Raw genomic sequence first — 55557 nt, 5'->3', positions numbered from 1 at the left:
ATGGCGGACGGGTGCCGAAATGGCTCGGCGACCGCATGACGCGCCTTGGCGCGGTCATGTGCGAGGCGATCATTCACCATTACGGTCGCGAGGAGCTGCTGCGCCGGTTGGCGCATCCCTTCTGGTTCCAGTCGTTTGGCGCCGTCATGGGAATGGACTGGCATTCATCCGGCATCACGACCAGCGTCATCGGTGCCTTGAAACGTGGTTTGGCTCCGCTCTCCGGCGAACTCGGTATTCACGTGTGTGGCGGCCGCGGCGCGCATTCACGCAAGACCCCGCACGAGCTTGCCGTCATCGGCGAGCGCGTCGGCTTCGACGGAACAGCCCTGGCAACTGCCAGCCGGCTCGTCGCCAAGGTTGACAGCGCCGCCGTTCAGGACGGCTTCGATCTGTATCTGCATGGCTTCATCGTCACCGACGAGGGCGACTGGGTCGTGGTGCAGCAGGGCATGAACGGCGACAGTAAGGTGGCGCGCCGCTATCATTGGCTGTCCGAAGGCCTGAAGAGCTTCGTCGACCAGCCGCATGCCGCCATCGAGGGCGCCAACCAGGGCGAGATCGTCAACCTGACCGACCGCCGCGCCGGCGCTTCGCGCAAGGGGCAGCTGGAGCTCCTGCAGGACCTTGGACCGGATCGCATCCTGAGGGAGTTGGCCGCTTTGGAGCGCGGCACGGCCGAGGCCTCGGACCAGGCGCTGGACCACCAGCCGATGCTGCCGCACCTGATCATGCCGGCGCACCACGACGTTCGCGAAAGCGATGTCGTCATGCGTCGTCTTCACGGGAACATGGCGGCGGCCGCCGAGCGTGGCCCCGCCGATTTCTCCGAGCTTCTTCTGGTCCCCGGTGTCGGCGCCCGGACGGTGCGGGCGCTGGCACTGGTCGCCGAGGTGCTGCATGGCGCGCCATGCCGATTTTCCGACCCCGGGCGCTTCTCGCTGGCGCATGGCGGCAAGGACAGGCATCCATTCCCCGTGCCGCTCAAGGTCTATGACGAGACGATCGATGTGCTGAAATCGGCCGTCCGCAAGGCCAGGCTTGGGCGCGACGAAGAAATCGGCGCCTTGAAGCGGCTGGACGACCAGTCACGGCAGGTCGAAGGCTATGTCACGGACCCCAGCCTGAAGGAAATCGTCGCCGGAGAGTTCGATCAATCGCATCTGCTGGGCGGTCGCAGCGTGTTCGGCCGGGAGCCCGCACCCGAGGCGTCCGCGCCCGCGGACGTCAAACAAGTCAAGTAAGAAGGATAACCGGGGCTCGGGCCGCAATTCAGCGGAGCTCGCCTTGGTCGGCGTTCGGTTTAAGGCATTCGATTGCTGTCCTTACGGTCATCACGTGTCTATGGCCCCGAGGCAGCAAAGCCCGATCGTCGATTTCAGACCACCGGGGAACGAGATACGACGCTTCGCGTTTGTTGGCAGGGCGTTCGAACAGGTTGAATTCATGCACAAGGGAGCCTCCTCATTCATTCCATGGCGTCAATTACGTGTGGGCGATGAGATGGCTCCGCCATTGTCGATGTCCTGATGTCGACGCCGGGACTGGCGTACGGACCATTGGCAGAGACATGCGTGCACCTGTGCGTCGATATGCAACGCTTGTTCGCATCACCATCGCCTTGGGCGACGCCGTGGATTGAGCGCGTCCTGCCTCTGATCGAAAGCCTTGTCGAACGGCGGGCCCGGCAAACCGTCTTTACCCGGTTCCTGCCCGCACAAGAACCAGGGCAGGGGGTTGGTGCGTGGAAGCGATACTACGAGCGCTGGGCGTCGATGACGATGGCTAATCTCGACCCCGAAATGGTTGACCTCCTGCCTTCCCTGGCACGACATTGTCCGCCGGCAGCCGTCATCGACAAGCACATCTACTCACCGTGGCTGGAGGGCAGGCTCCAGGCTTTCCTGTCCAGGCACCACGTCGACACGCTGGTTGTTACCGGTGGGGAAACCGATGTCTGCGTGTTGGCCACCGTGTTGGGGGCTATCGATTTCGGCTATCGGGTCGTTCTGGTCACCGACGCGCTGTGCAGTTCCTCGGACACAACGCATGACGCTCTCCTGACGGTCTACCACCAACGGTTCGCCCAGCAGGTCGAAACAGTCGAAATGGAGACCATCCTGTCATCCTGGACTTGAGCAGCTTCGCTGCAATTGGAAGCCGGCAACTGGCTCGAAGTCGGTTGCCGGCTTCCTGATGAGTTTCTCTTGATCGTCCAACGTTTCGAGGCTGCAGAAACCTCCCACACTGGCGAGGCGGCTAGTCGCCGGACGATCCATCGACAATCCCGGACGTGGGCAGAATTCCAAAATCCTGCGACTTGGCACCTTGTGCTGCCATCAGAAATCCGTCCGCTTGGAGACCGCGCCGCAGCAACTCTCTCACGGCAGCCGACCGGCTTGGCATGCGCCTTTCGAAGCGCCAGTTTTCCAATGCCACTAATTCGTCACCAGTTAGCATGATCTGCAGTCGTTCGGGTCTTTCCAGTTCGGCCATATCCGCCTCCAGCCGCTTAAAGTTAGTATTTATCTAATTTGAAGTAAAATTAGGGATCCCCTCACCGGACGTCAAGGCCGGCTCATACGCCGTCGACGCGGAATGCCCACAGTTACTGGAAGGCACTGACAGTGCAGTCTGCTGGATATGCTAACTAATTGATTTAATACCATAATTTTTCGAATTCTGCTTGCCATTCGAGCCGATATGGCACATGCTGAATGTGAGGGATAAACCGCTCCTGAAAGCGAGGGTTTTTTCCATGAGAAACGGTTTTTCGGCTCATTTGTGCCACGACGTTGACTTGCAGGTTTGGGCAGCCGCCCGGTCCAGCGGGATAGTCAATGTTACTGGGGTTGCGGAGGCCGTTCGGCTGCGGAACCTCGCGGAAAACATCGCGCTGGAAGACATCGAGTGCCTTGTGCTGCAAGCGGCCCAGTTCTGCGGGGTGCCCATGGAACTCGATAGCCTCGCCGTTTTTGAATCAGGGAACATCGCTCGGCTTTAGGCAATCCTACCCTCGATATTCTGGAGGACAGAGCCGTTTCGCCCTTCTTCACCTAACGGGCCAAACGTAGTAGGTGGCGTCAGCATAAATTGCTCGGGCGGGACACCGCTGCAGCGAAATTCCTTCAATCGACCGCGATATCATTCAGCGATGCCTGGACGGAGTACAGCGGCGCCTCAAGCGTCCAGGTGACGCCTTGCTCGTGGAATACCAGCCGCCCGTTGCCGCTGAGTGCCTGCGGCGCCACTCTCTCGAGGACGACGGATCCGAATCCGCGCCTCCTGACGGCGTCCAGGATCGGCTCGCCCTCCTCACGCCAGACCAGTCGAAAGATATCGGCGCCGTCACCGGCAGGAACCACATCCCAATCGATGTCGACATGTCCGCCATTGCCGGACAGGGCCCCATGCTTTGCCGAATTGGTGGCGAGTTCGTGGAACGCAATGCCGAGATACTGCACGGCGTTTGGCTGCAGCAGCACGATCGGCCCGGACATCGACACGACGGGCTGCGCTGCGAAGGCCTTGAGCTGAGCTTGGGCCAGATCGCCGACGGTCGCGCCGGCCCAGTCGGCATTGACCAGGAGATCATGGGACTCCGAAAGCGCCGTGATGCGCTCCCGAACCTGATCCAGGAAAGCCTCGGGCGTGCTCGCCAGCTTGCTGGTCTCGCGGATCATCGAAATGATCACCGAATACTGGTTCTTCACGCGATGGTTGACCTCGCGCATCAGCAGCCGGATGCGTCGCTCGCTCTCCTTGTGGGAACTGATGTCGCGCGCGATTTTGGAGGCACCAACGACCCGCCCGATGGCGTCGCGGATCGGGGAGATAGTGAGCGAAACCGGAACGAGGGTGCCGTCCTTGCGCAGGCGCATCGTCTCATAGGAGGGGACGCGTTCGCCGAGGCGGATGCGACCGATGATCGAGGCCTCCTCGTCGAGCCGATCGGGTGGAATGAGGATCGTCACCGGGCGGCCGATCGCCTCGGCGGGCGTGTAGCCGAACAAGCGTTCTGCCGCATCGTTCCAACTGGTGATGATGCCGTTCATGTCCTTCGAGACGATGGCGTCCATCGACGATTCCACGATGGCGGCAAGACGCATGCGGGCTTCGTCGCCCATGGTCTGCTTGCGCAGGTCGAGCAGCGTGTTGATGGCACCGACAACATTGCCCGCTCCGTCGCGAAGCAGGCGTGGGTGAGCCCTGAACGGAACGAGTTCGCCATCCGGCCGCTCCGCAATCGCCTGGTCCCATGAGACCTCACGTCCTTCGCGCAGCGCCACAGCCATCGGACATTCGCCATGCGCCATTGGCCGGCCGTCGATCTGGCGAAGCTTCCACGAGCCGCACCACTGGTCCTGGCCAATGACGGGACGACGGCCCCACAGCTCAGCCGCGGGTTCGTTGAAGAAGGTGATGCGGCCCTGCTTGTCGACGGTGTAGATGGCAACGGGCAGCGACTGCAACAGATCGGCAGAGGGAACACCCGGAACTCCAAGGCCTATATCGGCTTGTTGAAGGAAGTCCACACTATTGCCTGCGCCATTCTGGTGGATTTGTGCGGACATAGAATGCGGCTGAGCGATTTAGGTTCCCGTCGGCTCATTGCGTGCGCCACCATCTCCCCTGCCGGATGCCGCGACATTGCTCGACGCGACATCCGGGGGGCACGGTGCGGGTGGCGCTTAGATGCGCCCGAGCAGGACCAAGATAATGACAATGAGCAACACAAGGCCAAGGCCGCCGCCGCCATAGTAGCCGGTGCCATAGAACGGCCCGCCACCCAAGCCGCTAAACCCGCCAAGCAACGCAATGATCAAAATGATGATGAGAATGGTGCCGAGGCTCATGGTGGTTCTCCCTGTTTGCGCACACACGCCATTTACAAGGGCACGTCCCATGCGCCCGTTGATGAACATGAACTCGCAAGAGGGCGTTCCTGTTCCACCGGCAGAAGCCAACAGGGCCTGGGAAACCAGAGATCGGGACCGCCTTGGTTATCCGATTTTCAGTTATTCATCGGCGGGTCACGGGTCGCCCTTTTACGCGTAAGCCGTTCGCAAGGCGGAGGTCTTCATGCGTCTGGGGAGATGTCCGCCAATCTTGTGGCGCTCCTGTTGGTGGCCCTGACGGTTGGCGGCGTCTTCCTTCTGTTCGGCCAGCCGTTATGGCCACGGCGCCACGCAAACATAATGCTGGTGCCGGAACTCGATGCATGACGAACCGCATCGACACGCAAGATTTGCGACCCCCGCGCCATGCCTGCCCGACACCGTCGAAGCAGACACTGCCTTCCCGTCCCAGATCGATTGGCCGTGATCCGCAGCCTGGCGCCTGCTTTGGACCGAAAATTCTGTTCCAGCCAATGAGCGAACCGGCATGCGGGCAGCTTCCGTTGGGAACAAGCCACATCCGATGGCGTTTACCGACTGTGCGATCCCGCTGCGCATGGAGTGAGGCAGCGTAGCGTAAGAGGTCACCATGGTGAAAGGAGACAATCATGAGAACGCATTTTTCCATTGCAGCCGCCGGATTTTTGCTGCTGGCAGACATCGGCGCCGCTGCCGCTCAGGACGTGATCATCGCGCCTGAACAGGAGACCGTCATCAGGGAATATGTGGAAAAGCAGCCGCTCGCATCGGTGGAAATCCCTGGAGTGGAGCTCAATATAGGCTCAACGCTGCCCGATACGGTCGAGCTTCACGAAGTGCCCGACGTCGAATACCGCTACGTTGTCGTCGATAATCAGACCGTCGTCGTTGATCCAGGCACACGCAAGATCGTCAAAATCATCCGGTGACCGTTGCCGCTGAAAGGCCCGTCACTTTGGCAAGCGGCGGGCTTCAACGGAAGAACGCGTGCGTCATCGCTAACGGTAGCCTCGGCTTTGGGTGACGTGAAGCAACCCGCGCCTTCATATTGCCAATTCCGGGCCAGGACCGGCCTTGTCAGCGCGTCACGGCGCGATAATTTTTTCCCAGGGCGTGGGCGCTTCGACCGATCGAAAGGAGCCGACTATGAAACACCAGACACTCGACCAACTGCAGACAATCGCGGAGGTCAAGCTCTCGGCGACATACCCGACCATGACTCGAAGGCAGCGGATCGAGCGTTGGGCGGAGCTTCTCGAACAAAATCCACAGCGCTGTCTCGGAGCGCTTACAGGCACCGAATACCTCACTCCCGAAGCCCGTGCCGTGGCGCGTGGCGCGGGGTCGCCGATCACCGTTGCCTACGAGGATCCGGTGCTGCGCGCCGAGGGTTTGAAAGACGACACCTATGGGGAGGCGAAGCGCTTCTTCGAAGTGAGTGACTGGCAGTTGCACGACATCGTCTGCCATTGCCACGTCGGCGCCACGATGCAAGCGCGATGGGCTGCCGCCAGGGTCCGCCGGACAATCAACGGGAACAGAGTCCTCGCTTGGCTAAGGGCGGCGCTAGCGCATTGACGCCGCGCGGCATGGCGACAAGTCGTGGTCTCGAAAGCGGGCGCCGGGTTTCCCGGACGGCTTCGTATCGCGGTGCAGGTCCGACATTGACGAGGCCTTAGAGGCCGACATTGCCGGCATAGAACAGTGGAAGGTGCCCGGATCGAAAAGCCGCAAACCGGACGGCTCCGACGCCCTCGAACTCGCTAACGGGAACGAAAAGGTTGTGGAACGCTTGATCACTGAACGTTGAAGGAGTCGCGAACCATGTTTCCGGTGTTGAACAAAAAGCTCTGCGCCGGCCTTATTGCCGGAGTTCTGATCTTCCCGGCCGACGGCCTTGCGCCGGTCGCAGCTCAGGAAATCCCGAATGATTTCACAGCGATCGTGCGCCAGAAAATACCGGCCGTGGTCGCAATAACCACCCGACAGATTATCCAGGGCCAGACGACATTGGACGATTTTTTCAGCCCTTTCGGTAACCCCGGACCGGCGCAACCGCAGGTGCGCGAGGCTCTTGGCTCCGGCTTCGTCATCAACCCGGAGGGCTATATCGTCACCAACAACCATGTTGTTGCCGACGCGACCGAGATCCACGTTGTCTTTTCGGACAAGGAAACGTCGCCCGCCCGGCTGGTTGGCCGCGATCCGGGAACCGACATCGCCGTGCTTAAGGTCGATCCGCGGCCCAACATGACGACGACCGCCTGGGGCGACTCCGACGCAGTACAGCCCGGCGCATGGACGATCGCGATCGGCAGTCCGTTCGGCCTCGGTGGGAGCGTCACCGTCGGCGTGCTTTCAGCCCGTTCGCGCGACATTCAGGCCGGCCCCTATGACGACTTTCTCCAGACGGATGCCTCGATCAATCGGGGCAATTCCGGCGGTCCCCTGTTCAACGCGCGCGGCGAAGTGATCGGGGTCAATACGGCCATCGTATCTCCCTCAGGCGGCAGCATAGGGATTGGCTTTGCGATACCATCCCGCACTGCTCGCAACGTCGTCGACCAGTTGATCCGCACCGGCAGGATCGAGCGTGGCTTCATCGGCGTGCGTCTCCAGGAGATAACCCCGCCGATCGCCGAAGCGCTTGGCGTATCCGGTAGCAAGGGCGCGCTGGTCGCGTCTGTCGAACCTGGCGGTCCGGCGGAGAAGGCAGGCGTACAGGCAGGAGACGTGATTACGCGCTTTGACGGCAAGGACATCCAGAGCGTCCACGATCTGACGCTCGCGGCTGCGAGCCAAAAGCCGGGGACAAAGACGACGCTCACAAGGAACCGCGGGGGCAGCCAACAGGAAATAGCCCTGACCGTCGGTCAGCGCGACGACGAGGAGGTGCAGACCAGCGCCGTTCCAAACCCGGAAGCAGCGGACGCGCGCCTTGGATTGTCGCTGAGCCCGATTCCCGATGAGGCGCGTCAGCAACTGCGACTACAGCCGGGCACTACAGGCGTATTCGTGCAGGATGTGGCTCCCAACAGCCTCGCCGCCACAAACGGCCTTCGGCCTGGCGACGTGATCGTTTCGGCCAACAACCGGAATGTGACACAGCCATCGGATGTCCAAGAGGAATGGGCGAAATCACGCCAGCAGAACAAGCCCTTATTGTTCCGCATCGACAGGCAGGGGCAGTCGCTTTTCGTTGCCGTAGCCACATCTTGACGGCAAGGCGTCGTGTAGGCCTTCGTCGGATCGACCGCCTGCTGCCGCGAGGGACCGCCTCTTAGGGCTGCCAACGGGAACAACAGCGGACCACGGTCGTTTCGTGACGCCGGGCCGAGTCAGTCACCGCTTTTAAAGCGCCGCCGGCGCAAGCGGTGTTCGGGCTGGACCGTGGATGACTGAACCGTCGGCTGCGAAAATCGACCCATGGCAAGGGCAATCCCAGGTGTTGTCCGCGTTGTTCCAGGTCACGGTGCAGCCCTTGTGGGTGCATGTCGCCGAAACGGAATGGAGTTCGCCTTCAGCGTTTCTCCACGCCGCGATCTTTTCGTCGCCCCTGACGATTACGCCGCCCGCGCCGGGCGCAATGTCGTCGGCGCCTGAGACGATCGATTGGCTGCGGCCGTTCTTGTGGAAGTCCTCGGGATAGGGGCGCGCCGGATCGTAGAGCTTTTGCCACGGGCTTGGCCGGGCGCAAATCAAATCCGCGATCATCGCGCCAGCGGCCGTTCCGTTGGTGATGCCCCAGGCGTTGAACCCGGTGGCGATGTGGAAGCCGGAGGCCTTGTCGGGATCGGGTTCGCCGGCATACGGAACCCGATCTGCCGTATCATAGTCCTCGTTACACCAGCGCCACGCAATGTTCCCAACCGGAAGGTTCTTCCTTGCCCATTTTTCCAGCTCGATGAACCGCTTTGCCACGTCGCCGTCTTGGCCGGTGTCGAATTTGGGACCGAGCGTGACCAGCAGCGGACCGTCGGGGTCGCGGCCTGTGCGAATGGAATGCGTCGGATCGTCGATGCCGATGAACATACCGTCGACGGCAAGGGGGTCCTCGATCCGAAACGCCATGGCGGTGTGGCAGCGCGGCTGGGTCCGGTTCGCCATGCCGACAGGGCTCTTCACTGTCATGTTGGTGGCGACAACCAGATGCTCGGCGTGAACGGTGCCGCCTTCGGTGACGACGCGCCAGCGGCTCGCCTCGCCGATCGAGGCGGCACGGCTGTTCTCGAAAATCCGCCCGCCAAGGGCCGTAACCGCTTGAGCCAGGCCAACCAGATACATCGCCGGATTGAACTGCGCCTGGTCGGAAAAACGCAGAGCGGCGGCCGTTTCGAAAGGGAGCGGCGCGCGTTCGAGACTATCGGCGTTCAGCCCGACCTGACGCGCGGCCTCAGCCTCGGCCACGATCTCCGCGCGCCGGCTTGTATCGCAGGTGTAGGTATAGGCGTCCTTGGTCTCGAGATCGCAGGGGATGGCATAGTTGCGAACCCATTCCCGGATCTGGACGGCGCCGGCGGAGTTCGCATCGGCGTAGGTTTGCGCCAGGTCTCGGCCGAGAGTGTCGATAAGATGACGATAGATCAGCGCGTGCTGCGTCGTGATCTTGGCCGTCGAGCGGCCGGTCACCTGGCCGCCTGTCCGCAGGCCTTCGACAACGATCACCGATCGACCGGCCTCGCAAAGGCGAAGTGCGGTGGTGAGCCCGACAATTCCAGCGCCCACGATCACGACATCGGCATCGACCGAGCCCTCGAGCTGGGGATAGTTCATAGCGGTGGCTGCTGCCGTCCAACAGCTTCCCGTTTTTCCCAAAAGAATGGCCATTTCAACCGCGTTCCTTGTGCGTCGACCTGACATTTCGATAACCGCGTCTGCACGGGAACGTTCCCTGGACAGCCGATCCCAGGCGCGAAGCCGGGCTTCTAAAGCAGCCGGTCGTTGGTTTGGGACCCTTTATCGTCGTGATGGCACGCGCGTGGTGATGGCTCGCGACCGTAGCTTTAAATTGTGTGTCGGCTACGTTGATGTGCCTATGAAAAGATGGTAACGCGATATTAAAGGATGTTTCGGGTCGTTACCTTGGGCGGGGCGAATGGGATTTGTGATACCGCGGGCATGGTTGTGCGCTGGCCTGCTGACAGGCTTGATGATGTCCGCGACGCCGATGGAGCAAGCATCGGCCGACGCGGTGTCTGGTGCCATGGCCATCGGGCAACCGACATCCGTCCCTGTCGGCTACATCGAATTCTGCCGAAGGTATGCCGCGGAATGCAGGATACGATCAGGCGACGTTCCTCCGGTCGTTATGAGCGGAGGAATGGAAGATAAGTTGGCGTCCATCACCAGGCTCGTGAACAGATCGATCAAACCCGCGAGCGACCTTGCCGTTCATGGAACGATGGAATTCTGGTCCTATCCTGACAACGCGCGGGGCGACTGCGAGGACTACGTCCTGCTTAAGCGCCAGATGCTCGAGCTGCAGGGCATATCGCTCTCGAACCTGCTGATCACCGTCGTCAAAAAGAAGGATGGCGAGGGGCACGCAGTGCTGACGATCAGGACCGACAAGGGCGACTACGTGCTCGACAACCTCAACGACGACGTGAAGCTTTGGTCGGAAACCGGGTATAGGTTTCTAAAAAGGCAGTCGTCCACAGATACCGAGCGCTGGGTCGCGATACGTGGACATCCCGATGTTCTGGTCGGGGCAGTCGACTGAACCTTTCGAGTTTGCGACTGGATAGCGCTTGGCGCTCCCGCGCCATGTCCGCGAATGGCAAGGTTTGACACAGGTTGTGTGGACGCGATTTACGTGACCGGCCTCGACGGTCCCCAGTCGCCAGCATTGCGGGTTTCTTGAAAATCGCTGTGCCTGTGCTATGTTAGACGAAATCGCGAAATGTCAGACATAGGAGGCTGCGTCATGGCGAAGGCAGCGAGGAAGAAACACACAGGTAGCGGTACGGAGCGACAAGGGCATTTTGTCATTCAAAAGCGCGCTGACATGGCATCGAAGGTGGATGAGCCGCTTTCGAAGGTCGGTCGGGTAAAAACGACTGGTACCTTTGTCCCGATCAGCAGAACCCGTTTCGAAGCCGTCCTGAAGGCGGCGGAACTTTCTGGTCTCCTAGGCGACAAGAGCACGAGGATCGGCGGTCGCATTAGCCCGGTGCTGATTGAAAAAGCAAAGAAGCAGACTGGGATTGAGACTGATACCGACTTGATCGAATTCGCCCTCGCCAATGTCGCGCTCGACGATAATTTCGGAGAAACATTCAGAAAGACGAGGGGAACCGTCGATCCGTCCCTTAAGCTTGGGTTCTGAATGACGGATTTCGATTTCGCTGGGTCTGTCCGCTGGGCACGGTTCGATCCCCAAAAAACACTGTCTCGTCGCAAGGATGATGAACTGCCTTTCCTCGACAATGTCGCCGAGGCGGGGCAGGAACTCATGCTCGACACCTGTGTCTATATCGATGGTTTGCAGGGACGCGCCCCGGACGTCGTGGCCGATCTGCTCGATCTCAGGCTCAGCAATCATTCGACGATTGCCATCCAAGAACTCATGCACACCGTCGGCGTGCTAGACCCCAAACATCCCGGTACAAAGACCGCAATCAAGCAGATTGGCATGACCATTGGCGTCATGCACTCGCATCGTGTGTTCTCACCGGATCCCGACGTGCTTGGAAAAGGTGCCCTACTGTCGGGCATCCTATGTCGCCTTCAGGGCTACCGGAAAGATGCTCGGCTTCGTGCCCTTCAGGATTGTGTTTTGTTCCTGCAGGCGCAGAAACTAGGGTTTACGGTCCTCACCGGGAACATCAGCGACTTCGATTATCTTCTCCAGCTAATCCCGACCGGGCGAGCGCTGTTTTATCGTCGAGCTTGATCATCACTCCATGGCGAGGAGAGCACCATGTCAACGAGCACACGCGCGATCAGACCTATGGATCATCGCACCGACATCGTCTGTTGCGTCACTGGTGCGCGCGGGTGAACGCGGGAGCGCCCGGTCCTTTGTCACGCCGGTCACGACGCGCGTAACGGCCGGGCGGCTGCCCCACATGGCGGCTGAAAGCGGTGCTGAATGTGCTTGCCGAACCATAGCCAACCCGCCTCGCAACTTCGTCGAGCGCGATGCCCCTGCTCAGCAGAAGGTCCTTCGCAACAGCCATGCGCCAGCCGAGGAGGTACTCCATCGGCCGGAGCCCCACGGTGCGCGTGAAGCGGTCGAAGAAGGCCGATCGGGACATTCCCGCCTTGCGTGCAAGGTCAGCCACGGTCCACGACCGCTCGGGATCGCTGTGCAATTGCCGTAAGGCTTCGGCGACGCGCGCGTCGGCCAGCCCGCGCAGGAGTCCGGGCGGTGCGTCTTTCCCCTGAGTTGCCCGCAACGCTTCGATCAGCAGGACCTCGACGAGACGCGCAAGCACAAGATCGCGGCCGACGCTTTGCTCGCTGGCCTCCTCGCCGACGAGGCGAACCAGCAGCGAAAGCCGCTGGATTCCGCGCACGTGAACCATCGCGGGGAGAAGCGACACCAACAAAGCCGCATCGGGAGACTCGAAAACGAAATAGCCGCCGAGCAGGCGCACGTCGGGAGGGCCGTCGAGCCGGCCGTGACGAACCTCCCCAGCGGGCACGGGCGTCACCTTCGGATTGATGTGTCTGGGCACCGCCCATTCGAAGCTGGACATCGTGAAGGCGGGCGTCGCCGGCAGAAGCACGAAGTCGCCTTCCTCAAGACTGATGGGGTCTTCTCCATCGACGGCAAGGCGACATCGGCCCTCGATTACCGCGCAGAAGCCCGGCTCGCCGAACTCGGAATAGCGCACACCCCAGCGCCCTGCGCCGCTGATCCCTTTCGAGAAGACGGTGCGTGGCCGCAGGAGTTCGATGACTTGACAGAGAGGATCTGGCATTTCCGGACTGTCCCTCACGAAATACGGACTTCTGATCGATGATAGTCCTGATCATGGAGGTTATTTCTCTCGCGTCAACCTCCATGAAGGGACCTCGACATGAAAACCGTACTCATTACGGGCTGCTCGTCCGGCTACGGACTCGAGACTGGCGCCATTTCCATTCCCAAGGATGGACTGTCCTTGCCACCATGCGAACGCCGCGCGAAGGAATTCTGCCTCGGTCGGATCGCATTCGCGTACTGCCGCTCGATGTCACCAATGCGGAGAGCATATCGGCGGCGCTCGAGGCGAGCGGCCCAATCGACGTGCTCGTCAACAATGCCGGCATCGGTGTCGTCGGCGCCTTCGAAGCGACACCAATGACTCATGTGCGCAAAGTGTTCGAGACCAACACATTTGGCGTTATGGCGATGACCCAGGCCGTAATACCCCAGTTTCGTTCCCGCAGATCGGGCGTGGTGGTCAACGTGACTTCAAGCGCAACGCTTGCTCCGATGCCGTTGGCAGCGGTTTACACCGCCAGCAAAATGGCCATCGAAGGGTTCATGGGATCGTTGGCCCACGAACTGCGGGCGTTCGACATACGGGTCAAGCTGGTTGCGCCCGGCTACGCCCCAACCACGCGGTTTGCGCAGAATACGGAACTGCGCATCGACGAACTGATTCCTGAGGCATATGCGTCGTTTGCAGGACCGATCTTCGCTGAATTCGCCAGGCCTGCCATGGTGACGAAGGAGTCCGACGTGGCCGAGGCGGTGTGGCATGCCGCGAACGATGTATCAGGCCAACTCCGTTTTCCGGCAGGACCCGACGCTGTGGCGTTGGCTCGAGCGAGTTAGGGGGCCGGCGCCGGCCGCCAGCGCATGAGCACCATCTCCGCAGCCATTCGGAGACCTTCAGGAGTATCGGTCGACAGTTTCTCGCGGGTATGAGGAAGATTGGCGAGAGGGCCGTCGGCCGGCACGAGGAATGTGTTGGGCGTGATGACGTAGGGCTTGGAGAAGTCGATTACCTTGAGGCGCTCCGGTTGGGTCCGATGGTAAGAACCACGTCGAACCTCCCGGCGAGCAACGACGGAATCTGGCTATCCCAATCCTGCACGACGACCTTGCAAGCAGCCGTGCCTAAAGACGGGCCTTTGTGCTGCGCGGCGTGGCCAGCAGCAGGCTCGTCTCGCTGCCGGTGATACCGGGCACAAGGCGTATCCGGCGCAACACCGCATCGAACTCGGTGAGGGTTGCCGTGTTGAGTTCGACCACCAGATCCCAGCGCCCATTCGTCGTATGGATCGTAGCGACTTCCGCAAAACCGCCAAGTGCGCGGATCACCCGATCGGCGGCATGGCCTTCGATCTCGATCATCATGATACCTCTGACGGCCGAGCTGATCGCTTCGGCGCGCAGGATAACCGTGTAGCCGATGATTTCGCCGGACTGTTCAAGTCGCTCCATTCGCGAGCGTGCCGTGGCGCGCGATACGCCAAGATCCGCCGCCAGGTCGGAGATGCTCCGCCGCGCGCTGTGGCGCAGGAGCGTGATGAGTTTTTGGTCGAGCGAATCCATCATTTTCCCAATATGGCAGCCAGATATCTCAAAATGATAGCTCTTGCTGCGAATTTTGCCAATCAGTGCTATTCATTCTGCCGGCAGCATACGCTTCAACTCCCCCTCGGCCTCATAGAGGGAGAGCTTGTATGAATTGCAATATTTTGGGCGCGCCGGTGCAGGACGGCGCTGGACGAATGGGCTGTGAAATGGGACCGAGCGCCTTGAGGACGGCAGGGCTGGTCGGCGCTCTCAGGGACCTTGGCCATACGGTAAACGATCTTGGCACCGTCGCGCCGGCGGCGATGCGACCGCTTGCTCATGGCAACCTGGCGCTGAAGGCGCTGCCGGAGATTTCAGCTTGGACGGCGGGCATTACGGACGCCGCCTATGCTGCCAGCGCCGACGCCATGCCGATCTTTCTCGGTGGAGATCACTCCATCTCGGCCGGCACCCTGTCGGGGCTTGCACGTCGCGCGGCCCAAGCCGGGCGGCCACTGTTCGTGTTGTGGCTCGACGCGCATCCGGATTTCCACACGCTCGACACCACCGCCAGCGGTAATCTCCACGGCGTGCCGCTTGCCTATGCCAGCGGCCAGCCCGGCTTCCACGGCTACTTTCCAGAGCTGCCGGAGCGGATCGATCCGACCCGCATCTGTACGTTCGGAATCCGCAGCGTCGACCCGGCCGAGCGGCAGGCGCTGCGCGCCGCGGGCGTCAGCGTGCATGACATGCGCGCCATCGATGAACACGGCGTCGCTCCGCTTTTGGGCGCTTTCCTCGACCGGGTAGCGGCCGAGAACGGCCTTCTGCATGTCAGCCTCGATGTCGACTTCCTCGATCCGTCGATCGCGCCCGCGGTCGGCACCACCGTTCCAGGCGGGGCAACATTTCGCGAGGCGCATCTGGTCATGGAGATGCTCTCGGACAGCGGCCTGGTCAGCAGTCTCGACCTTGTCGAACTCAATCCCTTTCTCGACGAGCGCGGCCGCACGGCCACGCTGATGGTCGACCTGACGGCGAGCCTCATGGGGCGCCGCATCATGGACCGGCCGACCAGGAGCTTTTGATCGATGACCGCCAGACTGAACATCGTCCCCTTCGTCAGCGTCGACCACATGATGAAGCTGGTGCTTGCCATCGGCGTCGAGCGCTTCCTCACCGATCTCGCTGAGTATATCGAGGAGGATTTTCGCCGCTGGGCGCTGTTCGACAAGACGCCTCGCGTCGCCTCACACAGCATCGATGGCGTGATCGAACTGATGCCGACGAGCGATGGTCGCCTCTACGGCTTCAAATACGTCAATGGTCATCCCAAGAACACACGCGACGGCCGGCAGACAGTGACCGCCTTCGGCGTTCTGGCCGATGTCGGCAACGGCTATCCGATGCTGCTTTCCGAAATGACGATCCTGACCGCCTTGCGCACGGCTGCCACCTCGGCGGTGGCCGCGAAATACCTTGCGCCGAAGGGCGCGGAGTGCATGGCCATCATAGGCAACGGCGCACAGTCGGAATTCCAGGCGCTCGCCTTCAAGGCGCTGCTTGGCGTCAACAGACTGCGTCTCTACGACATCGACCCGGCGGCCACGCGCAAATGCGCGGACAATCTTGCGGGGCTGGGGTTCGACATCACGTCCTGTGCTTCCGCGCATGCCGCCGTGGAGGGAGCACACATCATCACCACGGTGACCGCCGACAAGCAGTGTGCGACCATCCTCACCGACAACATGGTGGGCAGCGGCGTTCACATTAATGCAGTCGGTGGCGACTGCCCGGGCAAGACCGAGCTCCATCGTGACATCCTGTTGCGTTCGCAGATATTCGTCGAATACACTCCCCAGACGCGGATCGAGGGCGAAATCCAGCAGCTCGCTGCGGACCATCCAGTCGTCGAACTTTGGGAAGTGATGACTGGCAAGACATCGGTGCGGGCCGACAGCCGCGCGGTCACGCTGTTCGATTCCGTCGGCTTCGCCACCGAGGATTTCTCGGCTCTCCGCTACGTGCGCGACCAACTTGCCGATACCGGCTTTTACGAGGAGTTGGATCTTCTTGCTGATCCCGATGAACCGCGTGACCTGTTTGGAATGCTTTTGCGGGCCGCAAACAACGACTGAAACTGCTGTGCTGGCCATCCAACCGGCAGCTTCACCGTCGAAATGTATAGTTGCAGCGCGACGGCCGCGGCGCAGAGCGGGTCCGTAATAGCCGAAAGGTACCGTGTTTAGTTGACGCGGGAAGCAGGGAAGCGACGAGGCTGGCAAGGTGACTTGAAGTGCTCACGTCAACGAACTGACCCGTGCCGCGCCGACAAGCAAACTCGCGTTCCGGGAACCGAAGCGTAGCCAGCCCATCCTGGGCACGAGCTGATTTCGGCATGCAGACGGTTCATGCCCTTCTTCTGATCGTGCCTTCGAGTTTCGTGGCCATCGCAACAGTGTTGGAGATCGTGCCGTATTTGCGGACGTTCTTGTGCAGAAGCTCGAGACGCTGGTCGGTTTCGTCGGTGTCGATCGTCAGTGCGTACTCGATCGAAATGATCTTCGGCGGACTGTCCTGCCGAACGGCATGCAGTTTGACCTCGACGCCATGAAGTTCGAACTTCAGCATCGGCGTAACCCGCTCGATGCCCTTGATCATGCAGGCCGCAACAGCGGCCAGCAGCAATTCGGCCGGATTGAACGCGTCGAGGCGCCCTCCAAGGCTGGTATCGAGCACGATCTCGGCGCCCTTGGCCGTTGCGACGCTGCCCTGCGCGTTAATTCGTTTTGCTTCGACTTTGTACTCGAGCATTTGGGACCTGCCTAATGGGACTTCTGGCCATCATGCCGGTGCTTGGCGCATTCGTGATCTGAGTGCCGGCAGCGGTCGGGCGCGGTCAGCCTCATGGACATCCTCAAGGAGCGATTGGTGACCAAGCCGAGGCGGGCGATCCTTGGCAGCTAGTCCGGTGCTTTGCGTCCTAGCTGCCGTCGAACCAGAACAAGTGTCGGATCGTCAGGATAGGTTGTCACTACGAATCCCATATCGCGTTCGAGCTCAATGGCCTCACGGTTTTCGCGATTCTCGATCGACTCGATTGTATCGAGGCCCAGCCCTTCGGCATATCTCGCTATGTAGGCGAGCAACTCCCAGCTGACTCCCAGGTGCTTGTGATCTGCGCGCGTGCAGATCGCGACTTCTCCGTGCTGACGAGGCTGATCGCATGCCAGTGTCGCAACGGCGATCAGCAATCCGTCGGCCGAAAAGGCAAGGAAGTTGTGTATCCCGGCATCATCGGAACGCGTCATTGCGACGAGCCGCTCATGCGAGACCGCCTTCACTCCGCCGAGAAAGCGAAATCGCAGATCGTCCGGCGTCACATGGGTGAAGAACTCCGCCAAAGTTGGCTCATCCTCGGGGCGTGCGCTGCGCACGTCGAAGCGAAATCCAGTGCGCGTGGTAAGAGTTGACTTGCTGTTCGTAGTCATGCTTTGCCTGTAATCCTGAGGTCCGCAATTACTGGGTGGACTGGTGAAGGCGAGCGTGGCCGTTTCCGGCCTGCCGCATTCGGGAGATCGGGCGAAGTTCCGTCATTCGCTCATATTGCGAAGCGCGTCGTGCTTGACGATTTCGATGCTGCGCAGGTTGAGCAGGCGGATGACGCCTTTGTCCTTCAGCCGGGTGAAGACCCGCGATACGGTCTCGATGGTGAGGCCGAGATAGTCGCCGATATCCATGCGCGACATCGGCAGTTCGACCTGCCGCAATCCACCCTGGCGCTCCGCCATGTCGACCAGGAACGCGGCGATGCGTTCGATGGCGTTCTGGCGACCGAGCACCAGGAGGTGTTCCTGAGCCCTTGTCAGTCCCTTGAGCGCCAAGGGCAGCAACTGATGGGACATGTCAGCCCCGGCGGCGAAGCGGAAGACGCGCACACCGGTGGCATTGATCGCTTCGGCGAAGAAATGATGCGTGGTGTCGGCCTCGAAGCCGAAGGTCTCTCCAGCCAGGTGGAAGGCGCTTATCTGCCGGCGGCCGTCGGCAAGCAGGCGGTAGACGCGGACGGCGCCGAACTCGACCTGGTAGAAGGCGCCGGCCTTTTCGCCCTGGGCATAGATTTCGGCACCGGCGGGAAAGAAGCTGACCGGTTGCAGCGGTGCGGTGTCGAATGCCGCCGGCAGGCTCGGCTGGGGGGCATGCGAGGGCAGGGCAATCCTTGAGGTCGTGTAGGCGTGCATGGCTGTTTTCCCGGTTGATCCGTGACACAGCAATCGCGCGGATCGGCGGCTCGCGAAATTCGGTTATGTCCCTACGGGAAACTACCTAGACGTCGGCCGGACGGCCTGTCGAGGGCTGCCAACTGTTATGCTATTTGCTGGCACGCACCTTGACGTTCGTTAACCCGGCCGCCGGTATCCTGGTGCGGGCGGAGCGAAAACGCATGCCACTCGAGGCTTGGTCGTCCGGCGTCGGGCCGTTCGCTGAAATCTTCGCGTTGAGGCGGATCGATTTATATGGCGGCGCTATGACGGCGGTTGCCGTCAACCCTTCAATCACGGCAGTCTCCGAGAGATGACAGCCCGCTTTTTGGATCTGCAAAAAAGGCCAGCGCGAGTTCCATTGGATCGAACTGCGCGAGGCGTCTCAAAAGCCGGTCTTGTTGCTCTTGATTGCTAGGATCATCTTCCTATTTATCATATACCCCATGCTTTCCCCTGGCATGGGCGAGCGATGGATCCCTCCTCCCTGATCCATCGTGGTGCTGAGCCCGCTGCCCACTCCCTCCGGCAGCGGGCTTCTTTTTTGTCGATGCAGCCAATCGAGCCAACTCAACCGCGACCGTCAAGGAGGACGCGAATGGACTGGCGATCGTTAAGGATCCCTCCTTGTTTCGGTCTTTAGATTCGCCATGAGTGCGGTGATCTGCGGCAACGCCGTGCAAATGGGATGGTTTGACCAGCCTAGCCGCCCAGAGGTCCCCATATGCGCCGGCGCCAGCCTTGACGAGATCTTGGGTTGCGGCTTCCATGCCTGCGTATTGGCGTTCTGGTAAACGTCGATGGTGATGCCGCGCCGATCATCGACCGCCTCGGCGAGGACGACGGCAACGGGCGCTACTGACATGGAGCTTGAATTCGGAGGCGGATATGTGCTGCGCCGGGCGCTGCGAGAGGACCATCCGGCGCTCAACCTCATATCCCTGAGAACCGGAGACTCCGGCCAGGATGCAACGGCGCGGGAAGACGATCCCGATCTTCTTGGCCTGATCTATTCGGTGCCGTACCAGGTGCTGGAGCCGGACTTCGCCTTCGTGGTCGAAGGTCCCAACGGCGTGTGCGGCTACATATTGGGCACGCCCGACAGCGCTGCCTTCTATGAACGGGCGGGGCGTGAATGGTTTCCGCCGCTGGCGGCACAGCTCGCCGATCCGGGGCCGGACGAGAGCCGGTGGCGGGGCAGCGACTGGGCGCGGCGGGCCATCCATCATCCGGAGTTCATTTATCCCGAGGCGCTGCATGAATGGCCGGCGCACGGCCATATCGATCTTCTGCAGGAAGCCAGAGGCAAGGGGATCGGACGCCGAGGCATGCGATACCTGATGACAAAGCTTCGCGAGGCGGGCGCGCAGGGCATGCACCTGCATGTAAGCCCGAAGAACCTCGGTGCGCAGGCCTTTTACCGGACACTCGGTTTCAGGGCAGTGCAGCATGCGAGCCTGCCGCAGTATACGGTGTTCATGGCGGCTGTGCTTTAGCAATGCCTAGCAGCTGGAACTCAGCCGTGTTTTCTCCCTGCGAGGTGGAGTTGAGCCAGTGTCCGAAATGGGGTGGTGAGTTCTATCAGGTCACCTGCATAGAGCTGCGACAGATCCTCGTGGGACAAAAACATTGGAACAGATTTGAACGCTGCGCAGTCCCACCGATCCCTAACCGCCGGACTTTGCCTGTTTTTCAACATCCTTCGGGCCTGCTGTCGTGTCCAAAGGCCGTTGATTTACTTGGTTTTTTGCCTTCTCGTTGCCAATATTGATCGCGACAGTTTCCGATCGAATTCGGCGATGAATGGGCGATAATGACCGTTGACAGTTTTCTCCGTTCACCCGAGGTCGTTAATCATCGATTTTGGGACTGCCTGACGTCAAGGAGCCGAGCGTAATGGCGCTGGATGGTGTGCGTGCCCTGGTGTTCGACGTCTTCGGCACCGTCGTCGACTGGCGCAGTGGCGTGGCCCGTGAAGCAGACCCGTTCCTGAAACGGCATGGTGCGGGAACGGTCATTCCCATCGGCTTCGCCCCCACTGCTTTTGCCGATGCGTGGCGCCGCCGTTACTCCCCGGTGATGGAGGAGGTTCGCAGCGGCCGGCGGCCGTTCACTAGGCTCGACGTGCTGCACCGGGAAAATCTGGAAGCAGTCCTACCGGAATTCGGGATCGACCCGGCTTCTGTGCCGGCCTCGGAGCTGGATGAACTGAACTTGGCCTGGCACCGATTGGAGCCCTGGCCGGACGTGGTGGTCGGCCTCACACGACTGAAGGCCCGATACATCATCGCACCGCTCTCGAACGGCAACATCATCCTCATGCTCGACATCGCGAAGCGCAGTGGCATCCCCTGGGATGCAATCCTCGGCGCAGAGGTCGTGCAAGCGTACAAGCCGATGCCGGAAGCCTATCTTCGCACCGCTGACGTTCTGGCAATGAAGCCGGATGAGATTTGTCTTGTGGCCGCGCACAATGGAGACCTGGCAGCCGCGCGGGCGTGTGGACTGCGAACAGCCTTTGTTCCACGTCCAACCGAGCATGGCGCAGGGCAGACCACGGACTTGCACGCCGACGGGGACTGGGACCTGGTGGCGGGGGACTTCATTGAGTTGGCTGAATGGCTTCGGTTGTAGCGGATCGGCGCGGCATAATTCGCAACCCGGCATAATGGCCAAGCTCGTGCAGCTGACGCACGATGCGCCCGATTTGCCGAGCCAGAAGCCGGATGCATAGCATGTGCGCAGGCTGGGTGGTCGAAATGGATTTTGACGGCCAGTTGCCGATCTGCTGCAAGTGACGAAGAGAACATGGCTCAACCGAGTCCCCGCCACTGGGTTCGTCGCTGAGCACGAGAATGCATGAATGCCGTCCGAGTCTGTAAAATTTGCAGTATCAATGGCTTGTGGCGATTTCTTTATAAAGTTGATAAGTTGGCTTCGTTGCATCCATGACCCCAGATCAATTGTTTCCCGCAGGAAACCGATCCGGGGCAGGACGATCATGTGCCCGTTGCTTCTTCTGATCTTGCTCCTGTTCGTGCGTCGGCACGGCCAAGGTTTGCGTCATTGCATCAGGGTCAATTTGACAATCGAAGGATGGAGCTAGGTAAACTGAACTTCAGCGGGCCGTCTGGACACACACCAGCCTGATGATGGTCTCGGTGTTGAAGGAGAGGCGCTCGGCCAGTGCCTCTTTCCCCATGAGGTCGCGCTCGAAAATGATCGAACCGGTGAAGCGATTGGTCAGATAGTAGTAACCGATCGCAGCGATCGTGATGTTGAGCTGCACGGCGTCTATTCCGGGACGGAAGACGCCGGCGGCAGCGCCGCAGTCGAGCAAGTCGCTGCCCATGTTGACGAACTTTCGGCTGACGACCTCGATGATCTCCGACTTCTTCAGATGCTTGGCCCGATGAAGGTTCTCGCGAGATCGGTGAGCGTGCGGTCGAGATCGGTGAGCGCGTCCGGGCGGCGGGCCTGAGAGTCGTGGGGCTTGCCGTACCCCGTTCCTTGTTGGCCCGCTCGCGCTGCCATCCCGCGCCGCCATTATGGACGATTTCCGCATCTCGATCGACATGGCCGCTGGCCTCGATGCGCCGGTGCTCACTATCGTCGTCGGCGGCGTTGAGCCGAACACACTTGGCGTTTCGGAAAGTCTGAAACTGGTCGCCGACCGCGTCGCGGATGCCGCGCCCTATGCGGCCGAACGCGGTGTGAGCCTCGCGTTGGAACCGCTGCACCCGGTCTATGGCGGCGACAGGTCGTGCCTCGTCACGGCGCGCGATGCGGTAGGTCTTTGCAGCGCGATCGGTCATGACAATGTCGGGCTTGCCATCGACGTTTATCATGTCTGGTGGGACACGTCGCTGGCTGCGGAACTGCGTCGCGCAGGGCAGGCGCGCATCCTCGGCTATCACCTCTGCGACTGGCTCGCGTCGACGCGCGATGTCCTGCTCGATCGCGGCAAGATGGGTGACGGCTTGGCGGATCTAAAGGCGATCCGCGCAGCCGTGGAAGCGACCGGCTATGCCGGACCCTGCGAGGTGGAGATATTCTCGGCCGGCGACTGGTGGAAGCGCGACCCTGGGGAGGTGCTCGACCGCTGCGTCGAGCGTTTTCGCACGGTTTGCTGATAAGCTAAGTTCCAGATTGGGATTCTTGCGCCCATGAAGCGGGTGGCGAGTAGTGCAAAGATTCGCGTCAGGCTTGACGACCCGACATCATGTCGTCTTCGCCACACACAACCTCCAGGTACCGCAAAACCTGGGAATACCCCGCGTTTGCGGACGGCTTTTTTCTGCGTGGTGATCAGTCGGCAACACCAGCCGGGCGGGAAGAACTCGCCCTGCGTAGAGCAAGTTACTCGCCGGAGGCGTGCGGATAATCGAGGCCGATGTCCAGGATCGGTGCGCTGTGCGTCAGCCAACCGACTGAAATCAGATCGACGCCCGTCGCGGCAATCTCGGCAGCCGTATCCAGCGTGATCCTGCCGGATGCCTCGGTGATCGCACGACCGGAAACCATCGCCACCGCTTGCCGCAGATCGTCGACCGACATGTTGTCGAGCAAGACAGCGTCGGGGGCGAGGGCCAAGGCCTCCTCAAGCTGGGCCAGCGTGTCGACTTCGACTTCGAGCTTGACCAGATGACCGGCACCGGCCCGCGCCCGCTCGATGGCAGGGCGAATTCCGCCGGCAATGGCGATGTGGTTGTCTTTGATGAGGATCGCATCGTCGAGGCCGAAACGGTGATTGGAGCCGCCGCCGGCTCGCACGGCATATTTTTCTAGCGTTCGCAAACCGGGCGTCGTCTTGCGTGTGCAGACGATCTTTTGATCATGCCCGCGAACCGCGGCGACTATCGAAGCGGTCGCGGTGGCTATGCCGCTCAGATGGCACAGAAAATTGAGTGCTGTCCGTTCAGCAGTGAGCATGGCGCGGGCCGGGCCGCTTACCGACGCAATGATCTCGCCCTGCCCGACATGGCTGCCGTCTGCCCGCTCCACCACCATTTCGAGGTCCTGGTCGACAAGCCGGAATGCGAGCATCGCCAGATCGAGCCCGGCGATAACTCCGCTCTGGCGCGCAACCAGAACGGTCGTCGCACGATGACCTATCGGCACGATGGCATCAGTCGTCAGATCACCAGCCCGGCCGAGATCTTCCAGAAGTGCGGCCCTGACTGTGGGCTCAAGCATGATGGCGGGAAGCGGCGAGAAGTTCATCATATCGCCTCTTCAAGTGCTGGCGAGCCTGCGAGTTCCTGGGCTGTCGCCAAGGCGGCTTTGAGGGTGAACTCGAAACGACGGGCAACGGCCGCACGGTGCGGAAAGTCCGTCCGGTAGTGAGCACCGCGACTTTCCTGGCGCAGGAAGGCAGCAATTGCGATCATCAGTCCGACGGCCGCTGGGTCTGATGTCGCGGCAAGCGGCAGCAATGCGCGTATAGCGGCTTTCAGGCCTTCGCCGTCGCGCGCGAGGCCTAGCGCGCCCGACAGGAGGGCGCGCACAGGCATTGGATCATCAGGCGAATCCTGATCGCTGGCAATCGCTGGTTTTTGTCGGCCGCCAGGCGAACCCGCCGCGCTCTCGGCGACCCAGAGCGCGCACACGATCGCCTCGGTCAGCGAGTTGCTGGCAAGCCTGTTAGCGCCGTGCAGCCCAGTCGAAGCGACTTCACCGCAAGCCCAAAGTCCCGAAACCGACGTGCGGCCGGCTCCATCCACGGCCACGCCCCCCATGTGATAGTGCTGGGCGGGTCGTATGGGAATGAGGTCGTGCCCCGGATCGATGCCGGCGCCCCGGCATGCTGACGCGATCGTCGGAAACTGCCGCGCGAATGTCGGGCCGGGCTTTTCCCGCGTATCGAGAAAGACGCAGTGGCCATTCGAAAGATGTTTCCAGATGGCGCGCGCCACGACGTCGCGTGGCGCCAGTTCCGCACCTTGCACGCCTTGGAGGAAGCGCTGGCCTGTTTCGTCGACGATCGTCGCGCCTTCGCCGCGAACCGCTTCGCTGATCAGCGGCATGGGGCGATCCGCCCCATCAAGTGCGGTCGGATGGAACTGGATGAATTCCAGGTCAGCAAGGACCGCACCAGCACGCGCCGCAAGCCCCAGACCCTGTCCGCAGTTGCCCAAAGGGTTGGTGGTGTCGAGGAACAGTCCGCCAATCCCGCCGGTGGCAAGAACGACCCGTCCCGTGACGAAGAATACCGGACCAACGGAGCAGCGAGCCAGGACGCCGACAACCGTATTGTCGTCCACCGCCAGACGGCGCGCCTCCACGCCCTCGATGACCGTAATCGACGGAGTGGATCGCACTGCTGCGACAAGCGCGCGCATGATCTCGCGTCCACTGCCGTCGCCGCCGGCATGAACGATACGCCGCCGGCCGTGTGCGGCTTCCAGCCCGAGAAGCAGCGCTCCCGCTGGGGTCCGATCGAAACGGACCCCAAGACGCGCCAATTCTTCGATCGCAGCCGGTGCCGCCTGCACGACGCGACGCGCAACGTCTGCGTCGCAAAGTCCGTCGCCGGCGGCGAGCGTGTCGGCTAGATGGAGCAACGGTTCGTCGTCGAGGCCCAGGCTGGCGGCAAGCCCGCCCTGGGCCCATGTGCTCGATGCGTCTGCTCCAAGCGGCATTCTGGACAACAGGACTGCCGGCTCGGGCGCCAAATGAAGCGCGGTCATCAGCCCGGCGATGCCGCCGCCGACGATAACCGGTCGGCCGTCAAGGTTGCGGATCTCCATATTCATACGGCCAGCATCCGTTCGACCGCGAGCCGTGCTCGTCCTGAAATCCCGGGCTCGATCCTTACCTCATGCCGGTTCTGCTCAAGCGCTGAACGGATGTTGGCGAGCGTTATCCGCTTCATATGTGGGCAGAGATTGCAAGGCCGGACGAACTCGACCTCGGGATGCTCCACCGCGACATTGTCGCTCATCGAGCATTCCGTCATCAGAACGACGCGAGGCGGCTTTTGGCTTCCGACATAATCGGACATGGCGGCCGTCGAGCCGGAAAAATCGGCCTGCGCGACCACGTCGGGCGGGCATTCGGGATGGGCAAGCACCGTCACCCCCGGATAATCCTCGCGCAATTGTCTGATGTCTTCAGGCGTAAACCGCTCATGCACCTCGCAATGGCCCTTCCAGGCGATGATCTCGACGTGCGTCTGGGCGGCGATGTTCCGGGCCAGGTATTCATCGGGCAGCATGATCACTCGAGGAACGCCGAGAGATTCGACGACGGCCTTTGCATTGCCGGACGTGCAGCAGATGTCGGATTCGGCCTTCACCTCCGCTGACGTGTTGACATAGGTGACGACCGGCACGCCGGGGTATCGTTGGCGCAGCAGGCGGATATCGGCAGCGGTGATGGAATCAGCCAGCGAGCAGCCCGCCTTCAGGTCCGGGATGAGCACCGTCTTTTCCGGATTGAGCAGTTTTGCGGTCTCGGCCATGAAGTGCACGCCGGCAAGCACGATGACATCCGCCTCGACCGCCATCGCCTTGCGGGCCAGCGCCAGGCTGTCGCCGACAATGTCTGCGACGCAGTGAAAAATCTCCGGCGTCTGGTAATTGTGCGCCAGTATGACGGCGTTTTGTTGTCGCTTCAGATCAAGGATGGCGTCGATGTCGTCGGCAAACACCGGCCATTCGACGGGCGGGATGACCCGCCGCACCCGATCGTAGAGCGCGGAACTCCGCACCAGCCCATTTGCCATTCTCGCCTCCGGGAATAATGCTCTAAACGAGTATAACTGGAGCATATGCTTACCTTGAGCATAAGGAATGTCAAGCACGCGAGAGGGGTAATTTCGTCCCAGAGGTTGCGCGCTCGGCAAGAACGCCGTGCCGGAAGCGAAACAGCTTGGCCGGTCGACCACCGGTGTCGGCGGTCAACGCTCCGGTCTCTTCGACCAGTTCCTGTTGCTCGACCAGGCGCCGAAAATTCTGCTTATGGACAAGTCGGCCGGCGAGCGCCTCCACGGTTCGCTGCAGCTGCAGCAGTGTGAATGTCGGCGGCATCAGTTCAAACACGACGGGGCGGTATTTGATCTTCGCACGCAGCCTGGCGATGCCAGTGGCCAGGATACGGCGGTGATCCGCCTGCATAGCTCGGCCGAAAACGGCGTTGTCCGCACCGCGACCGCGATGCGCCTCCTCCACAAACGACGCCTCGTAGAGCAATTCGTAGCGTTGTAGCACCAGATCCTCGTTCCATGCGTAGTCCTCAAGCCCGAACGCGATCGCCGCCCGTTGCCACAGGTGATGACGTAGGGCACGACTATCGGCGGCGTCGGCCCACGCCTTCAGACGCGGGACGATTGTGTCTGGCAAAACGGACGGGACACCGGTGCGGTGATCTTCCCAAGGGAAATAATCGTACCAGTAGCGCCAAGCGGCCTTGTCCGCAGGCTCGGCCTGCTCCTCGCGGGTCAAGGCGAGATAGCTGATTGAAATCACGCGTTGTTCGCTTGCGTCGCCGGCGCGGTCGCGGTCGGCGAAGGTGTAGAGTTGCTCGATATAGCCCAGCGGGTGGCGCGTCTGCTGTTCGACCCAGTCCCTCAGGCCGGACTGCAGCGATCGATGTCCAAGCTCGAACGGGCCGGAAGGCAAGGCTTTGCCTTGTCTGATCGTCATAACGCGCGGTTGGCCAGCAGTCACCGCGACCAGAACTGCAATCAGTTCCGCGGCAATTGAATTCCGCTGGCCGGCTTTCATGGGCCGCCTCACAGCTTTGGTCTCGTGTTCAGTCATTGCCTGGTTACGTCGCACAATGCATTTCGGTAGGGCCTTGCGGCCAAGATCGATTCTGAACGTGAACCGCGCCGTTGCGGCAGTCAAACCGTTCGAGCCGAAGCACATTCGGGAGACCACAGGCTGATTGTCTCAAATCAATCGGCAACACGCGCTCTGCGGGCCTCGCCGACGCCGTGAAAAAACGATGGTCTCTTTCTCGGGGCCTGGAAGGAGGCGCCTCTGAGGGGATCATCGTTGTTTCGATCGGGCCGCAGCAGGCGCAGGAGACCCTGCGCCCCGCGCTCGCCATGGGCGCCAACCGCGATCCTTGATCGCCTGCTTCATCATTCGACAGTGATCACCATTCGCGGTGACAGCTACCGGCTTCGCGAAAAGCGTCGTTCCGGCCTATTGCAGAAGGCCGGAACGACGTTTGAGACCAACGAAACCGCAAAACCATGAGAGGGGGTCAGTTCTTCGTTTCGCCCAAGGGGTCAAATCCTCACTTCGCTTGACATCACCCGTGTCGGCAGGCTTGAGTTGCGGGTTCCGCAGGATCGAACTGGCCGCTTCTCCACCGAGCTGTTCGAGCGTTACCGGCGTTCGGAGCAGACCTATGGCGGGCTGGCGCTGGGCCAGGCGATGATTGGGCTCGCCGTTAATTGCGATTGAATGCCAGAAGCGATCTCTATAGTTGCCCGTCCAGCCACTCCCGCAAATCGCGGTCTCGCTCACTTTCGGCAATGGGCTGCGAGGGCCGCCTCCAGACATACCAGATGGCGGCAAGCACGCCGGCAGCCCACGCGCCGGCGAACATATTTGCAATGAGGTCGATCGGAACCTCCCAAGCCGGCAGCGATATTAGCACGGCATCAATTAGGTGTGCGACACACCCATTAGGGGTACAGATCGAGCGATGGCTGTGTGGCGCCGGTCCAAGCGAACGTTCTACCGTCCCAACCAGCCTTTCTTCGCGATGATGCAGCCAGCCGAAACCCCGACGCTGCCGGCGAGCGCTTTGATCACAGCGTCCTCAAGGGTCGGGTGCCGACTTGGGCTGAGCATCTGCAATGCCTCGATGCCGAGACCAGCCACGACGACCAGGCCAAGCGCCAGCATCCAGTTGCGCTCGTGAGCGAGGCCGAACAACAGGCCAAGGACAAGGAACGCGGCAACTCGTTCTGGCTCTGGGCCAAGGCCTGAGTGGGGGCGCATTCCAATCGGAACAATCGTCACTGCTAGGATGGCGATGACCAACAGCCATGCGGCTGCCCGGAAGACGGAACGAGGCATTTTCCCATCCATAGAAATGATTGGGATGCAACGCTACTCCACGTTCTAAGGCCTGAACAATCCACCAGTTCTCCGCCCAAAGAAGATCAGGCGTCGCGGTGCGGTGAATCTGCGCTGAGACACGCAGTCCCATGCCCGATGGTTCATCCTATTAGCTTATATCCGAACGTATCAGCAGGTGCACTGATCATTTCACGATAACATTCGACCTTGGCCTGACGCAAAGTCCGGAACGTGATTATGGAACGCAACGCCCACTATCTCGTCATAGATTTCTTACGCATTTTTGCAGCGATTTTGGTGTTGCTGAACCATTTCGCGACATTCGCCTGGAACAGTGCGTCAGTCACCGAGGGGAGCGATGTCGCCTTCGGTTTTCTATCGGCGTTTGCCGGTTTGGGTGCCGTAGGGGTCGAGATTTTTTTCGTAATTTCCGGCTTCGTCATCGCCATGAGCGCCTCGGGCGAAGGCGGAGTGTCGCAAGCGCTGCGTTTCGCGCGCATTCGCGCTACGCGTATATTGCCAGCCTTGTGGTTGTCCGCGCTTGTCAGTTTGGCCGCACGAACTCTTTATGGAGAGGATTTTCCCCGTCTTCTGATGGACTTTTGTAGATCTGTAATATTGTCGCCTAAGGGTCCCTATATCGACGGGGTTGTATGGTCCCTCGTCATCGAGGCCGTATTTTATTTCCTGGTGGTCCTGTCGATTTTGTCGAGGTTTCGTCTGTCACTCTATGACCTGGCCAAGATAATAGGGTTTTCCAGCTCGGTATATCTTCTTGTTGTCTCTGGGTTGCATATGCTGCCGCCGTCCACGCGGTTGGAGGAAGCGATTTCGGTACTTTCGCGGTTCCCCTTCAAACTGCTTCTGCTGCAGCACGGCGTTTTCTTCGCTGCAGGTATGATCTTCTTTCTTGTCAGGAACGGTGGCGATGATCATGGCATAGCGGGGCATCACGGGTGGAAGGCAGTGTTGTTATTGCTTTTCGGCGCTATGGGCATCGCGGAGATTTTCATCTCGGTTGAACGCGGCTATGCGTACAAATTGTCAGCCGTGATAATTTGGCTGGTCTGTATGTATGTAATGATCGTAGGGATAAGGTACGGCGATTTTATCAAGAGAAAACTTTTTGAACGTCAGGGGCTGATAAAATATATCGGAGGAATAAGCTACCCAATCTATTTGAACCATTATTCCGTTGGGATGGTCATGGTTTGGTGGTTGTTTTCTTTGGGTCTTCCGATGCCTATTGTCTTTGCTCTCTCCTTGTTGTTCGTTCTAGGTTTGAGCATGGCCGTTATGTGGCTGGAGAAGAGGATTCAAAACGCCATCAAGGGATGGTTTCCTAAGCCCCCGGCGCCAAATGAGCTCAAAATGGCGGTTTAGGCTATGGAACGCAGCAAGGCGGTCGAGGCGTCGCTCGCCCCAAGCGCTGGATCCATATGTATAAGCCGATTGTGGTCCCAGTTGCACGGGCTTTGGTCGGCGGCATCGGCACTCCAGACATACCCCTCTTCCCGGGCGCGTGGCGACGGATCTGCCGACATTGGAGCATCGTAGCTACTGCGAATGAGGTATGCCTTGCCACTGTGTAGTGTCTCAAACGGAGACAGCATGGCTAGAAAGAGAGGCGTCAATTGACCCATTCCGGCCCTGGAACTCCGGCGAGGGTGCTCATCCGGTTGTAGTGGTTCCGAGCCTTTGGCGAACGCTCTTGTCCATTGAGACGCCGTTACGGCAGAAAAAATCATGCCGGGTGCGACTTGCTTGTCCTGTGAGACAACTGACCTGCCGCGACTGCGCTTTGTGGCGTGACGCTTGAGTGAATCGGTGCTGATCGACTGGGGTATCCGAGACGTTATCTGCGAGCGAAATCAGGAGGTTGCCTCAAGACGTGGCAGCAACGTTGCGGAACGCCACGGATCAATCAGGCAGCCGCAACTTGTCTCGTTTCCACCGAAAAGCGGCGTTTACCTGGGTCCCGCTGAAGCAACCCCGCCGCTCCTGCCAACATGTTTGCAACGCTCGAAGTCGGTGCAATTGCGCTGAAGCATGTTGGCGCGGACAGATTGCCGAGCCGTGAAAGTCAGTCGAATTTCATAGTGAACTCGGGTCTTAGTTCGGCCTTGATCAGGCATGATCCTTGCTTTGTCGAGAGGGCGCAGTGCTACATCATCCGATAGGTGTAGCCAGGTGAGGGTACTCAACACGTCAAAGCTGAAGTACATTTTTGCCTAGGGAGGTATCTGGGGGAGGATTGGCGGGGTTCAAATGACGTATGCTTCACGCCCTTTTATGGGGGGAAATGAAAATCATCCGTCGTCGGTCGGACTGAAAAACGACGATAAGGCGTATATCAAGGCGCTAGGGTTCGTCACGAAGCGATATGCGGCAGAGACCGCAATCGTCAATCAGGGAGAGGACAGCGATCGCGTCTTCATAATCGAGTCAGGCTGGGGATGCATTTCCCATGATCTTGCCGGCGGGCAGCGACAGATTTTGGACTTTGCCCTGAAGGGCGACATTGTCCTGCCACAGTCGTACATGGGCACAGCTCTTGAGACATTTGTAGCCCAAACCGAGCTTGCGGTGTTGGAAGCCTCGACCAAGACACTTGTTGTTGGCGCAGCGAAGTCGTCCCGTACAGCGACCCTTTTTCTCGAACCTCTCGTGCATCAGAGAGCGCTCGTTGCCCAACATCTCACCAATATAGGTCGGCGCAGCGCCCTGGCGCGTACAGCACACTTGCTGCTCGAACTGAGAGCGCGCTTGGAACGTGTCGGCGCTGTCACCCGTAATGGCTATGCATGCCCGCTCACCCAATACGACCTCGCCGACGCGCTCGGCCTGACTCCGATTCATGTCAATCGAATGTTGCGGGAATTGCGGGAACGCGGGCTTCTTGAGTTCCGCCAAGGTCATGTCCGCGTGCTCGATCAACCGGGCGCTACGAAATTTGCCGAGTTCGATGACAGATATGTCCATAATAGATATGTCTATAATTGACGCTCTATTGGCATAGCACGCCAAGACAACGGGACGCGCCTGAAAAGCCATCCCGATAGGCGAAGCCTACTATCCCATTGGACGGCGACTGCTTGCATCTGGCAACCGTGCGAAGTCCAGCTTTCGTTCGGCGCAGTCCCTCACCAGCCCCCTCCTAGGCCAGGTGAAGTAGCCGAAATTTTTTTTTACATTTTGTTAACCTAAATTAGTGAAGGCCCGCCTTTTGGCCGATAATCTCTTCTACGCAATAGTGCTGTGACCATGGCGGGGGCCTGGCAATCTCACAGTTTGAAGGAAGTTGGCGCGAACAGAACATCGCTCGCGGGAATGGTATTGTCCGAAGTCCCTTTCGTACTGGTCTCGAAACGTGAGTAATGTTTGGGGAGTAAGTTCATGGTACCGACAATTCAATTGGATGCCAAATCGCCCGGTACACTGGAATTCTTATCGGGTAACATTGGGAATGGAATTCATCTTCATAGAAACGGCCTAGCGGAATCCTGCCTGGCTCTGCTGGATGAGCGGGTGCTTGACCGACAATGTCTTGCACAATGCTTGACCGCTTATGGCGTCGGGAAAGAAATCCTGTCGTTCGGTTCGATCGAAGAATGGCGGCATCAGGAGAACGCACTGTCGGCATCGGCCATTCTGCTGAACGTGGGCAGCCGAAAGGTGACAGATGCAAAGACCGGCAGCGAAATCGCCGATCTCGTGAATGAGGCTCACCCGGTTCCAGTGGTGATTTTGGCCGATACCGACGACTTGGAGCAGATTCTAAAGGCGTTGAATTACGGTGCAAAAGCCTACATCCCTTCGTCGATCCGTTTCGAGATCTGCGTTGAAGCCGTAAATCTTGTTCTTGCCGGCGGCACATTTGTCCCCGCAAGCAGTGTGTTTGCCCTGCACAAGGCGATCGACACGGGCGTCGATTCGACGAGAGCCATGGCGAGCGTGTTCACGGAGCGGCAAGAAGAGGTTGTCCAGGCTCTGAGGCGTGGGAAGGCGAACAAGATCATCGCTCATGAGCTCAATCTCCGTGAGAGCACGGTCAAGGTTCATATCCGCAACATCATGAAGAAGTTGAAGGCGACCAACAGGACGGAGGTCGTCTACAAGCTCAATGAGATGTTCCCTGGCACCCTCGTGTCAGGCCGATCCAGTTAACTGGACAACGGTTACTTGCGATCATGGGACATAACGGTGGCCACGGCTGCACGTTCGTAATGGGGCTTGTTGGTAGAGCCCTGCTCGGCCTGCAGTTCGCCGCTCCTTTCGCTGCAGATATGGATTAAAGCCATGCTAGACCGGCCGTTAGCGGCAATTGCCCACAAGCCATGGCTTGGGGCCGATGCACCGCAGGATTTTATCAGCCTCGCTGACATTGTTTCTTTTGTCCGGCAGTACCTCTTCTCGATTCTTGCGTTTATGGTCGCCGGAATCGGTTGCGCCACATTCTACTTTGCTACCTCGGATTCGATCTACGTGGCGCGAACGCAGATCTTGATCGAACCAAAGATCCCCAGAAACTTTCAGCAGCAATCCGCCGAGGTAAATCTGTCGCTCGACACCGCCCAGATCGAGAGCCAACTCGCAGTTCTGCGCTCCCAGAAGATCGCGATAATGGTGATCGATGACCTTGGGCTCATGGATAACCCAACGTTCAGGGACATGCATGGCCCGACCATCGGCGAGAGGATTGGCAGGGCCTGGATGAGTGTCGTTCAGGCCGACGGACTCCACACCAGCTATGCCGCGCTGACGGATTTCTTCTATCGAATGCTGCCCTGGCTGGGTCGGGAACAAACGAACAGTCCGCCGTCCGAAGCCGAACGTGAGCGTACCGCGGTGGAGATATTCACCGATGGACTGGATGTTCAGCGTGTCGGTGTCTCATATGCGATAGACATCACATTCCAGTCTCTGGACCCCGCATTGGCGGCACGCATCGCAAACGCCACGGCGGAGGCGTTCGTACGCGAGCAAGTGCAAACGACAAAAGTAGCCGCTAGCCAAGGCATCGCATGGTTGGAAAGGCGTATGCGGGAGGTCGGCGACCAGATGAACAAGGCGACCAGGGTCGCCCAGGAGTTTCGTGCAAAACACGACTACAGTATTGGCCAGGAGGAGACCTCCGTCGAAGGACAGGGGCAAGAAAAGCCAGCACACCAGACGACGCTGGAGCAATTGGAAGTCACGGCCGACACCTATCGGAAGATGTATGAAAGCCTGCTCGGAGCGTATACGAACTCGGTCGACCAACAGCCCTATCTGATCGCCAATGCTCGTGTCATTACATCCGCAACGAGCCCAAAGACGGCAAGTCGGCCGCGCAAGAAGCTGATCCTCGCCTTTGGCGCACTTGCCGGACTGGTAGCTGGCATCGGGTTTGCTGTGGCGCGGCGCGGCCTCGATCGGAACGTGAGGACGCCTCATCAGATCCGCCGCGAACTGGGTTTGGCCTGTATTGGAGAATTGCCGCCGGTCAGCTTCAGGCGGGGTGGTTTTGGCCGGCTTGACGAGGTGCTCAGGAATCCGGACTCCTCATTCAGCGGAAGCCTTCAGAGCGTCAAGGCGATCATGAGCCTGGCCGGAACCTCCCATCCAAGGCGCCGCATCGGAGTCACATCCGTGTCCCCCGGTGATGGAAAGAGCACCGTTGTAAGCAATCTGGCGGCCCTCTGCGCGATGTCGGGCACGGCAACCCTGGTGATCAACGCCGACCACAGGTCGGCGCTGGACAAAGAACTTGTCAATTCCTCCGATCTCGACGTGATCGATCGAGATTCCGGGAGCCAGAAGGACTTCGTTAAGCAAATCCAGTTTGTTGAAAAGACATCGTTTTATTACTTGAAGAACGATGAGTCGAATTCCGCGAATTTGCTTGTTCCCGACAATATGGAGAGATTACTGGGCGACGTTGGCGCGTACAGTGTCGTCATTGTTGAGCTTCCACCGTTTAGTTCAGGTGCTGAAGGACTTGCTGTCTGTCCACTTCTTGATGGTGTGATTGTTGTGGCGCAGTGGGGTGTGACGTCGCTTGATCAACTTGAGGATCTGACGCAGACCCTCAAAAATATCAATTCGTCCGTCCTTGGGGTGTTGATGACCCGTGTTCGTTCTGTTTCGGCTCATCGTTACCGGAAGCGCGCAACCCAAGCACCGCGCTGACATCGATCCTGTCTTCCTCGCGGCAGGGGCACTGCCCGTCAATTCGGCACCTGCCTGCCAAATGTTTCTGCGCCGCCAATCAGGGGCGGCGCAGAGAACAGCGCGTCGAACGTTTGATTCCGATATCGTGCCTGCCATTGGTCGGAACAGCCATTCGTCCGTACCTGATCTAGCATCTTAGGGGTAGCCCGCCGCTACCAATCATCCCCCAACTACCACCTTTTCTCTGCTTGCCCGCAGTCATCCGTCATTGACAAAATGCGAAGGAAAAACAGCTGAAATCGAGCGTGAGCAGAAATGTCCAACGTGATTGAAAGCCACGTGCGGCCGTACAACGACTTGGCCGTTCTGATCGGGGCCAAGCCTGCGGCGACATTGCTTCTTCGGCGTGAAAGCGGCGCGGCCGCCACATCGAATACGCCAGACCTCTCGTCGCCTCAACTCGACGCAAGCCCTGACCGCGGCACCACTGCGCTTGGGCCGGACATGCTAACGGCAAGCGTTCAAGAAGATGTAGGGGGCGACCACCGAGAGCCTCTCGGCGGTTGGGCCAAGAGGCTGCTGGATCTGTTGGTAGCCTCGACGGCACTTATTCTGGCCAGTCCGATCCTGGTTCTTATCCCGCTGCTGATCAAGGCCACCACAGGCGGTCCGGTGCTGTTTGTCCACCGTCGTATCGGGTTCAACGGAAAGGTCTTCGACTGCTACAAGTTCCGCACCATGGTACCGAATGCCGAGGAGGTGCTCCAACGGCATCTGAGCTGCGATTTACAAGCCGCCCAGGAGTGGGCAGCCAACCAGAAGCTGAAGTGCGATCCGCGTATCCTGTTTTTCGGAAAGATGCTTCGCAAATCGAGCCTGGATGAGCTGCCGCAGTTGTTCAACGTCCTGCGCGGCGACATGAGTTGCGTCGGTCCACGACCTGTCGTTGCCGACGAATTGCAACGCTATGGCGCCGCTGCGCACGAATATCTGAAGACTCGGCCAGGGCTGACCGGCCTCTGGCAGATAAGCGGGAGAAACATGACCGAATATTCGCATCGAGTGCTGCTGGATACGCAATACGTTCAAACATGGTCTCTATTACGCGACTTCTCGATCCTGATCCGGACAATACCGGCCATGATGAAATTTGATCAGACCTCCTGAATTGGAAACGTCCAGGGGAGCAGAAACGGTCTCGGGGATTATCGCCCCCCGCCTCGGGCTGTGCCACAGTACGGCAAGCGCTAGGCCGGCCAAGTAGGCAACTTGGGTGACGACAACGAGATAGAGTGTCGAGCGGATGGTGGATTCAACAGACAGGTGGAGAAAACTGCCCGCAGCGATGCTGCCGGCGATCACCACCAAAGTCGCCGCTATCAGCGCCGGCGCGCGCAGGGTAAGCCCTGTCACCAGGGCAAGACCCGCAACGCCGACAATGGCAAGCAACACGGCGACCTCCCAGGGGTCAATTTTCTTGGCTCAAGATCAACGCCCTCGTAAGCAAATCAGAGTCGCTCCTTTCTGTGAAGCCATTCGCTTAATTATGCACAGTCAGGATCAGCGATCGTCGGAGGGGTGAAATGCAGATTTCCGTCGTTGGGGTGCTGATCTGCGCGGGAATCCTGGCCCTCGTCGTTTATATGCGCTGGTCGATCATCGCTGCGCTGATTGCTTCCCTGGCTTTTGGCGCGACGGCAATCGGGACGATAACCTCGCTTGGCGGCTCATCGCCACTTATCTTCACTGTCTTTGATATGCTCCTGATAGTGACAGCACTAGCTCGACGGGGAATCTGGAGAGAAATTGGATCAGTCTTTGCTCGTATAGGCGCGGCATGGATCGTGTGCGCGCTCATGATCTATGTGAGCATCGGAGCGCTGTTATTTCCGAGGCTCTTTGCCGGGCAGACGAGCGCCTTCGTCTCTTCCCGCACCGGCAAGGGGGTCTACGAAGCGGCCTTGGCGCCGGTGTCGGCCAATATCTCTCAGGCGGGGTACTTTGTTCTGGCAGGGCTGACGTTCCTGGCGGTCTGTCTGCTGCTTCAGCGCAGCGGCACGTTGGCCGATATCAGGCGAGGCTTCTTCCTGTGGTTCACCTTGCACGTGTCGATGGGCATTCTGGACTTGTTGGGCAAGGTGAGCGGTGCCGGCGACATCCTCGCCCCGATTCGTAGCGCCAACTACGCCATGCTGACGCAAGTTGTTGAAGCTGGGTTTTGGCGGATTGCGGGGGCGTTTTCAGAAGCATCGGCGTTCGGCGGGGCATCGCTGGCAGGGCTGGCGTTCACCTACACCTACTGGCGCAAGACTGGATCCAAATTCGCATTGGGATTGGGAGCGACCCTGTTTGTTCTCCTGCTGCTGTCGACATCGTCGACTGCCTATGTCGGCCTTGCAATCGTAAGCGTGCCCGTTGTCTTTTCCATCGTGAAGTCGCTCGCTTCAAGTCGGCTGAGGTCGGGGGAGGCACTGCTTATCGGGTTGCTGCCGCCCTTGCTCCTCTCCGCGATGGCCGCCAGTCTGCTCTATCCTCATGTCTTCGATCCGGTTCTGCAGCTCGTCGACTCCACGGTGATCAACAAAGCCACGTCAGCCTCCGGCCAGGAGCGCAGCTACTGGAACTACAAAAGCCTGCAGTCTTTCTTCGATACAGGTGGACTGGGGGTCGGGTTGGGAAGCTCGCGGGCCTCGAGCTGGCCGATCGCGGTGCTTTCCCAGTTGGGGCTGTTCGGCACCGCGATGATGACTGCTCTGTTGGCAATGCTGGTGCGGGGGCTGCGGGGTGTCCGCAGTCGCATCGATCCCGAGGTCGACGCGATCGCGTCCAGTGTCCGCGCTTGCGCCTTATCGGGGCTCGTGGCCGCAACCCTGGCAAGTGGCAGCGCCGACCCCGGTATCGTGTTCTTGATCCCTCTCGCTGTCGTTCTTGTCAGCCGGGTCTTGCCTGTTGAAGACGACAGTGTTGCTGAGGCAGCGGTGGGGACGCTCAGCATTCGCGCGATTCCAGCGAGCACGTGATTCAATCGCAGATCGGCACTGTTCCCGGCCGCGTCTAAAGCGTATCGAATCCACCGTACAAAAGCGCGACCTTTTCGGGTCACCATCCAAATGCGCAAATGCAATTTTGTCCGGCAACTGTGTGGGAAGCGTATCTTCGAACCATCCCTGGTGAAGAATAGGCTGCCGAAGATTCAAGCGCTTGAAATTTGCTATGAGCGCATCCTTCGTAGTGGCCATGTCGCCCTTGTGAGCGTTGGCGTGGCCGTTTTCGGCGCTGGCGTTCGGGAGACCTTCGAAGCTGTCATACAAGTGAAGGTTCCTGCTTGGATCGTAGTGCTGAAGTATACGTTGGAATACGACGGCTGACTTGCCTTCGTGGCATCCCAATTCACAGAAGTCCCCCGGTACGTTGTAGAAAAGCGCTGCGCTCGCCAAGTGATACATGTCCATCCTCTGTTCGACACGTGCGAACAGGTGGTGCGAGGACGAGGTTTATTCCGAGTTTTCGGAGAACCTTGTTGGCAAAGCGAACCGTCTGAGACTTGGATGGCTTTTGTTGAATCTATTCATCGAACGTGTTGGTCAAGAAGACGTTGGGCAGTTCCGTTGCTTGCATGGCGAAGTCTCTTTTTCTAGAAAAAGAGCGCGATGGCGATAGGGCCACATAGTGCGTGTATTGGTCAAGGAAGTTAACTGACTTCCATCGATCAGTCGCGCGCTTCTACCCTCATCCTGCTCGCAGAATCCGCCGGCAGGCTACGGAATGCCTACGGTATCGCCGACGGTTTCTGCTTTGAGTTCTATTCCCGGCGCCTTGCGCTGCTCGGTCGATGTCGAGTCCAGCGCGCCCATTTCATCCGGAGCCAGTGGTATTTCAATCTTGATGGTGTCTCCGGGCTCGACGACGCTCGTTTCGTTGGCTTGTATTTGCACCGTCGTGCCATCCGCCGACGGTCGAAAGATCGTGTAGATTGGCGCAGCCAAATCCAACTCGGCTCGGCGGGCAAGAAGTGTCGGGGCAGATATCTCGGAATCGTACAATAGCCGCCTCGCTGTTTCGGTCTTGCTGTCGAGAGCATCGAGCTCGGCTTGGGTTTGGCGCAGATCGATCGTTACCTCATTTCTCCGTCCTTCCTGGAGTTCGAGAATGGATATATCGGTTCTGCTGATTTCCTGACGGCCTCGCAGCAGACTGGTTTCCGCCGACAGCCTCTCGCTCTGCGCCTGGGCGAGGGTTCGTTCCAAAGCAAATTCCCGCGGCGCCGCCGCCAGACCCTTTGCCACAAGCGCCGAGACGGACGTCAACTCTTTCTGGATAGAGGCAATCTGCTTGTCGAGGAAGACGAGTTGCGCTTCCAGCGAGGTGAGTTCCTTCTGAAGAAACTCACGCAGACTTTGAAGCGCCTTGACCTGGGTGTCCAACCCCTCCCTGCGCGCCTGGAAGATCAAATGCTCCTGCTTCATGAGCATGGCAATGACGTCACCCTGCGTGCGTGACGTCAACTGGGGCGGAAACTCAATGTCGCTGGCGTGCGAGAGTTCCGCCTCGAGCCTGGCCTTGCGAGCCAGGAGATTGGCCTCGCTCAGCCTAAGCAAGCTCACATCCCCTCGACCCTGGATCACTTCGCGCTCGAACCTGGCGTCCCTGTCCTCCCGCGTCCGCAGCCCGCCCGCAATGCTCAATGCCTGCAGGACGGTCAGCCCGGGCCGATATGCGAATTCGCCCGATTGCGTCACCTTGCCGACGACGTAGAACGGTCGGAACTGGACGACTTCCACCGCGGTGTTCGGTTTTCGCACCAGGCCAACATTCTTCATCAGGCTGTTGCCGATGGAGTTCGCAATCTCGCCGGTCGTGAGGCCGGCGGCCTTGATTTCACCAACCAGCGGCAGCGAAATGGAGCCGTTCGGACCGACCGTATATTCGTCGTTGAGAGCACCCCAGGCAAAAATCGTGTCGCGCGACGCACGCCATTCGTAGACCTTGATGCGCAGCTTATCCTGCGGGCCGAGCACATACTCCTTGGCGCTTGCAGCCGAAGCGCCCAATATGCAGGCCAACGTCATCCCCGCCGACACCACGACGTGGAGCAGGCGCCGAGCCGCGCGCCGACAGGACAGCCTGTCGAGGGCTCGGGCTCGGCGATTTGAGCGAGTGCCTCTGTCTATCGAAAGGAACGGGTCATCAAGCATCTTTTATCCCTGCACTAGATCTCCAGAACATATTCCGGCTCAACCCGGCCTCTTGCGACGTGTGAAAGCGCCAGAAGATTGCCGCGCAGACGTCCTCTCCGGTCGATGTAGGATTCCGGCCAGAGACTGCGCGCGAGATTGGCAAGCAGATTTTTGCTCATCAACTTTAGTCCGATAGGCAATGGAACCGACCCTTTGCGGATGAGATAGATCGGGTTCGCCACCTGCGAATAGCCGAAACGAACGCCGCTTACGCGACCGCTCTTGACGCCGAGATGAACGCCGCGGATCGACTGCAAGGAGACGACCCGCCCCCTGGCTCTCAGCCGGCTGGTGAAATCGACGTCTTCCTGCCAGCCGTAGAGCACAAGCCGTTCGTCGAAGCGCAAGCCGCCGATGAATGCCGCCCTGATCGACATGTTGCACCCATAGGCGCTGAGTTGATCCACCCCGCGCGCTTCAGTCGCCGTGCCGGCCTCGCGAAGCGCCTGGATACCCTCTTCCCACGTGAACCCTGCAGTCGTCGCACCGTCCTTCAGCACGTTTCCAGTCACTACGGCCCAGTCCGGCTGCTGCATGAACGCCCGTGACACGCCATCGAGATAGTCGTCTGCAGGAATGAAGTCGTCGTCGAAAAAGGTGATTATGTCGAAACGGTCGCCTGCGGCATCGAGGGCAATGTTACGCTGTGCCGGCAGGCCCGTTTTTCCAAATACGCTCGATACCGGAAACCGGCAGGCTATGTTGCTGGGAACATGGTTTGCGTCGGGCGCCGAAATTATGACCGCGTCCGGGAGCCGGGTCTGTCGCTCAAGCTGCGCGAGAAGCCGCGCCACTTGTTCCGTGCGACCAAACGTTGCGACGATCACGACCAGTTTTTTCGACAATCAACTCTCCGCACAGCCAATGAACTGAGTGCGCTATCATCCTAATCCGCCGGTCGCGCCGATGCAGCCTGCGCATAAGTTTAGCGTTGCGGCGTGCTTAGGCCCATCGGAGTAGAAGCCGTACCTCGTTGGAGTGCAACCGGCTTCGAGCGAGGGCGGAGCTTAACCCGATAGACAGCTTGTTTGGACGGGACGGACGACACACAGTCGTTGAGCATCCGGGCAAAAACTGAATTCCCGAAGGGTGCCAACGTTCCGGGAGGGCAATGCATGCGCCATGTGCGACAGCCGAAAGCAACCACCATGGTTGGTCATGATACGAAGCATCTGCGATCCATCGGCAAGGCGCCATTTGCTGCCATCGACCGCAATGCGCGTATCGCCGTCGTGCATGACTGGTGCCCGAATTTTCGCGGGGGGGAGCAGGTCCTTGCCCGGATCTGCAGGCTCTTCCCAAGAGCCGAGGTCTTCACTCTTTTTGATTTTCTCCCGAAGGAGGTCAAAGACGAGCACTTTCCAGGCGTGGTTTTTCACGTTTCTGCGATGAATCGGCTTCCATTGGTGAAAAAATACTACAGGTCTCTATTTTTTCTTTGCCCGTTTATGATCGAGCAATTTGATGTCACTGGATATGACGCGGTAATTTCTTCTTCGGCTGCATTCTCTCGAGGCGTTCTCACGCGCCCGGACCAACCACACCTTTGCTACGTGCACAGTCCGGTGCGCTATGCGTGGGACGAACAATTCTCCTATTTGCAGCAAGCCCATTTGGGATTTGGCCCGAAGGGTCTTGCCTTTCGTTATCTGCTTCACAGGCTGCGGACCTGGGACACCCGCACGGCGCATGGTCCTGATTTGATGCTGGCAAATTCGAACTACGTCCGCTCCCGAATTGAACGGATTTATGGCCGCGATGCGCGGGTAGTCCATCCGCCCGTGGCCACCGGGGAACTTAAACTCGTCGCCAGCAAGGATGACTACTACGTAACGGCCGCATTCCACGCCCCGTATAAACGTACGGATCTGATTATTGAGGCGTTCAGCAAAACGCCGTCGCGTCGCCTGATTGTCGTGGGCGACGAAGTACAGTCCAAGCATCTGCGATCGCTTGCTGGTCCCAACATCATCTTCACCGGCTATCTGCCGCGGCATGAATACATCGAAAAAATCGCGAACGCCCGTGCGATGGTGTTCGCCGGATGCGAGGATTTCGGGATAGCGCTTGCCGAGGCCCAGGCTTGCGGCACTCCATTGATCGCCTTTGGCCGTGGAGGTGCCCGCGACATTGTCCGGCCGCTTGGCGAGAGCAGCCATCCGACAGGTGTGCTCTTCGACCGTCAGTCCGTCGATTCCATAGCCGAGGCAATTGACCTGTTTGAGGAAAATGCGGTGTCGATAGCGCCGCACGCCTGTCGTATGAACGCGTCTAGGTTCTCCGAGGAAAGGTTCGACCTTGCGATCCTCGACGCCCTTGGCTTGGCCCAGTCTGCCCAGCTTGCGCGCGAAACCGGGCACAGAGAGTTCTTTGGAACCGAAAGGCGCGAGATAACCGGTTCTCTTGCCGAGCCAGCTCTCCCATGAATTCGATTGACCTTCACATGGCCAGCTACGCCAAAGCGCTTCAACCGACCTCGTGTCCGTGCTGCTCGGCGCCGGTTAGCCGGTCGATTTACAGGGTCGAATCCATCCCGGTGCATAGCTGCGTCCTGCTTAACTCGGCCCAGGAAGCCCATGCTTTTCCTCGTCGCAACCTTGACCTCGCATTCTGTGAAGTCTGCGGATTCATATTCAACAAGGCTTTTGACGAAGCGGTCATGGGCTACTCGACCAATTTCGAGGAATCCCAGCATTTTTCGAGCACTTTCAACAGTTTCGCAAAGGAGCTTGCACGTGAGATTGCACAGAAATGTGCGATAGCCGGCAAGCATGTGTTGGAGATCGGCTGCGGCAAGGGCGAATTTCTCCGCGAACTTTGCATGGCGGGCGGCGCCACCGGGCTCGGCATCGATCCAGGCTATCGAGCCGACAAAGGACGCAATGAAGACTACGGCGACATTCAGATGATCGTCGATTTTTTCGGACCAGATTACCAGCATCTCCAAGCGGACACAGTCCTTTGTCGCCACACGCTCGAACACATAGGATCCGTGTCGACTTTCGTGCGGCTGATCCGAAAGATGATCGGTGAAAGGACCGAAGATTGGGTCGTCTTCGAAACGCCGGATGCAAAACGTGTGCTCGTGGAGAGCGCATTCTGGGATATTTACTACGAGCATTGTTCCTATTTCAGCCCCGGCACGCACGCACGACTGTTTCGCCAGGAGGGGTTCGACGTTACCGATCTGGAACTCGTCTATGACGACCAGTACATCGTCCAGTACGCCCGGCCGTCGGCAGGCCCGACGACACCGAGACTACCGCTCGAGCACGATCTGGAAGAGATGCACCGTTTGGCGGAAACCTTTCCCGTCCGGGTGCGTGCGGTTCAGGATTTCTGGCAGGAGCGCATCCGCGCCGCATACGCCGCCGGCCGGCGGGTCGTCCTGTGGGGCGGCGGGAGCAAGGCGGTGTCGTTCCTGACGACCTTGCGGCTTGGAGACGAAGTGTGGGCAGCGGTCGACATCAACCCTTACAAGCAAGGCAAGTTTACGCCCGGAACCGGTCACCCGGTCATCGCGCCAAGCGATCTCCTGGACGCTCCGCCTGACCTCGTCATCGTCATGAACCCGATATACCTGAATGAAGTGGCGCAATCCTTGAATGCGCTGGGCCTGCGACCGGAAATCGTCGCGGTCTGATCGCGCTCTCGTCAAGAAGAAGACGGAAAATGGAACATTCCAAGCCGCCCCGAGTATCCCTTGGTCTGCCCGTTTACAATGGCGAGAATTTCGTCTCCGAGGCGATCCAGTCGATCCTGGAGCAGGACTTCGATGATTTCGAGCTCGTCATCACCGACAATGCCTCGACAGACAGGACAGCCGATATATGTCTGGAATTCGCGCTGCGGGACAAGCGCGTCCGCTATGTTCGAAACGCACGCAACCTGGGCGCCGCGGCCAATTTCAATCGAGCTTTCGAATTGAGCTCGGGTGCATATTTCAAGTGGTGCGCGCACGATGACGTTTTGGACCGTGGTTTCCTGACGGATTGCGTGCGTGCGCTCGACGATAACGCCGGCCACGTCATTGCCTATCCGCGCTTGCTGGGAATCGACGAGACCGGACAACTGACTTCCTATGTCGAACGGGTGCTGCCGGATGTGGGAGGATCATCGCCCGCGTCCCGGTTCCGGCTGATGATCGCCGCGCACGGATGGGATGCGGCGATGTTTGGCCTTTGGCGCCGAGAGTCTCTGCTCAAAACGACATTGCATGAGCCCTATTATGGGTCAGATTGTGCGCTTCTGGCCGAGATGGCCATCCTCGGGCCGTTTGTTCACGCGCCCAACGCGATACTCTACAGCCGTGACCATCCGACGCGCTCGGTGCGATTGCCAAGCTCCGAACGATTGGCCTGGCAAAATCCAGACGGCTCCAACGCGAACGCTTTTGAGTTGTCGAGGCGGGTAAAACACCTCGCCGCGATTGCCTATCGGCACAGGCGGACAGCCCCGCTGGGTAGCACGCTGTTTCACCTGCTTGCATGGATCTTGGATCCACTGCTCGTTGCCAGATTTTGCCTGGAAGTTGTAGGCGTTGTTTCTCCGCAGCTTCGTAGCAAGTTGCGTGGCGCCGGACTTGGAGCCCTGAGACGCATTCATGCCGTCTCAGACCGCTCTCCTGGTTAGAAACGAGTGATCTGGTGCGACGATCCGCCGGAGGCCTTTGAATGAACCGTCGCCAAGCCGCGCCCGCAGCCGTGGGAGCGTCAGCCTCCCAGCGGTTGCCCGAGGGCTCGGGCAAGAGAAATCTGGTGATCGTGCGGGCGGGGCGCGGCTCTTTGCATGCCGGCTGGACTGAGGGGGCGGGCGAAGCCGACTTCGATCTTCTCGTCGCCGCCTACGAGGCCGGTGTTTCCCATGGGCAGAACGATTTGAGCGTATTTCTGCCCGGGCGCAAGATCGCAGGGTATCATGCCTTGTTTCAATGCTACCCTGAAATTGCGACGAAATATGACTTCATTGCATTGATCGACGATGACATTGAGACGACGAAACTGGATTTGAATCGTCTGTTCGCAATCGGCCGACAATATAGACTTGATCTGTTTCAGCCAGCGCTTTCATTGGACAGCTATTTCTCCTATGCCGCGACGCTTGTCAGCGGCAAGCGATATTTGTTGCGATATACCAACACGGTCGAAATGATGTGTCCGGTGTTCAGCGCCAGGTGCCTGCAGGCCGCGTTGAAATTATTCGGGCTCGGCTACGAGACGGGAATAGATCTTCTGTGGACCCGCCTGACTGACATGCCTTGGCTGCGTTACGCCATAGTTGACGACGTCGTCGTTAGACACACGCGGCCGGTGGGGACAACAAAGTCGCTTCAAGGCTTCGCAGCCAACGAGCGCTACGACGTACAGGTCGAGGCAGTGTTGAAGAGGTTCGGCGCCACGTTTCGCGGGTTTGTAACTTATGCGGCGGTCGACCGGAGCGGGCAGCTCACCCGGTCCCGTTTTTTTATCGGGCTTAACTCCCTGCTGCTTTTTCGGGCGCTGTTCAGGACGCCGCTCAATTGGATACAGTTTATGCGTCGGTCGACCGATTATACGCGACATTGCTGGCTGAGGCCGCTCAACCTGCAGCGGATCGACGTCGATGGAGAGGGAAAGCCAGGCCGTCAGCCGCAGGTGGGGGTTCGTCAGCTCATGCCACGATGATATCGGGTGCCAGTCCAAGCTTGTTTGCCGCCTGGGCAACTTCGTCCCGATAGAGCGGGTTCATCACGATGATCGACCGCAAGGGCCTGCCGCGCAGGCTCTCCGGCCCAACCACAGGTGTCCCGGTGCCTGGAGCAAATCGCCCTTGCTTGTGCGGATTGACGTCGACCAGAGCGCTTATCCGCGCGCCTCCGGGAACGACGTTGACGAACGTGACGCCCTTTGATCCTGCACCCCAGACAACAGTCTGCTCCGGATCCCGTTCCAGGAGGTAATCGCGCCACCAGGCGACCTTGTCGCGATAGGTCTGGTCGAAGCAGCGGACCAACGCATCGATCTTCCCAGTTCTTGAAAAATCGTCCGTCATCCGGGTTTCGAGAGGTTTTGCCTCGATGAAGAGGTACTGGTCGCCGAACGACGCGCCTTCGTCCAGCACCTCGAAGCCTGCTGTCTCCATCGCCGCGCGCAGTGAGTGCGGCGTAAAGTAGGAAATGTGCTCGTAGATCAGGTCCCAGATTCCCATGTCGCGCAATGTATAGAGCGCATTGGGCACCTCGATGTAAAATACGGTGCTGGGCTCAACGCCTGGATGGGACCGAAGCCCTTGCAGGAAGGCGATCGGGTTAGCTATGTGCTCCAGGACGTGACGGCAGGAAACGAAGTCAGGCTTGACGTCCGGATAGGCATCGCCGAACCAGTCATTGATGAATTCCACGCCGGCGACGTTCTCACCCCGATTGTCTTCGAAGCTCCTGTCGAAGCCGATTCCCCTGGCGCCGCTGGCCGAGCAGAGCCGCTTGAGGAAATCACCCTTGCCGCAACCGACGTCCACGGCCAATTTTCCCTTGAGTGCGTAAGCAGTGGACAGGCGTTCCGCGAGGTCCTGCGCGAAGGCGACGAAGCGCGGCGAAAAATGCAGCGAGTTCTCGTAATTTTGCGTATAGCCGATCCGGTCGTCTTCGAACGCGGCGTTGAAAAAATGTTCGCAATTGCGGCAGAACGTGAGGGCGAATTGGCCGGTCTGTGCGGCGGCGGCCGAGTTCGCGTCAGGGTGCAGCGAGTTGCACGACACCGGCAGGGCCTCGAAGGACACGGAATGCAGCAGATCCTGCTGCCGGCAGACCGGACAATCGACGCGAAGCCGCATCGAATTCGTCACCGGGTCACGCGCTTCGGCGCGGGCAGCGCTTCGGACCTGCACGGTCACACGATCCGTGGGGTCGGCACGGGAACGATGAATTTTCCGCCCCTGGCCCGATATTCTGTTTGCTGCGCCATGATCTCATCGAGGAAATTCCAGGCAAGCACCAGCACGTAGTCCGGCTGCGCCTCCAGCAGAGCCTCCGTAGAGCGGATAGGAATTTTCTGACCGGGCATGTACTTGCCCTGCTTGTGAGTGTTGCGGTCTACGACGAAATCAATGAGATCGCGTCCGATGCCGACCGTGTTGATCAAGGTGGCGCCTTTGGCCGCCGCCCCATAGGCAGCGATCGAGGCGCCGGTCGCTTTCAGCTGGTGCAGCAATGCGGAAAGCTCGACTTTCAACTTGTCGACCGTCGCGGAAAAATCGAGGTAGTAGTCGATGGAATCGATCCCACGCGCTCTTTCATGAGCGATCTGTTTCGTCACGCTCTCCCCGACACGTTCCTGCCTTTCGACATACAGGCGAATTGAACCGCCATGAATCGACAGGTGTTTTATTTCGTTGAGATAAAGGCCATGTCTCCGAAACAGCTTGTCCAATGCCGTCACCGAAAAATAGCACAGGTGTTCGTGGTAGATCGTATCGAATTGGCAATGGTCGATCATCGGTTCGACATATGGCGCCTCGAGCACCGCAACGCCGTCGTCCTTGAGCAACCGTGCAATGCCTGAAACAAAACCATTGGTGTCGGCCACATGGGCGAGCACATTGTTTGCGTGGATCACGTCGGCTCTTATGCCCTCCTTGCGAAGGGACTCGGCCAGTTCGCGCGTGAAGAACGTCAGACGTGTCGGCACGCCAACCTTCATGGCGGCGGCAGCAGGCCCATCGGCCGGGTCGATGCCAAGCACTTGTATGCCCGCCTCGACATAGTTCTTCAGCAGATAACCGTCGTTGCTTGCCAGCTCGATCACGAAACTGCCGGAGTTCAAGCCGCGGCGTTCGATCAGATCGAGCACGTTGTCTCGAGAATGCCGCAGCAGCGCTTGCGAGAACGAGGAGTAGTAGGGATAGGCATCGGCAAACAGGATCCTGGGGTTCACCGTTTCCGTGATCTGCACCAAGCTGCAATCGCCACAGAAGGCGACATTGAGCGGAAAGACCGGCTCCTCCTCGCCATCGTCGATGCTCGATGGAAGCCGATCGGCGAGAGGCGTCGTGCCGAGCTTCAGGAACGTATCGATGTGACGTCCGCCGCAAGATCGGCAGACCTGCTCGGTTACTGACGCCGCACCAGCGATCATCATGGCCATGGCTCCTGACTGTGTTTGCTCAAATCGCCATCGCCAATTGCGGCGTGCGGCGCAGATCGGCATCCAGTTCGCCGTTCCGAATCAGCTTCTGCACATGGGCGATGCGCTTGAACCGCTCGCCCTCGAAATCCTCGACTGTGAGACCTGCTGCGCGAAATGTGGAATAGAGCTGTTCAATGCCGCGCCGCGCCGTCCATTGCGGCTTAAACCCGTGCAGGCGGCGGCCGATATAGGCGCAGTCGACGCGATAGCACCGCTTGTCTGGCCCGGCGTCCGGCGCGAACTCCACGCGGCTGCCGGGAACGATCGCCTGGACCAAGGCCGCGATCTCCCGGATCTGATAGTTTTCCGTGGTCAAGCCGACATTGAATGCCTCGTTGTGGACCAAATCCCGCTCGGCTTCGAGGACGGCGATATAGGCCAGCGCAATGTCCTCCACATGGACGATCGGACGCCACGGCGACCCGTCGCTTTTCAGGTAGACCAGGCCGGTTGTGTAAGCCCAGGCGGTCAGGTTGTTGACCACGAGATCGAAACGGATGCGAGGCGAGAGGCCGTAGGCCGTGGAAGCACGCAGGAATGTCGGGCTGAACGATTGATCCGCCATCGGGGCGACCGCTCGCTCCACATTCGCCTTTGAGACGCCGTAAGGCGTAACCGGGTTGAACGGAGCATCCTCAGTCAGAAAGCTGTCGCCTGCCGCGCCGTAATTGCTGCAAGAGGAGGCGTACAGGAACCGCTGGACACCGGCGGTCTTGGCGAGCTGCGCAAGCCTTACCGAAGCGCCGCAATTGATCTCTTCGGTAAGCAGGGGCCGATAGTCCCCCAAGGGATCGTTTGAAAGTCCAGCGAGATGGATGATCGCGTCGAAGCCGGCGACGTCGTCAACCTCGATGTCACGGATGTCTTTCTCGATCGTCGGCACTTCGGCCAACTTTCCCACGAAAGTGCATGACCGGAAGATGTCGCTGTCTAGACCCGTGACGTCATGGCCGCGTTCAAGCAGCATCGGAGTTAGGACGGAACCGATGTAGCCGAGGTGGCCTGTAACCAGAACTTTCATCGATCAATTCCCATGTTTTCCAGGGCGCCTGCCCGCTGTCCCACAATTTCTGAAGGAGATGCTTCTCGCGGATGGTGTCCATGCATTGCCAGAAGGATTCGTGGCGAAAGGCCATCAGTTGGCCGTCGGTCGCGAGCCGCTGCATTGGCGCGTGCTCGAACATGACGTCGTCGCCATCGATATAGTCCTTTATGCCGGGCTCGAGCACAAAGAAGGCGCCATTGATCCAACCCTCTGAAGCCTGTGGCTTTTCCGTGAAGTCGACAACGCGATTGCCATCGAATTCGATGTGCCCATAACGTGCTGGCGGACGCACCGCCGTCATCGTTGCAAGCTTGCCATGCGATTTGTGAAAGGCGATCAGGTCATCAAGGTTGACGTCCGAAACGCCGTCGCCCCAGGTGAGCATGATCGTCTCGTCGCCCATCCAGTCGATCAGGCGTTTTATGCGGCCGCCCGTCAGCGTATTCAGTCCCGTCTCCACAAGGTCGACGGACCAATCAGGCAGCGAGTTTGAGTGGCGCTTGACGCTTCCCGATGCGGCGTTGACAGTCAGGCTGCCATCGAATGCGACATAGTCGCTGAACCAGCGTTTGATGTATTCGCCCTTGTATCCCAACGCGATGGCGAAATCGCGGTGGCCGTAGGCATAGTAATGCATCATGATATGCCAAAGGATCGGCTTTGCTCCGATCTCGACCATTGGTTTCGGCCGGATCTCGGTTTCTTCCGCTAGCCGTGTTCCCAATCCGCCAGCAAGAATTCCTACCTTCATTGTTTTCTCACCCCAACCACTTATCGTTTTTGCTAGCATGCGTGGGTCGAGTTGGACCACACGGAAGAAGGGATGATCGGAACCATCGATGCGTGACGTCAGGCATACGATTGGCGCTATGCTCGATAGAGCGATGCGTAAGGGGTCTCATCCATTCGACGTAGCCGACTGGCAGGCGTCGGCGGTCATCATTGCACCCCATCCCGACGATGAGACATTGGGGTGTGGGGGGGCGCCAGCAAGAGTTGAACTCGGGCGCCGACGTCCGGTTTATTTTCGTTACCGAGGGTTCGGCATTCCATTCAAATCGGGTTGATAGGGAGGCACCGCGGATCACCCGTGAGGGCGAGGCGATCGAGGCGGTTTGCCGGTTGGGCGGGTCGGCCGATCGGGTCAGGTTTCTGCGTGTTCCCGACGGCATGGCAAAGCATCATGTCGGCAAGATCGCAGATGCGATCGCTCAGTTGCTCTTCGCCTGGCAGCCACAGAGCGTGTTCGTCACCCACATGAAAGAGCCGCCTGCGGACCACGTCGCCACCAATCTTGGCGTGCGAGGCGCGCTTCAACTGTATGGCCGGCGCGTGACTGTGTTCGAATATCCCGTCTGGTATTGGTATCAGTGGCCGTGGGTTCGTCTGCGCGACGACGTGCTGGGCTCAATCGCACCGCATTGCGGCAAACGGTCCGGACCGTTGCCGGCTTGCGCGGCGTCAGGATGTTCAACTCCAATGCCTATGTCGGCGACGTGATCGATGTAAAACGTCACGCGCTGGCGGCGCACCGGTCCCAGATGGAGCGGCCGGCGGGACAGACGACTGGCCTGTCCTGGCGGACATGGGTGGGGGCGATTTTCTGAGGCGGTTGCTGAGCGACCACGAGATGTTCACGCGATATGACCTTAACGCGTGAACGCTGTCATCTGAGCGATAGCATGAGGGGTACCGCTAGACCGGCAAAAGTATGAGCAGACCAACCGATGTCTAACTCGAAGGTGGCCGTTCATTCTGCCATCTTCGAACGGTACGACGCGATTTGCCGTGCCTGGATGTGAGCTTGGTCTGTGAGGATATTGTATGAGGTTGGCGACGAAGCTCCGCGATGTCTTCTACAGCATGCCTATCGTTGCAGAGGGTAAGGCCGCCGGCCTGAAGATCTTTTCGCGCGGGGCCGACCCCGATTTTGCCCGGGGGACTTATGAGCTTCCGATCCAGGAAACGATTGCATCGCTTCTGGCGCCGGGCAACGTGTTTTATGACGTTGGCGCCAATATCGGTTTCTTCTCACTGATCGCAGCGCGTCGCGTCGGCCCGCTTGGCCAAGTCTATGCGTACGAGCCCGTCCCCCGCAATGCGGCCGCCATCGAGCGAAGTCGTAATGTCAACGGCTTGAGCATTATTCACGTTTTCACTGAAGCGGTTGGGGCGCAGACCGGCGACGCCGAATTGTTGCTGGCGCGCCATCTCGGTGGCGCAACGCTCGCCATGAACTCCATGCCGCCGGATATGAGCGGGCGTCTCAGGGTCAGGACAACGACACTCGACGACTCCATCGCAAGACACGGCCTCAGGCCGCCAACCCTCGTCAAGATCGATGTCGAGGGTGCAGAAATCGACGTGCTTCGCGGCATGACGGCGGCATTGACCGCATATCGCCCCAAGGTCATTTGCGAGGTGGACGCTGCAACGAAAAGCGAGGCCGATCGCAGAGCGCGCGAAATCATCGGGTTCTTGGCCACAGCCGGCTATGCCGTGTCTTCCTTGCCTGCCGCTTATGCCAACGATGGCTGGCAGGTCGAGCACATTCTTGCGCAGCCCATGACGACGTGAGGAGGCCTTGGGTGTTGCATCGTCGTGACTGGGCAGTAACTGCTGAACAGGCCGAGTCCGGCGTTGTCGGACCGGAGATTCTCGTCGCAGACAGTTTTCAGGACGATCGCACCCGCGGCACGGTGATAGGGACCTTGGCGACAAAGGGAGGGGTCAGGCGAGGGCGCGACGTCGAACGCCAGATCGCGATCGATCACGGCGCACTTCGTTTCCAGCCACTCGTCAGGCCAGGCTGGGGCCGGCAAGGGATTTCCTATGGTCCCTTTCAACGAGAGGCTGGTCTGGTGTTGCTGGTCTCCATCACCAACGGCCACAACACATCGCAGGGATCGCCACTGCCTGACGACATCGCCAGGCGAGTCTACCGTTGGCTGCGGGGACCCGGCATCGACCCATGGCCCGGCCGCCTGATGTCATTGCTACGTGCGCCGCGAAAGAGATCCACACTTCGCCGTTTTTGGTGGTGGTTGCTTAGCACGCCCTGGACCTACCGGGGCCCGAACATCAACGAGAACCTGGCTGTCGGGTGGTTCCCCAGCGAGGCGCCGGTCAGTCCCGTGGAAGAGGGTTGCGGCTTTGTCGTGCACGCTGCCGAAGGTGAAAATGGCGAGCTGTGGGCTCGTGTGGGAAAGCAATGCCTGAGTGCGTTCCGGCGTCTAAAGAACCTTCGTGTCTACTATGTTGTGGCGTTGCGGGAGCAGGGCGCTGTCTATTATGCGGCAGCCGACCAAAAAGCTCACGGCCTCGCTGCTTTTCCAATGATGCGTCCGATTGCGATTGATCCTTTCAACAAGGACGAAAAGCTGTTTGCGGGCGTTCACCAGTCGGCGCTAGGCCAGATCGGGTTTCGCGTCGACACACGCGTCCAGGCGGTTCATGTCGGACGGCTACCTGAATTTTCGACGGTGTTTGGCACCGCCCACGTCGCCGATGCCCTGGCGGAAGGCTTGCCGGCACAAATCGCCGCAGTAGGGGGGCGGTGGCGTTTTCTGCAGGACGCTGGCGACAACCTGTCCGTCGTCGATCCCGGTCGCCCTTCAGGATTGATCCATGGGCTGCTGGAAGTCAGCGCGGCCTCGGATGCGTGTGGTCTCGTCTGGCGGTTTCGGGACAAGGACAATTTCTGGCTGCTGAAACTCTCGACGCTCGGATGCACTTTGGTCAGCAGGCAATCGGGCAAAGAGACGACGATCGCGACCAATACGGAACACGGCTTGCGGGAGTGTTCTACCCATTCGGTCCAGATTCTCGACTGGGACGGTCAGGTGAGCTGCTTTCTGGATGGGGCTCGTCTTTTCGACCTTCCTGCTGAGGCTGGTTCAGCCGAGGATGCTACCGGGGTAGGTGTATGGACAAGCGCCGACAGTGAGCCGCGTTGGCATAATTTCGAGGCTCATCCTTGCGAAGTTCCCATCCCATTGATGGCGCCTCTGGAGGCATCCTGGAACCAACTCGGAGCAAGCCTGTCCTACGCCGACGATTTTGCCGGCACCGCCGGCGAACTGGATCGCCGCACGACGGAGTTCGGCGGCGGACAATGGGCAAGAACACTGGGGAGCGGGGTCATCGACGTCGACGGGCTGGGCAGTGCCCGTGTGCGCGCGAGCGTCGACAGACCGAACCCGGGTCGGACATTCTATTCGCTGCCTTGGGATCTGCCGGGGTTCAGCGATCTCGAGGTTACAATCGAGCCTCCCGGGGAGCGCCGAGGCCAAGATCAGCGCAGCCGGGCAGGACTGCTCTTCTGGCAAGACAGCGACAACTACCTCTGTGTCACGACTTGGCTTGACGATGTCTACCAGGGGGCTTCGATCTCGGTGTTCATCAAGCGGCTCGGCTTTGAGGAACTCTATGACGCGGTCTGGACCAATGTGGCGGACAAGGTCGTCTGGGGAAAACGCTTTCGCATGCGCGCTGCATTCGACGGAAACCGGTTTGCGATCCTGATCGACGACGAGCTGGTGATGCAGCGAAGCCTCACCGACATCTATCCCGACGATGCTGCCCTTCAAATTTTGCGGGTCGGGCTCGCCGTCAACTGGGAATGGGGGGATGACACGGGCTCGCTGTTCACCTCGTTCAAGGCCAGGCGCTGAGCGCAAGGGCGGTTTCGCTTTCCAAGCCGTGAACGGTGAATGGCGATGGCCTTGTCGTACAGGTTCCGGGTCGACTGGCTTATTTTTTCCCACGCATAGAGATCGGCGACCCGCTCGGCTCCCTGTCGTCCCAGTTTTGCCGCTCGCGCTGGATCTCCAAGAAGGCCGATGATCTGTGCTGCCAGTGCATTCGGGTCGTTCTTCTCAACCAAAACGCCGCCGCCAGTCGCTTCCATGATCTCCGTCATGCCGCCTACGCGAGTGGCAACGACAGGAGTGCCATTGGACAGCGCCTCGATCAGGCTCATTCCGAAGGACTCGCTGAGAGAGGGATTTACGACAAGTGATGCCTCGGCATATCGCTCGACCAATTTCTTGTAGGGCTGCGTGCCAGCGAAACTGACGGTGGGCGCGATCGCCGGCGCTATCATCGCACGCAGCGCGGCGTCGTAGGAACCGAGGTGCGCGCTACCGCCGTGGTAGAAGCGAGCGAGATTCCGGACGTCACGGTCCGTGCTCAGGTCGATCAGGAACTCACGAGGAAGAGTTGCCGATGGGCCGACGATCTCGAGGCGGGCTTCAGGACAGGCTGCAATAACGCTCTGCCAGGCTTCGATCAGCGTGTGGATGCCTTTTTCGGGCGACACACGGCCGACGAACAAAACCTTTCCCGGTATTCGAGCGACGGCAGTGACGTCCTGGTTCGCGGGCGCTCCGTTCGGCAGGACTGCGAAGTTTGTGTCCATTTCAGCAAATCGCGTGCGCGCCGCGGCCACGACATGCTCAGAGCACCCGACGGCAAGATCAGTGGCGGCGAGCGATTGCTTCATCGCATTGCGGTCAAGTTCCGCAAGCCAGTCACAATGCATGTGCAAGACGATTGCTGCTTGCGGCGACGCCCGTCGAATGGCGGGCACGTATTGCGGAAAGTTCTGGATGTGGACCACGTCGGGTGAGAGACGGCGTATCGTCCGAATGGCCTGGGCAAGATAGTCGATTGCATAGATGCTTTGTGCGACCAGCGGCGACCGCGGCCAGACACGGCTCCAGAGGCGGGATGCCATGCTCCAGAGGCGTGCCGGCGCGCATTTGAGCAGCTCGAAACGGATGCCGTCGATTTCCATCTGGGCTGGCAGCCCGCGCAGGCGCCGGGCGACTATGGTCGTGTCGCAATCTGCACCCAGCCGCCTCGCGACTTCATACGTCCAAATACCGATCGAGTTTTGGATCGGGGGCGTGACCGTGTCAAAAGGCTGGCTCAGGATTACGATCTTCATCGAGCCCTCAGCCTCAATACAAAATTGCGTGCGTTGAGCAGGTCGGGGCGCACCAGCACGAAGGAAGCTGCCGCATAACCTGCCGCGCCAATCAAGATAGCGCCGGCCAGTACGATTCCAGGCGCGGCACTTGCCGGGGCGCCTTGCAGCCATGCGCTGACGACCGCAGACATCAAGATCGAAGCGACCGCAAGCCGTGGGAAAATGACCAGGGGCCTCAAAACGTCGACATGGGCAATTCTGTGAACCTGGACGAGGAAGACCGGCAGAAGCAGAACGTTGCTGGCCACGAGGGCGGCAATGGCCCATTCGAAGCTGATCTGGACTCCTGCTGTGATCAAGACAAGAGCCAGCACCGTATAGACCATGTTCAG

Annotated in this window: 54 protein-coding genes and 5 pseudogenes (2 of these 59 only partly in view); 32 read left to right on the top strand and 27 right to left on the bottom strand. The window is 59.7% G+C overall.

The window, feature by feature from the left end:
- Positions 1–39, top strand: partial view of a hypothetical protein gene (locus E5X88_RS09110; RefSeq protein WP_292160569.1) — the 3' portion only. Its footprint begins 243 nt before the window's first position; the window shows 39 of its 282 coding nt (coding positions 244–282); its start codon lies off the left edge, out of view; the stop codon is at positions 37–39.
- Positions 1–1244: the 3' portion of a DUF763 domain-containing protein gene (locus E5X88_RS09105; RefSeq protein WP_292160467.1), read on the top strand. It extends 37 nt beyond the left edge of the window; only the last 1244 of its 1281 coding nucleotides appear in the window; its start codon lies off the left edge, out of view; the stop codon is at positions 1242–1244. The genes E5X88_RS09110 and E5X88_RS09105 overlap by 76 nt, the downstream gene beginning before the upstream one ends.
- A 285-nt stretch (positions 1245–1529) precedes the next feature.
- Positions 1530–2138, top strand: a complete 609-nt coding sequence (locus E5X88_RS09100; protein WP_292160465.1) for a cysteine hydrolase — start codon at positions 1530–1532, stop codon at positions 2136–2138.
- Positions 2139–2259: 121 nt separating this feature from the next.
- On the opposite strand, the gene E5X88_RS09095 is transcribed toward E5X88_RS09100, so the two are convergent.
- From E5X88_RS09095 to E5X88_RS09080, 4 genes are all read right to left on the bottom strand, one after another.
- On the bottom strand, positions 2260–2496 hold the full coding sequence (locus E5X88_RS09095) for a hypothetical protein (RefSeq protein WP_292160463.1): 237 nt from the start codon (positions 2494–2496) through the stop codon (positions 2260–2262).
- A 163-nt stretch (positions 2497–2659) separates the two neighbouring features.
- A complete protein-coding gene (locus E5X88_RS09090) occupies positions 2660–2926 on the bottom strand; it encodes a hypothetical protein (RefSeq protein ID WP_292160461.1) in 267 nt (88 codons plus the stop codon).
- A gap of 202 nt (positions 2927–3128) precedes the next feature.
- Positions 3129–4535: a PAS domain S-box protein gene (locus E5X88_RS09085; RefSeq protein WP_292160459.1), complete on the bottom strand. Its 1407-nt coding sequence runs from the start codon at positions 4533–4535 to the stop codon at positions 3129–3131.
- A 156-nt stretch (positions 4536–4691) separates the two neighbouring features.
- Positions 4692–4856 carry a DUF3309 family protein gene (locus E5X88_RS09080; RefSeq protein WP_292160458.1) on the bottom strand — a complete coding sequence of 55 codons (165 nt, stop codon included), beginning with the start codon at positions 4854–4856 and terminating at the stop codon, positions 4692–4694.
- A gap of 240 nt (positions 4857–5096) precedes the next feature.
- Here E5X88_RS09080 and E5X88_RS09075 point away from each other — a divergent pair, with 240 nt between their 5' ends.
- From E5X88_RS09075 to E5X88_RS09060, 4 genes are all read left to right on the top strand, one after another.
- On the top strand, positions 5097–5225 hold the full coding sequence (locus E5X88_RS09075; RefSeq protein ID WP_292160456.1) for a hypothetical protein: 129 nt from the start codon (positions 5097–5099) through the stop codon (positions 5223–5225).
- A 281-nt stretch (positions 5226–5506) separates the two neighbouring features.
- Positions 5507–5806 (top strand): DUF1236 domain-containing protein, encoded by a 300-nt coding sequence (locus tag E5X88_RS09070; RefSeq protein ID WP_292160454.1) that lies wholly within the window; start codon positions 5507–5509, stop codon positions 5804–5806.
- Between the two features lie 217 nt (positions 5807–6023).
- Complete coding sequence (locus E5X88_RS09065) at positions 6024–6455, top strand: hypothetical protein (protein ID WP_292160452.1); 432 nt, start codon at positions 6024–6026, stop codon at positions 6453–6455.
- 246 nt (positions 6456–6701) lie between these two features.
- Positions 6702–8096 carry a Do family serine endopeptidase gene (locus E5X88_RS09060; RefSeq protein ID WP_292160450.1) on the top strand — a complete coding sequence of 465 codons (1395 nt, stop codon included), beginning with the start codon at positions 6702–6704 and terminating at the stop codon, positions 8094–8096.
- 132 nt (positions 8097–8228) lie between these two features.
- Here the strand turns inward: E5X88_RS09060 and E5X88_RS09055 are convergent, their stop codons facing one another.
- Positions 8229–9704 carry an FAD-dependent oxidoreductase gene (locus tag E5X88_RS09055; protein WP_292160448.1) on the bottom strand — a complete coding sequence of 492 codons (1476 nt, stop codon included), beginning with the start codon at positions 9702–9704 and terminating at the stop codon, positions 8229–8231.
- 268 nt (positions 9705–9972) lie between these two features.
- Between E5X88_RS09055 and E5X88_RS09050 the strand changes: the two genes are divergently transcribed.
- The 3 genes from E5X88_RS09050 (at position 9973) to E5X88_RS09040 (ending at position 11772) form a co-directional block, all read left to right on the top strand.
- Positions 9973–10599, top strand: a complete 627-nt coding sequence (locus E5X88_RS09050) for a transglutaminase-like cysteine peptidase (protein ID WP_292160445.1) — start codon at positions 9973–9975, stop codon at positions 10597–10599.
- Positions 10600–10803: 204 nt separating this feature from the next.
- Positions 10804–11205: a hypothetical protein gene (locus E5X88_RS09045; RefSeq protein ID WP_292160443.1), complete on the top strand. Its 402-nt coding sequence runs from the start codon at positions 10804–10806 to the stop codon at positions 11203–11205.
- Positions 11206–11772 (top strand): DNA-binding protein, encoded by a 567-nt coding sequence (locus E5X88_RS09040; protein ID WP_292160442.1) that lies wholly within the window; start codon positions 11206–11208, stop codon positions 11770–11772.
- 88 nt (positions 11773–11860) lie between these two features.
- On the opposite strand, the gene E5X88_RS09035 is transcribed toward E5X88_RS09040, so the two are convergent.
- Positions 11861–12805 (bottom strand): AraC family transcriptional regulator, encoded by a 945-nt coding sequence (locus tag E5X88_RS09035; RefSeq protein WP_292160440.1) that lies wholly within the window; start codon positions 12803–12805, stop codon positions 11861–11863.
- A 99-nt stretch (positions 12806–12904) separates the two neighbouring features.
- Between E5X88_RS09035 and E5X88_RS09030 the strand changes: the two are divergent.
- Positions 12905–13647 (top strand): annotated as a pseudogene (locus tag E5X88_RS09030) (SDR family oxidoreductase).
- 285 nt (positions 13648–13932) lie between these two features.
- Here E5X88_RS09030 and E5X88_RS09025 read toward each other — a convergent pair.
- On the bottom strand, positions 13933–14370 hold the full coding sequence (locus E5X88_RS09025) for an Lrp/AsnC family transcriptional regulator (RefSeq protein ID WP_109670139.1): 438 nt from the start codon (positions 14368–14370) through the stop codon (positions 13933–13935).
- A 131-nt stretch (positions 14371–14501) separates the two neighbouring features.
- On the opposite strand from E5X88_RS09025, the gene rocF reads away from it, so the two are divergent.
- Complete coding sequence (rocF, locus tag E5X88_RS09020) at positions 14502–15422, top strand: arginase (protein WP_292160433.1); 921 nt, start codon at positions 14502–14504, stop codon at positions 15420–15422.
- 3 nt (positions 15423–15425) lie between these two features.
- Positions 15426–16472: an ornithine cyclodeaminase gene (locus tag E5X88_RS09015; RefSeq protein WP_292160431.1), complete on the top strand. Its 1047-nt coding sequence runs from the start codon at positions 15426–15428 to the stop codon at positions 16470–16472.
- A gap of 271 nt (positions 16473–16743) precedes the next feature.
- On the opposite strand, the gene E5X88_RS09010 is transcribed toward E5X88_RS09015, so the two are convergent.
- The 4 genes from E5X88_RS09010 to E5X88_RS08995 form a co-directional block, all read right to left on the bottom strand.
- Positions 16744–17148: an OsmC family protein gene (locus E5X88_RS09010; RefSeq protein ID WP_292160428.1), complete on the bottom strand. Its 405-nt coding sequence runs from the start codon at positions 17146–17148 to the stop codon at positions 16744–16746.
- A 149-nt stretch (positions 17149–17297) separates the two neighbouring features.
- Positions 17298–17825, bottom strand: a complete 528-nt coding sequence (locus E5X88_RS09005; protein ID WP_292160426.1) for a GNAT family N-acetyltransferase — start codon at positions 17823–17825, stop codon at positions 17298–17300.
- Positions 17826–17927: 102 nt separating this feature from the next.
- Complete coding sequence (locus tag E5X88_RS09000; RefSeq protein ID WP_292160424.1) at positions 17928–18575, bottom strand: helix-turn-helix domain-containing protein; 648 nt, start codon at positions 18573–18575, stop codon at positions 17928–17930.
- A gap of 130 nt (positions 18576–18705) precedes the next feature.
- A complete protein-coding gene (locus tag E5X88_RS08995) occupies positions 18706–18894 on the bottom strand; it encodes a hypothetical protein (protein WP_292160422.1) in 189 nt (62 codons plus the stop codon).
- A 565-nt stretch (positions 18895–19459) separates the two neighbouring features.
- Between E5X88_RS08995 and E5X88_RS08990 the strand changes: the two genes are divergently transcribed.
- On the top strand, positions 19460–20092 hold the full coding sequence (locus E5X88_RS08990; RefSeq protein ID WP_292160420.1) for an N-acetyltransferase: 633 nt from the start codon (positions 19460–19462) through the stop codon (positions 20090–20092).
- 400 nt (positions 20093–20492) lie between these two features.
- Positions 20493–21230: a haloacid dehalogenase type II gene (locus E5X88_RS08985; protein WP_292160418.1), complete on the top strand. Its 738-nt coding sequence runs from the start codon at positions 20493–20495 to the stop codon at positions 21228–21230.
- A 484-nt stretch (positions 21231–21714) separates the two neighbouring features.
- Here E5X88_RS08985 and E5X88_RS08980 read toward each other — a convergent pair whose 3' ends face one another.
- Positions 21715–22143 (bottom strand): hypothetical protein, encoded by a 429-nt coding sequence (locus E5X88_RS08980; protein ID WP_292160415.1) that lies wholly within the window; start codon positions 22141–22143, stop codon positions 21715–21717.
- 1 nt (position 22144) lies between these two features.
- Here E5X88_RS08980 and E5X88_RS08975 point away from each other — a divergent pair, with 1 nt between their 5' ends.
- Positions 22145–22729: a sugar phosphate isomerase/epimerase gene (locus E5X88_RS08975; protein WP_292160413.1), complete on the top strand. Its 585-nt coding sequence runs from the start codon at positions 22145–22147 to the stop codon at positions 22727–22729.
- 226 nt (positions 22730–22955) lie between these two features.
- Here the strand turns inward: E5X88_RS08975 and nadC are convergent, their stop codons facing one another.
- The 4 genes from nadC to E5X88_RS08955 form a co-directional block, all read right to left on the bottom strand.
- Complete coding sequence (gene nadC, locus E5X88_RS08970) at positions 22956–23819, bottom strand: carboxylating nicotinate-nucleotide diphosphorylase (RefSeq protein WP_292160567.1); 864 nt, start codon at positions 23817–23819, stop codon at positions 22956–22958.
- The gene (locus tag E5X88_RS08965) at positions 23819–25351 is read right to left on the bottom strand and encodes an L-aspartate oxidase (RefSeq protein ID WP_292160411.1); all 1533 of its coding nucleotides are present in this window, start codon (positions 25349–25351) and stop codon (positions 23819–23821) included. Before E5X88_RS08965 ends, nadC begins: the two co-directional genes overlap by 1 nt.
- Positions 25348–26322 carry a quinolinate synthase NadA gene (gene nadA, locus E5X88_RS08960; protein ID WP_292160409.1) on the bottom strand — a complete coding sequence of 325 codons (975 nt, stop codon included), beginning with the start codon at positions 26320–26322 and terminating at the stop codon, positions 25348–25350. The genes E5X88_RS08965 and nadA overlap by 4 nt, the downstream gene beginning before the upstream one ends.
- A 70-nt stretch (positions 26323–26392) precedes the next feature.
- Positions 26393–27322, bottom strand: coding sequence for a hypothetical protein (locus E5X88_RS08955; protein WP_292160407.1), 930 nt, complete (start codon positions 27320–27322; stop codon positions 26393–26395).
- 245 nt (positions 27323–27567) lie between these two features.
- Between E5X88_RS08955 and E5X88_RS08950 the strand changes: the two are divergent.
- The 3 pseudogenes from E5X88_RS08950 to E5X88_RS08940 all read left to right on the top strand — a co-directional run.
- Positions 27568–27663 (top strand): annotated as a pseudogene (locus E5X88_RS08950) (electron transfer flavoprotein subunit beta/FixA family protein); the annotation flags it as partial.
- A pseudogene (locus tag E5X88_RS08945) lies at positions 27659–27802 on the top strand (ATP-binding protein); the annotation flags it as partial. The pseudogenes E5X88_RS08950 and E5X88_RS08945, both read left to right, overlap by 5 nt.
- Before the next feature lie 57 nt (positions 27803–27859).
- Positions 27860–27952: pseudogene (locus tag E5X88_RS08940) on the top strand (transposase); the annotation flags it as partial.
- Positions 27953–28288: 336 nt separating this feature from the next.
- Here the strand turns inward: E5X88_RS08940 and E5X88_RS08935 are convergent.
- Complete coding sequence (locus E5X88_RS08935; RefSeq protein WP_292160405.1) at positions 28289–28633, bottom strand: VanZ family protein; 345 nt, start codon at positions 28631–28633, stop codon at positions 28289–28291.
- A gap of 240 nt (positions 28634–28873) precedes the next feature.
- Between E5X88_RS08935 and E5X88_RS08930 the strand changes: the two genes are divergently transcribed.
- The 5 genes from E5X88_RS08930 (at position 28874) to E5X88_RS08910 (ending at position 35956) form a co-directional block, all read left to right on the top strand.
- Complete coding sequence (locus E5X88_RS08930) at positions 28874–30019, top strand: acyltransferase (protein ID WP_292160403.1); 1146 nt, start codon at positions 28874–28876, stop codon at positions 30017–30019.
- An 885-nt stretch (positions 30020–30904) separates the two neighbouring features.
- Positions 30905–31639, top strand: coding sequence for a Crp/Fnr family transcriptional regulator (locus E5X88_RS08925; RefSeq protein WP_292160401.1), 735 nt, complete (start codon positions 30905–30907; stop codon positions 31637–31639).
- A 393-nt stretch (positions 31640–32032) separates the two neighbouring features.
- A complete protein-coding gene (locus tag E5X88_RS08920) occupies positions 32033–32803 on the top strand; it encodes a response regulator transcription factor (protein WP_292160399.1) in 771 nt (256 codons plus the stop codon).
- Between the two features lie 132 nt (positions 32804–32935).
- On the top strand, positions 32936–34807 hold the full coding sequence (locus E5X88_RS08915; RefSeq protein ID WP_292160397.1) for a GNVR domain-containing protein: 1872 nt from the start codon (positions 32936–32938) through the stop codon (positions 34805–34807).
- Between the two features lie 297 nt (positions 34808–35104).
- Entirely contained in the window at positions 35105–35956 is an 852-nt protein-coding gene (locus tag E5X88_RS08910) for a sugar transferase (protein WP_366664831.1), read from the top strand.
- Here the strand turns inward: E5X88_RS08910 and E5X88_RS08905 are convergent.
- Positions 35891–36238: a hypothetical protein gene (locus tag E5X88_RS08905; protein WP_292160395.1), complete on the bottom strand. Its 348-nt coding sequence runs from the start codon at positions 36236–36238 to the stop codon at positions 35891–35893. The genes E5X88_RS08910 and E5X88_RS08905 overlap by 66 nt on opposite strands.
- Positions 36239–36372: 134 nt before the next feature.
- Here E5X88_RS08905 and E5X88_RS08900 point away from each other — a divergent pair, with 134 nt between their 5' ends.
- The gene (locus E5X88_RS08900; protein ID WP_292160394.1) at positions 36373–37809 is read left to right on the top strand and encodes a hypothetical protein; all 1437 of its coding nucleotides are present in this window, start codon (positions 36373–36375) and stop codon (positions 37807–37809) included.
- Between the two features lie 78 nt (positions 37810–37887).
- Here E5X88_RS08900 and E5X88_RS33630 read toward each other — a convergent pair.
- The 3 genes and pseudogenes from E5X88_RS33630 to E5X88_RS08890 all read right to left on the bottom strand — a co-directional run.
- A pseudogene (locus tag E5X88_RS33630) lies at positions 37888–38235 on the bottom strand (TylF/MycF/NovP-related O-methyltransferase); the annotation flags it as partial.
- Positions 38236–38547: 312 nt separating this feature from the next.
- Positions 38548–39858, bottom strand: a complete 1311-nt coding sequence (locus tag E5X88_RS08895) for a polysaccharide biosynthesis/export family protein (RefSeq protein ID WP_292160392.1) — start codon at positions 39856–39858, stop codon at positions 38548–38550.
- Between the two features lie 140 nt (positions 39859–39998).
- Positions 39999–40871: a glycosyltransferase gene (locus tag E5X88_RS08890; protein ID WP_292160390.1), complete on the bottom strand. Its 873-nt coding sequence runs from the start codon at positions 40869–40871 to the stop codon at positions 39999–40001.
- A 270-nt stretch (positions 40872–41141) separates the two neighbouring features.
- Between E5X88_RS08890 and E5X88_RS08885 the strand changes: the two genes are divergently transcribed.
- The 4 genes from E5X88_RS08885 (at position 41142) to E5X88_RS08870 (ending at position 45689) form a co-directional block, all read left to right on the top strand.
- Positions 41142–42452, top strand: coding sequence for a glycosyltransferase (locus E5X88_RS08885; RefSeq protein WP_292160388.1), 1311 nt, complete (start codon positions 41142–41144; stop codon positions 42450–42452).
- A 233-nt stretch (positions 42453–42685) separates the two neighbouring features.
- A complete protein-coding gene (locus E5X88_RS08880; RefSeq protein ID WP_366929929.1) occupies positions 42686–43669 on the top strand; it encodes a class I SAM-dependent methyltransferase in 984 nt (327 codons plus the stop codon).
- A gap of 29 nt (positions 43670–43698) precedes the next feature.
- Complete coding sequence (locus tag E5X88_RS08875; RefSeq protein WP_292160384.1) at positions 43699–44658, top strand: glycosyltransferase family 2 protein; 960 nt, start codon at positions 43699–43701, stop codon at positions 44656–44658.
- 41 nt (positions 44659–44699) lie between these two features.
- Positions 44700–45689: a hypothetical protein gene (locus E5X88_RS08870; RefSeq protein WP_292160383.1), complete on the top strand. Its 990-nt coding sequence runs from the start codon at positions 44700–44702 to the stop codon at positions 45687–45689.
- Here E5X88_RS08870 and E5X88_RS08865 read toward each other — a convergent pair.
- Genes E5X88_RS08865 through rfbF form a run of 4 tightly spaced genes read right to left on the bottom strand, consistent with a single transcriptional unit; the run spans position 45676 to position 49984 of the window.
- Positions 45676–46890: a class I SAM-dependent methyltransferase gene (locus tag E5X88_RS08865; RefSeq protein WP_292160381.1), complete on the bottom strand. Its 1215-nt coding sequence runs from the start codon at positions 46888–46890 to the stop codon at positions 45676–45678. The genes E5X88_RS08870 and E5X88_RS08865 overlap by 14 nt on opposite strands.
- 2 nt (positions 46891–46892) lie before the next feature.
- Positions 46893–48140 carry a class I SAM-dependent methyltransferase gene (locus E5X88_RS08860; protein ID WP_292160379.1) on the bottom strand — a complete coding sequence of 416 codons (1248 nt, stop codon included), beginning with the start codon at positions 48138–48140 and terminating at the stop codon, positions 46893–46895.
- Positions 48141–48165: 25 nt separating this feature from the next.
- Positions 48166–49209 carry an NAD(P)-dependent oxidoreductase gene (locus E5X88_RS08855; protein WP_292160377.1) on the bottom strand — a complete coding sequence of 348 codons (1044 nt, stop codon included), beginning with the start codon at positions 49207–49209 and terminating at the stop codon, positions 48166–48168.
- Complete coding sequence (rfbF, locus tag E5X88_RS08850; RefSeq protein ID WP_292160563.1) at positions 49145–49984, bottom strand: glucose-1-phosphate cytidylyltransferase; 840 nt, start codon at positions 49982–49984, stop codon at positions 49145–49147. The genes E5X88_RS08855 and rfbF overlap by 65 nt, the downstream gene beginning before the upstream one ends.
- Before the next feature lie 245 nt (positions 49985–50229).
- On the opposite strand from rfbF, the gene E5X88_RS08845 reads away from it, so the two are divergent.
- The 3 genes from E5X88_RS08845 to E5X88_RS08835 all read left to right on the top strand — a co-directional run bounded on the left by E5X88_RS08845 (position 50230) and on the right by E5X88_RS08835 (position 53906).
- On the top strand, positions 50230–50733 hold the full coding sequence (locus E5X88_RS08845; protein WP_292160374.1) for a PIG-L family deacetylase: 504 nt from the start codon (positions 50230–50232) through the stop codon (positions 50731–50733).
- A gap of 324 nt (positions 50734–51057) precedes the next feature.
- A complete protein-coding gene (locus E5X88_RS08840) occupies positions 51058–51810 on the top strand; it encodes an FkbM family methyltransferase (protein ID WP_292160372.1) in 753 nt (250 codons plus the stop codon).
- 14 nt (positions 51811–51824) lie between these two features.
- Positions 51825–53906 (top strand): oxidoreductase, encoded by a 2082-nt coding sequence (locus tag E5X88_RS08835; protein ID WP_292160370.1) that lies wholly within the window; start codon positions 51825–51827, stop codon positions 53904–53906.
- On the opposite strand, the gene E5X88_RS08830 is transcribed toward E5X88_RS08835, so the two are convergent.
- Both E5X88_RS08830 and E5X88_RS08825 read right to left on the bottom strand, forming a co-directional pair.
- A complete protein-coding gene (locus E5X88_RS08830) occupies positions 53819–55183 on the bottom strand; it encodes a glycosyltransferase family 4 protein (RefSeq protein WP_292160367.1) in 1365 nt (454 codons plus the stop codon). The genes E5X88_RS08835 and E5X88_RS08830 overlap by 88 nt on opposite strands.
- Complete coding sequence (locus tag E5X88_RS08825) at positions 55180–55551, bottom strand: hypothetical protein (RefSeq protein ID WP_292160365.1); 372 nt, start codon at positions 55549–55551, stop codon at positions 55180–55182. Before E5X88_RS08825 ends, E5X88_RS08830 begins: the two co-directional genes overlap by 4 nt.
- Between the last annotated feature and the right edge of the window lie 6 nt (positions 55552–55557).

Origin of the sequence: Mesorhizobium sp. (genome assembly GCF_004962245.1) — a bacterium.
GTDB lineage: Bacteria > Pseudomonadota > Alphaproteobacteria > Rhizobiales > Rhizobiaceae > Mesorhizobium.
This window is presented reverse-complemented; position numbering and strand designations above follow the sequence as displayed.

What these genes read in the sequence shown, in the direction of transcription:
- E5X88_RS09100 (WP_292160465.1), top strand. Translation starts at nt 1,530, where the DNA reads ATGTCGACGCCGGGACTGGCGTACGGACCATTGGCAGAGACATGCGTG.
- E5X88_RS09095 (WP_292160463.1), bottom strand. Translation starts at nt 2,496, where the DNA reads ATGGCCGAACTGGAAAGACCCGAACGACTGCAGATCATGCTAACTGGT.
- E5X88_RS09080 (WP_292160458.1), bottom strand. Translation starts at nt 4,856, where the DNA reads ATGAGCCTCGGCACCATTCTCATCATCATTTTGATCATTGCGTTGCTT.
- E5X88_RS09075 (WP_292160456.1), top strand. Translation starts at nt 5,097, where the DNA reads ATGTCCGCCAATCTTGTGGCGCTCCTGTTGGTGGCCCTGACGGTTGGC.
- E5X88_RS09070 (WP_292160454.1), top strand. Translation starts at nt 5,507, where the DNA reads ATGAGAACGCATTTTTCCATTGCAGCCGCCGGATTTTTGCTGCTGGCA.
- E5X88_RS09065 (WP_292160452.1), top strand. Translation starts at nt 6,024, where the DNA reads ATGAAACACCAGACACTCGACCAACTGCAGACAATCGCGGAGGTCAAG.
- E5X88_RS09060 (WP_292160450.1), top strand. Translation starts at nt 6,702, where the DNA reads ATGTTTCCGGTGTTGAACAAAAAGCTCTGCGCCGGCCTTATTGCCGGA.
- E5X88_RS09055 (WP_292160448.1), bottom strand. Translation starts at nt 9,704, where the DNA reads ATGGCCATTCTTTTGGGAAAAACGGGAAGCTGTTGGACGGCAGCAGCC.
- E5X88_RS09050 (WP_292160445.1), top strand. Translation starts at nt 9,973, where the DNA reads ATGGGATTTGTGATACCGCGGGCATGGTTGTGCGCTGGCCTGCTGACA.
- E5X88_RS09045 (WP_292160443.1), top strand. Translation starts at nt 10,804, where the DNA reads ATGGCGAAGGCAGCGAGGAAGAAACACACAGGTAGCGGTACGGAGCGA.
- E5X88_RS09040 (WP_292160442.1), top strand. Translation starts at nt 11,206, where the DNA reads ATGACGGATTTCGATTTCGCTGGGTCTGTCCGCTGGGCACGGTTCGAT.
- E5X88_RS09035 (WP_292160440.1), bottom strand. Translation starts at nt 12,805, where the DNA reads ATGCCAGATCCTCTCTGTCAAGTCATCGAACTCCTGCGGCCACGCACC.
- E5X88_RS09025 (WP_109670139.1), bottom strand. Translation starts at nt 14,370, where the DNA reads ATGGATTCGCTCGACCAAAAACTCATCACGCTCCTGCGCCACAGCGCG.
- rocF (WP_292160433.1), top strand. Translation starts at nt 14,502, where the DNA reads ATGAATTGCAATATTTTGGGCGCGCCGGTGCAGGACGGCGCTGGACGA.
- E5X88_RS09015 (WP_292160431.1), top strand. Translation starts at nt 15,426, where the DNA reads ATGACCGCCAGACTGAACATCGTCCCCTTCGTCAGCGTCGACCACATG.
- E5X88_RS09010 (WP_292160428.1), bottom strand. Translation starts at nt 17,148, where the DNA reads ATGCTCGAGTACAAAGTCGAAGCAAAACGAATTAACGCGCAGGGCAGC.
- E5X88_RS09005 (WP_292160426.1), bottom strand. Translation starts at nt 17,825, where the DNA reads ATGACTACGAACAGCAAGTCAACTCTTACCACGCGCACTGGATTTCGC.
- E5X88_RS09000 (WP_292160424.1), bottom strand. Translation starts at nt 18,575, where the DNA reads ATGCACGCCTACACGACCTCAAGGATTGCCCTGCCCTCGCATGCCCCC.
- E5X88_RS08990 (WP_292160420.1), top strand. Translation starts at nt 19,460, where the DNA reads ATGGAGCTTGAATTCGGAGGCGGATATGTGCTGCGCCGGGCGCTGCGA.
- E5X88_RS08985 (WP_292160418.1), top strand. Translation starts at nt 20,493, where the DNA reads ATGGCGCTGGATGGTGTGCGTGCCCTGGTGTTCGACGTCTTCGGCACC.
- E5X88_RS08980 (WP_292160415.1), bottom strand. Translation starts at nt 22,143, where the DNA reads ATGGCGGCGCGGGATGGCAGCGCGAGCGGGCCAACAAGGAACGGGGTA.
- E5X88_RS08975 (WP_292160413.1), top strand. Translation starts at nt 22,145, where the DNA reads ATGGACGATTTCCGCATCTCGATCGACATGGCCGCTGGCCTCGATGCG.
- nadC (WP_292160567.1), bottom strand. Translation starts at nt 23,819, where the DNA reads ATGAACTTCTCGCCGCTTCCCGCCATCATGCTTGAGCCCACAGTCAGG.
- E5X88_RS08965 (WP_292160411.1), bottom strand. Translation starts at nt 25,351, where the DNA reads ATGAATATGGAGATCCGCAACCTTGACGGCCGACCGGTTATCGTCGGC.
- nadA (WP_292160409.1), bottom strand. Translation starts at nt 26,322, where the DNA reads ATGGCAAATGGGCTGGTGCGGAGTTCCGCGCTCTACGATCGGGTGCGG.
- E5X88_RS08955 (WP_292160407.1), bottom strand. Translation starts at nt 27,322, where the DNA reads ATGAAAGCCGGCCAGCGGAATTCAATTGCCGCGGAACTGATTGCAGTT.
- E5X88_RS08935 (WP_292160405.1), bottom strand. Translation starts at nt 28,633, where the DNA reads ATGCCTCGTTCCGTCTTCCGGGCAGCCGCATGGCTGTTGGTCATCGCC.
- E5X88_RS08930 (WP_292160403.1), top strand. Translation starts at nt 28,874, where the DNA reads ATGGAACGCAACGCCCACTATCTCGTCATAGATTTCTTACGCATTTTT.
- E5X88_RS08925 (WP_292160401.1), top strand. Translation starts at nt 30,905, where the DNA reads ATGACGTATGCTTCACGCCCTTTTATGGGGGGAAATGAAAATCATCCG.
- E5X88_RS08920 (WP_292160399.1), top strand. Translation starts at nt 32,033, where the DNA reads ATGGTACCGACAATTCAATTGGATGCCAAATCGCCCGGTACACTGGAA.
- E5X88_RS08915 (WP_292160397.1), top strand. Translation starts at nt 32,936, where the DNA reads ATGCTAGACCGGCCGTTAGCGGCAATTGCCCACAAGCCATGGCTTGGG.
- E5X88_RS08910 (WP_366664831.1), top strand. Translation starts at nt 35,105, where the DNA reads ATGTCCAACGTGATTGAAAGCCACGTGCGGCCGTACAACGACTTGGCC.
- E5X88_RS08900 (WP_292160394.1), top strand. Translation starts at nt 36,373, where the DNA reads ATGCAGATTTCCGTCGTTGGGGTGCTGATCTGCGCGGGAATCCTGGCC.
- E5X88_RS08895 (WP_292160392.1), bottom strand. Translation starts at nt 39,858, where the DNA reads ATGACGTTGGCCTGCATATTGGGCGCTTCGGCTGCAAGCGCCAAGGAG.
- E5X88_RS08885 (WP_292160388.1), top strand. Translation starts at nt 41,142, where the DNA reads ATGCGCCATGTGCGACAGCCGAAAGCAACCACCATGGTTGGTCATGAT.
- E5X88_RS08880 (WP_366929929.1), top strand. Translation starts at nt 42,686, where the DNA reads ATGGGCTACTCGACCAATTTCGAGGAATCCCAGCATTTTTCGAGCACT.
- E5X88_RS08875 (WP_292160384.1), top strand. Translation starts at nt 43,699, where the DNA reads ATGGAACATTCCAAGCCGCCCCGAGTATCCCTTGGTCTGCCCGTTTAC.
- E5X88_RS08870 (WP_292160383.1), top strand. Translation starts at nt 44,700, where the DNA reads ATGAACCGTCGCCAAGCCGCGCCCGCAGCCGTGGGAGCGTCAGCCTCC.
- E5X88_RS08860 (WP_292160379.1), bottom strand. Translation starts at nt 48,140, where the DNA reads ATGATGATCGCTGGTGCGGCGTCAGTAACCGAGCAGGTCTGCCGATCT.
- E5X88_RS08855 (WP_292160377.1), bottom strand. Translation starts at nt 49,209, where the DNA reads ATGAAAGTTCTGGTTACAGGCCACCTCGGCTACATCGGTTCCGTCCTA.
- rfbF (WP_292160563.1), bottom strand. Translation starts at nt 49,984, where the DNA reads ATGAAGGTAGGAATTCTTGCTGGCGGATTGGGAACACGGCTAGCGGAA.
- E5X88_RS08840 (WP_292160372.1), top strand. Translation starts at nt 51,058, where the DNA reads ATGAGGTTGGCGACGAAGCTCCGCGATGTCTTCTACAGCATGCCTATC.
- E5X88_RS08830 (WP_292160367.1), bottom strand. Translation starts at nt 55,183, where the DNA reads ATGAAGATCGTAATCCTGAGCCAGCCTTTTGACACGGTCACGCCCCCG.
- E5X88_RS08825 (WP_292160365.1), bottom strand. Translation starts at nt 55,551, where the DNA reads ATGGTCTATACGGTGCTGGCTCTTGTCTTGATCACAGCAGGAGTCCAG.